Origin of the sequence: Lactococcus taiwanensis, from assembly GCF_014905395.1 — a bacterium.
GTDB lineage: Bacteria > Bacillota > Bacilli > Lactobacillales > Streptococcaceae > Lactococcus > Lactococcus taiwanensis.
In genome coordinates this window covers 1-57,671 of the sequence record NZ_BNDT01000006.1, presented here as the reverse complement: position 1 = coordinate 57,671, position 57,671 = coordinate 1, and the positions used below count along the sequence as shown (strand labels likewise).

Annotated in this window: 51 protein-coding genes and 1 tRNA gene (1 of these 52 running past the window's edge); 37 read left to right on the top strand and 15 right to left on the bottom strand. The window is 35.9% G+C overall.

Translation table 11 applies throughout. The annotated features are described in order from the left end of the window. Positions 1-391, bottom strand: the 5' portion of a protein-coding gene (locus JKP71_RS07990) for a GNAT family N-acetyltransferase (RefSeq protein WP_200407628.1). The gene continues 89 nt to the left of window position 1, outside the view; the window shows 391 of its 480 coding nt (coding positions 1-391); its start codon is at positions 389-391; the stop codon falls past the left edge of the window. A gap of 215 nt (positions 392-606) precedes the next feature. Here JKP71_RS07990 and JKP71_RS07985 point away from each other — a divergent pair, with 215 nt between their 5' ends. The 8 genes from JKP71_RS07985 to JKP71_RS07950 all read left to right on the top strand — a co-directional run bounded on the left by JKP71_RS07985 (position 607) and on the right by JKP71_RS07950 (position 8,412). Beyond that, positions 607-1,074: a DUF3013 family protein gene (locus JKP71_RS07985; protein WP_200407627.1), complete on the top strand. Its 468-nt coding sequence runs from the start codon at positions 607-609 to the stop codon at positions 1,072-1,074. A 29-nt stretch (positions 1,075-1,103) separates the two neighbouring features. Further along, on the top strand, positions 1,104-2,657 hold the full coding sequence (locus tag JKP71_RS07980; RefSeq protein ID WP_200407626.1) for an ABC-F family ATP-binding cassette domain-containing protein: 1,554 nt from the start codon (positions 1,104-1,106) through the stop codon (positions 2,655-2,657). A 27-nt stretch (positions 2,658-2,684) separates the two neighbouring features. Continuing rightward, complete coding sequence (locus JKP71_RS07975; RefSeq protein ID WP_200407625.1) at positions 2,685-2,969, top strand: hypothetical protein; 285 nt, start codon at positions 2,685-2,687, stop codon at positions 2,967-2,969. Between the two features lie 35 nt (positions 2,970-3,004). Further along, positions 3,005-3,736, top strand: coding sequence for a class I SAM-dependent methyltransferase (locus JKP71_RS07970; RefSeq protein WP_200407624.1), 732 nt, complete (start codon positions 3,005-3,007; stop codon positions 3,734-3,736). After that, positions 3,720-4,211: a YdeI/OmpD-associated family protein gene (locus JKP71_RS07965; protein WP_234446122.1), complete on the top strand. Its 492-nt coding sequence runs from the start codon at positions 3,720-3,722 to the stop codon at positions 4,209-4,211. The genes JKP71_RS07970 and JKP71_RS07965 overlap by 17 nt, the downstream gene beginning before the upstream one ends. A 12-nt stretch (positions 4,212-4,223) precedes the next feature. Next, positions 4,224-5,177, top strand: coding sequence for a 50S ribosomal protein L11 methyltransferase (prmA, locus tag JKP71_RS07960; RefSeq protein WP_200407623.1), 954 nt, complete (start codon positions 4,224-4,226; stop codon positions 5,175-5,177). Between the two features lie 42 nt (positions 5,178-5,219). Next, positions 5,220-5,972 (top strand): 16S rRNA (uracil(1498)-N(3))-methyltransferase, encoded by a 753-nt coding sequence (locus JKP71_RS07955; protein WP_075526087.1) that lies wholly within the window; start codon positions 5,220-5,222, stop codon positions 5,970-5,972. A gap of 217 nt (positions 5,973-6,189) precedes the next feature. Further along, positions 6,190-8,412 carry a RelA/SpoT family protein gene (locus JKP71_RS07950; RefSeq protein ID WP_075526086.1) on the top strand — a complete coding sequence of 741 codons (2,223 nt, stop codon included), beginning with the start codon at positions 6,190-6,192 and terminating at the stop codon, positions 8,410-8,412. 13 nt (positions 8,413-8,425) lie between these two features. On the opposite strand, the gene JKP71_RS07945 is transcribed toward JKP71_RS07950, so the two are convergent. Continuing rightward, positions 8,426-9,355 (bottom strand): glycosyltransferase family 2 protein, encoded by a 930-nt coding sequence (locus JKP71_RS07945; RefSeq protein WP_200407622.1) that lies wholly within the window; start codon positions 9,353-9,355, stop codon positions 8,426-8,428. Between the two features lie 101 nt (positions 9,356-9,456). Between JKP71_RS07945 and dtd the strand changes: the two genes are divergently transcribed. From dtd to JKP71_RS07925, 4 genes are all read left to right on the top strand, one after another. After that, complete coding sequence (gene dtd, locus JKP71_RS07940; protein ID WP_075526084.1) at positions 9,457-9,909, top strand: D-aminoacyl-tRNA deacylase; 453 nt, start codon at positions 9,457-9,459, stop codon at positions 9,907-9,909. Between the two features lie 41 nt (positions 9,910-9,950). Next, the gene (locus tag JKP71_RS07935; protein WP_200407621.1) at positions 9,951-10,574 is read left to right on the top strand and encodes an HAD family hydrolase; all 624 of its coding nucleotides are present in this window, start codon (positions 9,951-9,953) and stop codon (positions 10,572-10,574) included. Positions 10,575-10,708: 134 nt separating this feature from the next. After that, positions 10,709-12,145, top strand: coding sequence for a branched-chain amino acid permease BcaP (gene bcaP, locus JKP71_RS07930; RefSeq protein ID WP_200407620.1), 1,437 nt, complete (start codon positions 10,709-10,711; stop codon positions 12,143-12,145). Positions 12,146-12,278: 133 nt separating this feature from the next. Then, complete coding sequence (locus tag JKP71_RS07925) at positions 12,279-12,920, top strand: lysophospholipid acyltransferase family protein (RefSeq protein WP_200407619.1); 642 nt, start codon at positions 12,279-12,281, stop codon at positions 12,918-12,920. 13 nt (positions 12,921-12,933) lie between these two features. Here JKP71_RS07925 and JKP71_RS07920 read toward each other — a convergent pair whose 3' ends face one another. Beyond that, positions 12,934-13,437 (bottom strand): MarR family winged helix-turn-helix transcriptional regulator, encoded by a 504-nt coding sequence (locus JKP71_RS07920; RefSeq protein ID WP_200407618.1) that lies wholly within the window; start codon positions 13,435-13,437, stop codon positions 12,934-12,936. 29 nt (positions 13,438-13,466) lie between these two features. Continuing rightward, positions 13,467-14,111, bottom strand: coding sequence for an FMN-dependent NADH-azoreductase (locus JKP71_RS07915; protein ID WP_200407617.1), 645 nt, complete (start codon positions 14,109-14,111; stop codon positions 13,467-13,469). Positions 14,112-14,287: 176 nt separating this feature from the next. Here JKP71_RS07915 and secA point away from each other — a divergent pair, with 176 nt between their 5' ends. The 5 genes from secA (at position 14,288) to JKP71_RS07890 (ending at position 20,661) form a co-directional block, all read left to right on the top strand. Beyond that, positions 14,288-16,885, top strand: a complete 2,598-nt coding sequence (gene secA, locus JKP71_RS07910; RefSeq protein WP_200407616.1) for a preprotein translocase subunit SecA — start codon at positions 14,288-14,290, stop codon at positions 16,883-16,885. Positions 16,886-17,013: 128 nt separating this feature from the next. After that, complete coding sequence (locus JKP71_RS07905) at positions 17,014-18,048, top strand: 3-deoxy-7-phosphoheptulonate synthase (protein ID WP_075526077.1); 1,035 nt, start codon at positions 17,014-17,016, stop codon at positions 18,046-18,048. Positions 18,049-18,225: 177 nt separating this feature from the next. Beyond that, the gene (locus JKP71_RS07900; RefSeq protein WP_011834224.1) at positions 18,226-18,492 is read left to right on the top strand and encodes a phosphocarrier protein HPr; all 267 of its coding nucleotides are present in this window, start codon (positions 18,226-18,228) and stop codon (positions 18,490-18,492) included. A gap of 2 nt (positions 18,493-18,494) precedes the next feature. Continuing rightward, the gene (ptsP, locus tag JKP71_RS07895) at positions 18,495-20,222 is read left to right on the top strand and encodes a phosphoenolpyruvate--protein phosphotransferase (RefSeq protein WP_075526076.1); all 1,728 of its coding nucleotides are present in this window, start codon (positions 18,495-18,497) and stop codon (positions 20,220-20,222) included. Between the two features lie 130 nt (positions 20,223-20,352). After that, the gene (locus JKP71_RS07890; protein ID WP_200407615.1) at positions 20,353-20,661 is read left to right on the top strand and encodes a hypothetical protein; all 309 of its coding nucleotides are present in this window, start codon (positions 20,353-20,355) and stop codon (positions 20,659-20,661) included. A 76-nt stretch (positions 20,662-20,737) separates the two neighbouring features. Here JKP71_RS07890 and JKP71_RS07885 read toward each other — a convergent pair whose 3' ends face one another. After that, positions 20,738-21,037: a YbaB/EbfC family nucleoid-associated protein gene (locus JKP71_RS07885; RefSeq protein ID WP_200407614.1), complete on the bottom strand. Its 300-nt coding sequence runs from the start codon at positions 21,035-21,037 to the stop codon at positions 20,738-20,740. A 602-nt stretch (positions 21,038-21,639) separates the two neighbouring features. On the opposite strand from JKP71_RS07885, the gene wecB (JKP71_RS07880) reads away from it, so the two are divergent. From wecB (JKP71_RS07880) to JKP71_RS07860, 5 genes are all read left to right on the top strand, one after another. After that, positions 21,640-22,725 carry a non-hydrolyzing UDP-N-acetylglucosamine 2-epimerase gene (wecB, locus tag JKP71_RS07880; RefSeq protein ID WP_200407674.1) on the top strand — a complete coding sequence of 362 codons (1,086 nt, stop codon included), beginning with the start codon at positions 21,640-21,642 and terminating at the stop codon, positions 22,723-22,725. Continuing rightward, positions 22,718-25,075, top strand: a complete 2,358-nt coding sequence (locus tag JKP71_RS07875) for a glycosyltransferase family 2 protein (protein WP_234446121.1) — start codon at positions 22,718-22,720, stop codon at positions 25,073-25,075. Before wecB (JKP71_RS07880) ends, JKP71_RS07875 begins: the two co-directional genes overlap by 8 nt. 36 nt (positions 25,076-25,111) lie before the next feature. Further along, positions 25,112-25,798, top strand: coding sequence for an EAL domain-containing protein (locus JKP71_RS07870; RefSeq protein ID WP_200407613.1), 687 nt, complete (start codon positions 25,112-25,114; stop codon positions 25,796-25,798). Positions 25,799-25,926: 128 nt separating this feature from the next. After that, the gene (locus JKP71_RS07865; RefSeq protein WP_075526072.1) at positions 25,927-26,631 is read left to right on the top strand and encodes an EAL domain-containing protein; all 705 of its coding nucleotides are present in this window, start codon (positions 25,927-25,929) and stop codon (positions 26,629-26,631) included. A gap of 50 nt (positions 26,632-26,681) precedes the next feature. After that, positions 26,682-27,869, top strand: a complete 1,188-nt coding sequence (locus JKP71_RS07860; RefSeq protein ID WP_075526071.1) for a GGDEF domain-containing protein — start codon at positions 26,682-26,684, stop codon at positions 27,867-27,869. A gap of 98 nt (positions 27,870-27,967) precedes the next feature. Here the strand turns inward: JKP71_RS07860 and JKP71_RS07855 are convergent. Together JKP71_RS07855 and JKP71_RS07850 are read right to left on the bottom strand one after the other, a co-directional pair. Then, positions 27,968-28,053, bottom strand: a tRNA-Leu gene (locus JKP71_RS07855). Between the two features lie 81 nt (positions 28,054-28,134). Continuing rightward, positions 28,135-29,079 carry an alpha/beta hydrolase gene (locus tag JKP71_RS07850; protein ID WP_200407612.1) on the bottom strand — a complete coding sequence of 315 codons (945 nt, stop codon included), beginning with the start codon at positions 29,077-29,079 and terminating at the stop codon, positions 28,135-28,137. Positions 29,080-29,294: 215 nt separating this feature from the next. Between JKP71_RS07850 and JKP71_RS07845 the strand changes: the two genes are divergently transcribed. Beyond that, positions 29,295-29,615: a DMT family transporter gene (locus JKP71_RS07845; protein WP_200407611.1), complete on the top strand. Its 321-nt coding sequence runs from the start codon at positions 29,295-29,297 to the stop codon at positions 29,613-29,615. Between the two features lie 122 nt (positions 29,616-29,737). Then, positions 29,738-30,898, top strand: coding sequence for an MFS transporter (locus JKP71_RS07840; protein WP_075525116.1), 1,161 nt, complete (start codon positions 29,738-29,740; stop codon positions 30,896-30,898). 86 nt (positions 30,899-30,984) lie between these two features. On the opposite strand, the gene JKP71_RS07835 is transcribed toward JKP71_RS07840, so the two are convergent. Continuing rightward, positions 30,985-31,329 carry a helix-turn-helix domain-containing protein gene (locus tag JKP71_RS07835; RefSeq protein WP_075525117.1) on the bottom strand — a complete coding sequence of 115 codons (345 nt, stop codon included), beginning with the start codon at positions 31,327-31,329 and terminating at the stop codon, positions 30,985-30,987. A gap of 488 nt (positions 31,330-31,817) precedes the next feature. Here JKP71_RS07835 and JKP71_RS07830 point away from each other — a divergent pair, with 488 nt between their 5' ends. Further along, positions 31,818-34,208 carry a lectin-like domain-containing protein gene (locus JKP71_RS07830; protein WP_200407610.1) on the top strand — a complete coding sequence of 797 codons (2,391 nt, stop codon included), beginning with the start codon at positions 31,818-31,820 and terminating at the stop codon, positions 34,206-34,208. Between the two features lie 127 nt (positions 34,209-34,335). Here the strand turns inward: JKP71_RS07830 and JKP71_RS07825 are convergent, their stop codons facing one another. After that, a complete protein-coding gene (locus JKP71_RS07825) occupies positions 34,336-35,232 on the bottom strand; it encodes an Rgg/GadR/MutR family transcriptional regulator (protein WP_200407609.1) in 897 nt (298 codons plus the stop codon). Between the two features lie 591 nt (positions 35,233-35,823). Between JKP71_RS07825 and JKP71_RS09635 the strand changes: the two genes are divergently transcribed. The 5 genes from JKP71_RS09635 (at position 35,824) to JKP71_RS07800 (ending at position 42,952) form a co-directional block, all read left to right on the top strand. Beyond that, a complete protein-coding gene (locus JKP71_RS09635) occupies positions 35,824-37,521 on the top strand; it encodes an adhesive domain-containing protein (protein ID WP_200407608.1) in 1,698 nt (565 codons plus the stop codon). 1,270 nt (positions 37,522-38,791) lie between these two features. Beyond that, positions 38,792-40,258, top strand: a complete 1,467-nt coding sequence (locus tag JKP71_RS07815; RefSeq protein WP_200407607.1) for a Y-family DNA polymerase — start codon at positions 38,792-38,794, stop codon at positions 40,256-40,258. Continuing rightward, on the top strand, positions 40,248-40,598 hold the full coding sequence (locus JKP71_RS07810) for a hypothetical protein (protein WP_200407606.1): 351 nt from the start codon (positions 40,248-40,250) through the stop codon (positions 40,596-40,598). The genes JKP71_RS07815 and JKP71_RS07810 overlap by 11 nt, the downstream gene beginning before the upstream one ends. 228 nt (positions 40,599-40,826) lie before the next feature. After that, positions 40,827-41,534 carry an EAL domain-containing protein gene (locus JKP71_RS07805; RefSeq protein ID WP_200407605.1) on the top strand — a complete coding sequence of 236 codons (708 nt, stop codon included), beginning with the start codon at positions 40,827-40,829 and terminating at the stop codon, positions 41,532-41,534. A gap of 281 nt (positions 41,535-41,815) precedes the next feature. Next, positions 41,816-42,952 carry a GGDEF domain-containing protein gene (locus JKP71_RS07800; protein ID WP_200407604.1) on the top strand — a complete coding sequence of 379 codons (1,137 nt, stop codon included), beginning with the start codon at positions 41,816-41,818 and terminating at the stop codon, positions 42,950-42,952. A gap of 717 nt (positions 42,953-43,669) precedes the next feature. Here the strand turns inward: JKP71_RS07800 and JKP71_RS09585 are convergent. The 3 genes from JKP71_RS09585 to JKP71_RS07785 all read right to left on the bottom strand — a co-directional run bounded on the left by JKP71_RS09585 (position 43,670) and on the right by JKP71_RS07785 (position 46,823). Next, positions 43,670-45,166: a S8 family serine peptidase gene (locus JKP71_RS09585; RefSeq protein ID WP_373298637.1), complete on the bottom strand. Its 1,497-nt coding sequence runs from the start codon at positions 45,164-45,166 to the stop codon at positions 43,670-43,672. Positions 45,167-45,415: 249 nt separating this feature from the next. Beyond that, a complete protein-coding gene (locus tag JKP71_RS07790) occupies positions 45,416-45,784 on the bottom strand; it encodes an iron-sulfur cluster biosynthesis family protein (protein WP_200407603.1) in 369 nt (122 codons plus the stop codon). An 85-nt stretch (positions 45,785-45,869) separates the two neighbouring features. Further along, on the bottom strand, positions 45,870-46,823 hold the full coding sequence (locus tag JKP71_RS07785) for an alpha/beta hydrolase (protein ID WP_200407602.1): 954 nt from the start codon (positions 46,821-46,823) through the stop codon (positions 45,870-45,872). A 129-nt stretch (positions 46,824-46,952) separates the two neighbouring features. On the opposite strand from JKP71_RS07785, the gene JKP71_RS07780 reads away from it, so the two are divergent. Both JKP71_RS07780 and JKP71_RS07775 read left to right on the top strand, forming a co-directional pair. Then, positions 46,953-47,390: a MarR family winged helix-turn-helix transcriptional regulator gene (locus tag JKP71_RS07780; protein ID WP_200407601.1), complete on the top strand. Its 438-nt coding sequence runs from the start codon at positions 46,953-46,955 to the stop codon at positions 47,388-47,390. Positions 47,391-48,274: 884 nt separating this feature from the next. After that, entirely contained in the window at positions 48,275-48,784 is a 510-nt protein-coding gene (locus JKP71_RS07775; RefSeq protein ID WP_200407600.1) for a hypothetical protein, read from the top strand. Between the two features lie 947 nt (positions 48,785-49,731). Here the strand turns inward: JKP71_RS07775 and JKP71_RS07770 are convergent. The 3 genes from JKP71_RS07770 to JKP71_RS07760 form a co-directional block, all read right to left on the bottom strand. Continuing rightward, entirely contained in the window at positions 49,732-50,400 is a 669-nt protein-coding gene (locus JKP71_RS07770; RefSeq protein ID WP_200407599.1) for a hypothetical protein, read from the bottom strand. Between the two features lie 702 nt (positions 50,401-51,102). After that, on the bottom strand, positions 51,103-51,417 hold the full coding sequence (locus tag JKP71_RS07765) for a helix-turn-helix domain-containing protein (RefSeq protein ID WP_200407598.1): 315 nt from the start codon (positions 51,415-51,417) through the stop codon (positions 51,103-51,105). A gap of 30 nt (positions 51,418-51,447) precedes the next feature. Then, positions 51,448-52,323, bottom strand: a complete 876-nt coding sequence (locus JKP71_RS07760; RefSeq protein ID WP_200407597.1) for a helix-turn-helix domain-containing protein — start codon at positions 52,321-52,323, stop codon at positions 51,448-51,450. A 257-nt stretch (positions 52,324-52,580) separates the two neighbouring features. Here JKP71_RS07760 and JKP71_RS07755 point away from each other — a divergent pair, with 257 nt between their 5' ends. From JKP71_RS07755 to JKP71_RS09580, 5 genes are all read left to right on the top strand, one after another. Beyond that, positions 52,581-53,882, top strand: coding sequence for a glycosyltransferase family 2 protein (locus JKP71_RS07755; protein ID WP_200407596.1), 1,302 nt, complete (start codon positions 52,581-52,583; stop codon positions 53,880-53,882). A gap of 115 nt (positions 53,883-53,997) precedes the next feature. Then, positions 53,998-55,125, top strand: coding sequence for a non-hydrolyzing UDP-N-acetylglucosamine 2-epimerase (gene wecB, locus JKP71_RS07750; protein WP_267905519.1), 1,128 nt, complete (start codon positions 53,998-54,000; stop codon positions 55,123-55,125). A 114-nt stretch (positions 55,126-55,239) separates the two neighbouring features. After that, positions 55,240-55,575, top strand: a complete 336-nt coding sequence (locus tag JKP71_RS07745) for a hypothetical protein (protein WP_200407595.1) — start codon at positions 55,240-55,242, stop codon at positions 55,573-55,575. Between the two features lie 29 nt (positions 55,576-55,604). Beyond that, a complete protein-coding gene (locus JKP71_RS07740; protein ID WP_200407594.1) occupies positions 55,605-55,997 on the top strand; it encodes a Spx/MgsR family RNA polymerase-binding regulatory protein in 393 nt (130 codons plus the stop codon). Between the two features lie 74 nt (positions 55,998-56,071). Continuing rightward, on the top strand, positions 56,072-57,671 hold a 1,600-nt coding region (locus tag JKP71_RS09580), incomplete at its 3' end, for a MucBP domain-containing protein (RefSeq protein ID WP_234446119.1).

The window sequence follows — 57,671 nt, the reverse complement described above, 5'->3', positions numbered from 1 at the left end:
AACCAAGTTTTTTATAGAGGGCTAATGCTTGGGGGTTTGATCCCATTGCCTGAATAGTAATTTTTTGATAACCCTCTTTTCGCGCGTACTCGATGAAAAACTGTATAAGTCGAGAGGCCACGCCTTTACCACGTGCATTCTCATCAGTCATTACACCAAAAGTGATAACGTGCTGCCCAAATTCGGATTTATGTCGTGGGCCATAATCTAAAACACCAAGAATTTTTTCATCTTCTACAGCAAGAAAATAGCCCATACCATGAGTAATTTTCTCAATAATTTTTTCAGCAGAGGACTCCATCACATGAGGAGTTGAGTCTAGGGTCCAATTTTTATTTTCAAGTTGAGCGACAATAGCGAAATCCCGCGGTTCTATTTTACGAATGTTCATACAGATACCCTCCAACCTGCTTATCCATCCCTAAAGATTGCTGACAGCTCCGTCAGAAGCTTAGTTTTACTGTCAAGTTGGGCTAATTTTTCAACAAGTTATACGTCAGTAATGGAGCATCAGTAAAATTTATTTCCGAGATGTCTAAAAAACAGGCTAATCTCTAAGTATTTTTTGTTATAATTATTTTAACATAATAAAGATGAGGTTTGAACATGGCTAAATTTGGATTTTTAGATATTTTAGAAGAAGAGCTAGAAAAAGGCTTTTCTTATGATTTTGAGATGAACTGGGACAAGCGTAACTTTGCGGTAGAGGTCAGCTTTTTACTAGAAGTTGAAAATGCGGCAGGCGTTGATGTTGTCGATGCTGACGGAGTTGAGTCGGCTGAAAATATCATGTATGAGGACGCGGTAATCTTTTATAACCCAGCCAAATCACGTTTTGATGAGGCTGACTATCTGGCGGCAATTCCTTATTCAGAAAAAGGACTTTCTCGTGAATTTTTGGCTTATTTCACACAATTTTTGCAAGAAACAGCCGACCAAGGCTTGGATGACCTCATGGATTTTCTGGCGGACGATGAAGCTGAAGCATTTTCGGTCAAATGGGATGCTGACCGCTTCGCAAGTGGACTGACCGCTTTGTCAGAAACAGAACTTTACAAATATCCGCGCTACTAAAATTTTTAGAAAGAATTAACAAGTAAACAATGAGTATTTTAAATGTAAAAAACTTATCCCACGGTTTTGGTGATCGTGCGATATTTGAAAATGTAAGTTTCCGTTTGCTAAAAGGCGAGCATATTGGCTTTGTTGGGGCAAATGGTGAGGGTAAATCAACGTTCATGAACATTATCACAGGAACACTGGTACCTGATGAAGGAAAAGTGATTTGGTCGAAAAAACATCGGGTTGGCTATATGGATCAGCATGCCGCACTCGGAAAAGGTAAAACGACGCGTGAAGCTTTGGCTGAGGCTTTTCAATATCTTTTTGATATAGAGGCGCAAATCAATGACACTTACATGAAAATGGCAGAAATGTCAGCAGACGAGATGAATGCTGCGCTTGAGAATGTCGGAGAGCTTCAAGAAGAATTGGATAATAGTGATTTTTATCTCATTGACGCCAAAGTTGAAGAAACAGCCCGAGGGCTTGGTTTAACTCCTCTGTTGGATAAAGATGTGGCCGAGCTTTCTGGGGGGCAAAGAACGAAAATCTTGCTTGGCAAACTTTTGCTTGAAAAACCAGACATCTTGCTTTTGGATGAACCAACGAACTATTTGGACGAAGAACACATTTTATGGCTAAAAAATTACCTTAAAAACTATGAAAATGCCTTTATTTTGATTTCGCATGATGTGCCCTTTATGGATGAAGTGGTCAATATCATTTATCATGTGCATGGTCTAGGGATTACCCGTTATTCAATGGGTTATGCGGAATTTGAACGTGTCTTTGAAGAGAAAAAGGCACAGCTTGAAGCTTTGCATAATGCGCAGGTCGCTGAGCAAGCTAAACTTAAAGATTTCATAGCCCGTAAAAAAGCGAATGTGGCAACGTCTGGCCAAGCAAAAGCGCGTGAGAAAAAATTGGCGAAAATGGAAATTGTTGAAACGATTTCTGAAAAGCCAAAACCTCATTTTGATTTTAAATTTAGTCGAAAACCAAGTCGTCTCGTTTTTGAGGCGAAAGATTTAGTCATTGGTTACAATGAACCTTTGTCGTCAGAAATTAATTTAAAAGTAGAATCTGGACAAAAAATTGCCTTTATTGGTTCCAACGGGATTGGGAAATCGACTTTGCTCAAGAGTTTAATGGGCTTGATTCCAAGTCTTGATGGGGAAGTTGAAAAAGGGAATTTCCAAGATATTGCTTACTATGAGCAAGAAATCAAAAATCCTTCGCAAAAAACGGTACTTGATGATTTATGGGATGAATATCCAAGTTGGAATCAAGCAGAACTCCGCGGGGCACTTGCTCGGGTGGGCTTGACGGCCAAACAAATTGAATCACGTGTTTATGTTCTTTCAGGTGGAGAACAAGCAAAATTACGTTTTGCGAAATTAATGAATACCGAATCTAACATTCTCATCTTGGATGAACCAACCAATCATTTGGACGTGGACGCTAAAGAAGAACTCAAGCGTGCACTTATTGAATATCCGGGAACTGTTTTGATGGTTTCACATGAACCAGAATTTTATGAAGGTCTAGTTTCTGATGTCATTAACTGTGAAGAATGGACAACTCGTATTTTGTAAGAAACGATGACTTGCTGGAGGTAAAAGATGGCAGAGCGACATTCTCCTTGGGAAAATCCCCAACAAGATTACAAACTGATTTTGGCAAAACGTCGCTCAGAACGGCGTTATCGAAGTTTACAGCTGGCGAAAACACTTAAAATTTTACTGACGAAGTTTAAAAAATTGGGCGTGGACAATCGTAATGCAGAAATACTAGGTTGGATTGACCAACTTGAAAATGATGCAGAATATTTAGATGATGAAGACTTCGCGTCAGCTAAAAAGTTCGTCTCGCGTATGCAAAAAGAACTGACGAAGCTTGAAAAATGAACTGACAGGGCGGTAAGCCAGAAAGTGTACGAAAAATGAAAGCAAGTTTACAAAATTATTTTGATCAGTGGGAAAGTCCTTGGATGCAGCTCTACTATCGGATGGTATGGGCACAAGTTGGTCAGCTTGAAGGTCAGAAAATCTTGGATTTCGGTTCGGGCTTTGGCTGGAATGCTAATCACTTTGCTGCGCATAATGAGGTAGTGGCAGTTGAACCCGATTTGGAAATGGTGGAAAATCGGCAGCAAGAAAATACCTATGAGCAGATTGTTGGTGGACTTTCAGCGCTTAGCGCCTTTACTGACGGAAGTTTTGACGTCATTCTCTGTCATAACGTTTTTGAATATGCACCAAAAGAGCGCCTGGCGATGTTGCGAGAATTTGCTCGCCTGATCAGTAAAGAAGGCTTCATTTCGATTGTCAAACACAATCACGCAGGAGCACTGATGCAAAAAGTTGTCTTTGAAAATGCCTTGGACGAAGCTTACGCTTTACTGAGAGGAGCGTCAAAAGTTAATCAGATGTTTGGCAAGATTCATTATTATGATATAGCGACTATGCTAGAAGCTGACGGCGCTGTCAGTACTTTTAAAACGTATGGCTTACGGACTTTTTGGGCTTTACAGCCTAATGAGTTTAAAATAGAAACTGATTGGGCAGATAAAATGTTTAAAGTTGAATGGGAAGTTTGTGATAAGTCTGAATTTGTTGCACTTTCATTTTTCAATCACGTGCTCTTGAGGAAAAATAATGATGAGAACTCATGAATTTACAGCTGAATTAGAAATTGTCGGGGTTAATCCTTTTGTGACGGTGCCATCAGCCATTTTACAAGAAATTTTTAAGGCAGCAGGCAAAGAAAAATCACCTATTCCCATTTGCGGTGCCGTCAATGACAAGCCCTATCAGCAAAATCTCATGTTTTTCAAAGGGCAGTGGCGCTTGTATGTCAATATGAAAATGCTAAAAAATTCACCCCAAAGAATTGGCGAAACCCTACAAATGACGATTGCCTACGATGCTGAGCCTCGGCTCATTGAGCAGCCACAGCCTTTCAAAGAAGCCTTAGCGGCAAATCCCGATGCTCAGGAAGTGTTTGAAGCTTTGACGCCATCCAAGCAACTTGAGATTAACCGCTATATCGCCAAATTAAAAAGCCAAGAAGCTATTGAGCGCAATGTGGCGCGCGCCATTGGCTTTTTGTTAGGCAAGAACCGTTTTGTCGGGAGAGACAAACCTTAGAAAGAGATAAAGATGAATAATTGGAATTCCATTACTGTAACCATTGTTCGGGAGGCTGAAGAAGCAATTTCAGCACTCTTGATTGAAGCTGGCGCTGGCGGCGTTGAAATCAACGACAGTGCGGATTATTTGACACATGAAGATCAATTTGGCGAAGTTTTGCCAAAGGTTGAGCAATCTGACTATGTGGAAGTTACGGCATATTATCCTGAAAATATGCCCATTGTCGAACTGAAAGCAGAGTTGGAACATAAAATTGCTCGTTTGAGTGATTATTTTTCACTGACAGGCTTGTCAGTGAAAACAAACAATCTGTCAGAGACAAATTGGGAAGAAGCTTGGAAAAAATATTTTGAACCCGCACGTATCACACATGATTTGACGATTGTCCCTAGCTGGACAGAAGACTACGAAGCCACAGGTTCTGAAAAATTGATTCGACTTGACCCAGGCATGGCCTTTGGAACAGGTACCCACCCAACGACTAAGATGTCACTTTATGCTCTAGAACAAATCCTTCGTGGCGGCGAAACTTTGCTTGATGTGGGTACAGGTTCAGGGGTACTCTCTGTGGCAGCAAGCTATCTGGGCGCTAAAGAAATTTTTGCTTATGATATTGATGAAGTGGCGGTGCGTGTAGCTCGAGAAAATATCGAACTTAATCCAGGACATGAAAAAATCCATGTTTCAGCAAATAACCTCCTTGAAGGGGTTACTCAAACGGCAGATGTCATTGTGGCCAATATCTTAGCGGATATTTTAGTCCTAATGACTGAGGATGCTTATCGCTTAGTCAAAGAAGAGGGTTATCTTATCATGTCAGGAATTATCGCAGATAAGGCAGAAATGGTAATTGCTTCCGCTGAGGCTGCAGGCTTTTTCCTTGAAACACGGATGATTCAAGGGGAGTGGAACTGTGTGATTTTCAAAAAAACTGAGAACAGAGAAGGTGTAATTGGAGGATGAGTTTACAGCTGTTGTAAACGTCGTGTAAACTCTTAAAGGACAATGGCAAATCAATATTTTATTTTTAAAGAAAGACCTGAAGTAGGTGCTCTTATCACAATCGATGAAGAAGCTGCTGCACATCATATATTTACAGTAATGCGTACTCAGCCAAAGGAGCAGCTCCGTCTGGTGTTTGATAAAGGAGAGTTGGGTTTAGTAGAAGTGGTTTCTGTTTCTGACCGTTCGGTCAGATTGATTGAACGGCTTACCGAGCAGTCAGAACTACCAGTTGCAGTGACGGTTGCTGTCGGGTTTCCAAAAGGTGATAAGCTTGATTTTATTACAGAAAAGGCCACTGAACTGGGTGCTTCAGCCATTTGGTCGGCGCCCTTCAAATGGTCTGTAGCCAAATGGGATAGGAAAAAATTGGCTAAAAAACAAGAAAAGCTGAAAAAAATTGCACGGGGTGCTGCCGAGCAATCTCGGAGGTTGCAGATTCCGCAGGTCGAACTTTTTGAAGACTTTACGACTTTTCTTACTCAATGTAAGGATTTTGATCAGATTCTTGTCGCCTATGAAGAAACGGCCAAAGCAGGAGAAATGTCGGGTTTGAAAAAAGCACTGACAGAGCTGTCAGTCGGTAAAAAAGTGCTTCTCGTTTTTGGACCAGAGGGAGGGATTAGCACGCAAGAAGTTGAAAAATTTGAGGCACTTGGTGCAAAATTAATTGGCTTAGGCCCACGAATCTTACGCGCTGAAACTGCTCCGCTCTATGCATTATCTGCTTTTTCAACTTATTTTGAGCTTTTATAAAAGAAAATGAACTCCGAACGATCGGAGTTTTAGCTTTATTTTTTGACAATCATTCTTTTTCTTCGCTTACAAATGTGGTAGAATAGATTCAATTAACTTTAAATGAACCTTTAACTGTAAAGGTAACAGAGCCATCTAACAAATCTAATAAGGAGGAAAGCTAGTTCATGTTGACCATAGGCTCAACGACTGACAACAGATACTAGCATTTCAAACTATGCCTTCAGAACCAGTCTTAACGGGCGCAGAAGTTGTCAATATCTGCGCAGAATATATGAATGAAACCGACCTTTTGCTGGTGCAGAAGGCATTAAATTGCGCCTCATTGGCGCATGCTGATCAATATCGTGCTTCGGGAGAAGCCTATTTTGTGCACCCTACACAAGTTGCTGGCATACTTGCCAAATTAAAACTTGATGCGGTGACTGTAGCATGTGGTTTTCTCCATGATGTGGTAGAAGACACTAATTTTACTCAAGGAGATTTAGAAGAACTCTTTGGTCGTGAAATTGCGGACATTGTGGATGGTGTGACGAAACTTGGAAAAGTTGAATATAAGTCGCATGAAGAACAATTAGCTGAAAATCATCGTAAGATGCTGATGGCTATGTCCAAGGACATTCGAGTGATTTTGGTCAAATTGGCGGATCGCCTACACAATATGCGTACGCTTAAACATCTTCGTCCCGATAAACAAAAACGGATTTCACGTGAAACGATGGAGATCTATGCGCCTTTGGCTCATCGTTTAGGGATCGCCAGTATTAAATGGGAGTTAGAAGACCTTTCTTTTCGTTATCTAGAAGAAACTGAGTTTTACCGTATCCGTGGGTTGATGAATGAAAAACGTGCTGCTCGCGAAGCACTCGTTTCTCAAGTCATCGAAAAACTTCAAGAACGCGTAGAAAATTCTGGGGTGGATGCAGAAATCTACGGACGTCCAAAACACATCTATTCTATTTATCGTAAAATGCACGATAAAAAGAAACGATTTGATGAAATTTATGATTTGATCGCCATCCGCTGTATCACTGAAACGACCAGCGACGTTTACACTACTCTCGGTTATATTCATGATTTGTGGAAACCAATGCCTGGCCGTTTTAAAGACTACATTGCTAATCCGAAGGCAAATGGTTATCAATCTGTGCATACCACCGTATATGGTCCTAAGGGGCCGATGGAATTTCAAATTCGAACACGCGAAATGCATCAAATCGCTGAATATGGGGTAGCCGCACATTGGGCCTATAAAGAAGGGCGCAAAGCAAAAGTAGATGTTCAAGAGATTTCCGAAACCCTAAACTGGATTCACGAATTGGTTGAATTGCGCGAAGAGGCGGGAGATTCAGCAGAGGACTTTGTAAAAGCAGTTCAAGAAGATATCCTTTCAGATAAAATATACGTCTTCACGCCAAACGGGGAAGTCCAAGAACTCCCCCGTGGCTCAGGCCCGATTGACTTTGCTTATGCAATCCATACGAAGGTAGGGGATCACGCTACAGGTGCTAAAGTGAATGGCCGCATGAAACCCTTATCTGTCCAATTAAAAACAGGTGATCGGGTGGAAATCATCACAAGCCCTACATCGTTTGGACCAAGTCGAGATTGGATTAATCTTGTCAAAACCAATAAAGCGCGCAATAAAATCAAACAATTCTTTAAAAACCAAGATAAAGAGCTGTCAGTCAATAAAGGACGCGAACTCTTGCAAGATGCTTTGGCAGAAGCAGGTTTTGTTCCTAATCAGTACCTTGATAAAAAACATCTGGATGAGTTGTTTAATAAAATGAGCTATCGAAGTGCCGAAGCACTTTATGCTGCAATTGGATTTGGAGAATTATCGGCGACCACAGTTGCTAATCGTTTAACAGAAAATGAACGACGTCAAGCAGAGAAAGCGAAACAAAAAGCAGAAGCCGAAGAACTGATGAAGGGTGAGGTGAAGCGCGAAACAACCAAAAATGTCATGAAGATTCGTCATGATGGGGGAGTGAGCGTTTCAGGAATCGACAGCCTTTTGGTGCGGATTGCGAAATGTTGTAACCCTGTACCTGGCGATGCTATTGTAGGTTATATCACGAAAGGACGTGGTGTCTCGGTTCACCGCGCCGACTGTCAAAATGTTCGAAGCATGGAAGATTTTGAACAACGGTTGGTAGAAGTAGAGTGGGATGACTCAGAAAACTTAACTAAAGAATATGTAGCAAACATTGACGTCTATGGATTCAATCGGCCCGGTTTACTCAATGATGTCATGCAAGTCTTGTCAAACTCTACTAAAAATTTGATTTCAATTAATGCCCAACCCACAAAAGATAAAAAGATGGCGAATATTCATATCGCTTTGGGTATCAAAAATTTGTCTGATTTAACTTTAGTGGTGGATAAGATCAAGATGACACCTGATGTTTATTCTGTAAAACGTACCAATGCATAAAAAATGCTTGACATTAGTCAAGCGTTTTTATATTACTTTCTTTAATGAGATAGTTAGGTCGCCTTTTAGTTTCCAAAAAGATCTTTGCAATATACTTCCCAATAATGCCAAGAGACAGAAGCTGAAGACCGCCTAAAAGCAGGATAAGGACAATTAAAGTAGGAAAGCCTTGAACAGGATCACCAAAAACAAGGGTCTTGAAAACAAAGAAGGCGCCGAGAGCGAGTGAAGTAAGAAAGCTTGCAAAACCGATAAAAGTAGCGATATTAAGGGGCGCCTCGGAAAAACTGACAATTCCATCAATCGAATAGCTAAGCAGTTGACCAAACGTCCAAGAAGTTTTTCCGGCACTACGCTCGTGGTTACTGTATTCTATATAGGTTACTTGATAACCGACCCAAGCAAAAAGACCTTTTGAGAATCGATTATTTTCTTCTAAGCGCAAAACACTATCAACAACAGGGCGTCGCATTAAGCGAAAATCACGTGCTCCTTCTACAATAGGTACTTTGGAAATTTTGTTAATGATTTTATAAAAAAGTCGCGAGAAAAAAGAAATGACTACTGGCTCACCATCACGAGAAATACGTCGTGTTCCAACCACATCAAAGCCATCTTGGAGTGTTTGATACATCTTAGTTAATAACTCTGGTGGATCTTGTAAATCAACATCCATGACTGTAACGAGCGGTTCAGAAGTTGCTTTCAACCCAGCTAACAGGGCGGCCTCTTTCCCAAAATTTCTGGAAAAACTGACATAGTGAATGGTTTCGTTTTCCGCAGAGAGTTTTTTTAAAAGGGAAAGTGTCTGATCACTAGACCCATCGTCGATAAAGTAAAAGTTTTTCTTTAGGTCAAGTTGTACTTTGTTGACTTCTTGAATGAAAAGCTCAATGGTTTCTTGTTCGTTATATACGGGAACAACGATAGCTAGTTCTTCCAAATTTTCTCCTTTTTGCTTTGATGATTTTAAATGACTTATTATGATAGTAACTAAACATGAGGTTGATGTCAAGACTCGTCTGTTTATGCTACAATGGAAACATGAAAATTGTAATTCAACGTGTAAAAAGTGCTTCTGTTAGTATTGATGGTTTGATCAAAGAAAAAATTGATTCAGGTCTGTTACTTTTAGTGGGTGTAGAAGATGCGGACACTGGCTGGGATTTGGAATATGCTGTGCGTAAAATTACTCAGATGCGCATCTTTTCTGATGAACAAGGAAAGATGAATTGTTCAATCCAAGAAATTAAAGGTGAAATTCTATCTATCTCGCAGTTTACCTTGTATGCCTCTACCAAAAAAGGTAATCGCCCCAGCTTTTCAGGTGCAGGTAAACCTGATTTTGCAGAAGCCTTTTATGAAAATTTTAATGAAAAATTGGCAGAAGTGGTTCCTACAAAATCAGGAGTATTTGGTGCAGACATGCAAATTGAGTTAGTAAATGATGGTCCGGTAACCATTATTTTGGATACGAAAGAAGCTCGTAAGCACTGATGGGAACGTCAGTAAAGTAAGACAGCCGATGAAAGGGATAAATGATGACTCAAGCAATTATTTTTGACTTAGGGGGAGTAATACTCGATCTTAATTTCAAGCGCATGGTTGACCAATTTGAAAGATTAGGGGTGCAAAACTTTGCGCAATACTTTACACTGCAAGGTCAAGTTGACTTTTTTGAGCAGCTGGAGTTGGGGCAAATTCGTCCCGAAACGTTTTTTGCTAAATTGCGCTCCGTCACGAATACTTCAATAACTGACGATCAGATCCGTGAGGCTTGGAATCTTATTCTGACAGATTTTGATTTATCTCGCTTAAGTCTACTGACAGAGCTGTCAGTAGACTATCCCCTCTATCTTTTTTCAAATACCAATGCCATCCATGCGGCTTATTTTGAAAAGCGTTGTCTTGAGCAAACCGGTCATCCTTTAAGTTATTATTTTACTAAAATCTATTATTCACATGAGCTGCACTTACGTAAGCCAACTATTGAGAGTTTCAAAAAGGTCTTAGAGCAAGCCCAGTTAGAAGCAGCTGACACCCTCTTTATTGATGATAATGCTGCCAACATTGCAGGTGCGCAGGCTACTGGCTTACGCACTCATCATTTAAGTCCTGTTGAGCAGCTCGTAGACCTCGATTTTGTTCGACTTTTTTACTGATTTTTTTATTAGTAACTTCCTATTTTTTCACATTAATGCCTCATAAAATTCTTTCTTGACAATTGTCTGACAATTCGGTAAAATACAGTTTATTGAAATTATTTGATTAAAATATCAGAAAATGAGGATTTATTATGGGATTTACGAAAAAAGCTGATTTTGAGCTCTATCAAGATGCAGACAAGCATTACAAACAAGTACTCAGTACGCGTGATTTTCTGGCCTTAGGTGTAGGAACAATCATTTCTACTTCTATTTTCACACTACCAGGTCAGGTCGCGGCTCAATTTGCGGGCCCAGGTGTCGTCTTTTCTTACCTGTTAGCTGCTTTGGTGGCGGGTTTTGTCGCTTTGGCATATGCTGAAATGTCCACCGTTATGCCTTTTGCTGGCTCGGCCTATTCCTGGATTTCGGTTTTGTTTGGAGAAGGTTTTGGTTGGATTGCAGGATGGGCTTTATTGGCAGAATATTTCATTGCCGTAGCTTTTGTTGGTTCTGGATTCTCTGCTAATCTGCAGCAACTTTTAGCACCACTTGGTTTTCATCTACCTGCCTTCCTAGCAAGTCCGTTCGGTACCAATGGCGGTGTTGTGGATATTATTTCGCTTATTGTGATTTTGTTGTCCGCTTTGATTGTTTTCCGAGGTGCATCTGATGCTGGGCGTATCAGTCAAATTTTGGTAGTTCTTAAAGTTGCTGCGGTTATTGCTTTTATTATTGTCGGTATTACAGTGATTAAACCTGCTAACTACCATCCTTTCATCCCACCTCACAATCCTAAAACTGGTTTTGGTGGATTCTCTGGGATTTGGTCTGGTGTTTCGATGATTTTCTTAGCCTATATTGGTTTTGACTCTATTGCAGCAAATGCTGCAGAAGCAAAAAATCCGCAAAAAACGATGCCTCGTGGAATCATTGGCTCCCTTTTGATCGCGGTCGCACTTTTTGCAGCTGTAACGCTTGTTCTTGTTGGAATGCATCCTTACTCCACATATGCTGGTAATGCTGCACCGGTTGGCTGGGCATTGCAAGAATCTGGTTATGCGGTACTTTCAGAAGTAGTGACTGCAATTGCTCTTGCTGGGATGTTTATCGCCCTTTTAGGAATGGTTCTAGCGGGGTCACGTTTACTCTACGCATTTGGCCGTGATGGACTTTTACCAAGTGGTCTTGGAAAATTAAACAAGCGACAATTGCCTGCTAATGGAGTGTGGACATTAGCTATTGTTGCTGTAGTGATTGGGGCATTTTTCCCCTTTGCCTTCCTCGCTCAATTGATTTCAGCTGGGACGTTGATTGCCTTCATGTTTGTAACTTTAGGTATTTACGCTCTGCGTCGCCGTCAAGGTAAGGATTTACCAGTCGCTTCTTATAAGATGCCTTTCTATCCTGTGCTTCCTGCCCTTGGTTTCCTTGGCTCCCTCTTTGTTTTCTGGGGCTTAGATTTTGAAGCAAAAGTTTATTCAGGAATATGGTTCCTTCTTGGCCTAGTGATTTATTTTATCTATGGCTACCGTTCTAGCAAGAAAGCCGCAACAAAAAATGAAGAGAGTGTTGCTGAAGTAAAATAAAGTTTCCTAAAGAGGAGAGAGTTTCAATTTTTGGAGCTTTCTTTTTATGTCGCTTCCGATTTCAAACATTGATAAAATCATTAAAATAAGTTAAAATAATGAAGTTATTAGCAATGATCAGGAGTAAAGAAATATGAAAGAATATGAAAAACAACATCGGCTCTTCTATGTGTTCTTACGCAATCTTGTAGCCTTCTTGCTGTTTATCTTTAACGGAAAAAGTAAATATTATCATGTGGATCGTATCCCCAAAGATGAAAACTATATTCTAGTAGCACCTCATCGGATGGCTTGGGAACCGGTTTGGTTCGCTTTTGCTACCCGCCCTAAACAATTTATTTTCATGGCGAAGAAGGAATTGTTTAAAGGATTTGGTGGTTGGTGGATTAAAATGTGTGGGGCCTTCCCAGTTGATCGTGAAAATCCAGGGACTAAGCCTATCAAGCATGCGGTAAAAATGTTAAAAGAATCAGACAAGTCAATGATTATGTTTCCTTCTGGTAGCCGTCATAGTGCAGAAATGAAGGGTGGAGTAGCAGTCATTGCAAAGATGGCTAAAGTTCGTATTGTGCCTGCGGTTTATCAGGGGCCTCTCAGCATGAAAGGTGTTTTTAAACGTCAGCGCGTATCCATTAATTTCGGTGAGCCTATTGATATTTCTGATATTAAAAGAATGAATGATGAAGGAATTGCCGAGGTCAATCGTCGTATGGAAGAAGCCTTTGAAAGATTAGATAAAGAGTTAAATCCTGATTTCCATTATGAAGCAAAATAAAAAAACGGACCTACTAGTTCGTTTTTTTATTTTGCTCAAAAATTTGTGCTTCGACTCTATTGAAGTCTGTTAAGAATTTAAGCATTTGTTCTTTTTCGGGGATTGTGTAAGAGGACAAAAGAATATTGAACTTTTCCTCGATGAGCTTGTGCATCTTGTCATGGGTGAGGGCTACTTTTCGCCCCTTATCAGTCAAGTGAAAATAAATTTTTTTCTTATCCTGTATTCCTTGATGACTTGTTAAAAAATGATATTTCAAGAGATTTTGAACTGCCCGACTCACTCCCCCCCGTGTTACCTCAAGTTGATTGGCTAGTTCAATGCCAGTTTTATCATCTGTTTTCAAGGCAGATAAGATATGAAGAGCGGTAACGGACAGTTTCATTACTTCTTGTGTGAGACCTTCGTCTTGAAGCTGATCTAGTATCCAATCACGTTCTTTTGAGGGTGTCAGCGATGAATGCCGTAGCGCGTGCAACTGTCGTGCAATATTTTGATTGAGGTCGGTACTATTCATTCTTTAATTATACACTATAAAATAACCTTTTAGAAATTTTTTCCCAGAGAGATAGCATCTCTAAAGGCTTTTTCTTTTAGGGAATCGGCGCGTTCCGGATATCGCGCATAGCCTTCAATAAATAGTTGTTGGCGATCTTTATCAGCAATACCTATCATTTTCATAGTTTGGTCGATATAAGCGGCCCCTAAATCTTCAGCCATATGTGCGGGATCTTTTTCATTGTGATAAAAGCCGCCAGCTGATTGAATGTGAAGTGATTTTTTTCCTTTGAGCAGACCAATTGGGCCATTTTCACTATATCGGAAAAGTTTTCGAGGGACAGCGATAACATCAATATATTGCTTTAGTTCAGCGGTAACAAAACCATTGTACATTGGATTGACAAAAACATATTTATCTGCAGATAAAAATTCGTCTAAATAGACCTTATGGCGTGCAAGTAAAGTTTTATCATGGACAGTAAGTGTATCAGGTGCATACTTATTACGTTTCCAAGCTGCAAAAGTTTCATTATCTAGAGCAGGTACTTTTTCAGAAAACAAATCTCGGATAATTACTGTATCAAAAGGATGTTCTTTCTGGTAGCTTAATTTAAATTTCTCTGCAGTGGTCAGCGACCAGCTGAAATCATCGGTATGTGGGTGGGCAAGAATCATTAGTAGAGTAGTCATAGTATTACTTCTTTCTTCGTTTTATTTGTTGACAAGCAACATTATAAATCAAAATATGTTGCTTGTCAACAAATAAGAGGGTCTCTTTCAGAAGAACAGGTTATTCCAATTTGTAAAAATGCTGTAAAAGTGCTAAAATTAAGGATAATATCCACTATTTATCTGAAAGAGAAAATATGCCAAACATTATTAGAAAATTTGTCGAAAATGACAAAAAAGAGCTAAAAAAACTCAATAAAATGGCGCTCAAAGTTGAATCATTCGCTGAAGAAATGGAACATTTGACAGATGAGCAGTTAAAAGCCAAAACTCCAGAATTAAAAGAACGCATTGCCAAAGGAGAAAGTCTTGATGATCTTCTCTATGAAGCATTTGCTGTCTGTCGTGAAGCAGCCCGCCGTGTGCTTGGCTTGTACCCTTTCCATGTTCAAATTATGGGTGGGATTGTCTTACACAATGGTGACGTGCCCGAAATGCGTACTGGTGAAGGTAAAACTTTGACCGCAACAATGCCTGTATACTTAAATGCTTTGACAGGGAACGGGGTTCACGTGGTTACCGTCAATGAATACTTGGCAACTCGTGATATGACGGAAATGGGTGAGCTTTACAGCTGGCTTGGATTGACTGTTGGTTTGAACTTGAATTCAAAATCACCAGAAGAAAAACGTGAAGCCTATAACTGTGACATCACTTATTCAACATCAGCTGAACTTGGCTTTGACTATCTTCGTGATAACATGGTGACACGTGCCGAAGATATGGTTCAAAAGCCACTGAACTATGCTCTTGTCGATGAAGTTGACTCAATCTTGGTAGATGAAGCCAGAACACCTTTGATTATTTCTGGACAAGCTGAAAGTTCATCAGCACTTTACTATCGTGCGGACCAATTCACTAAGACTTTAAAAGGACAAAACTTGAATGTTGCTACTTCTGAATATGAAGAAGGCGACGATTACAAGATTGATTTACAATCAAAAACAATTTCTTTAACTGAAGAAGGAATTGATAAGGCCGAAAAATTCTTCCAAATCGAAAATCTTTATGATATGGAAAATGTCGCCTTAACTCACTTTATAGATAATGCTTTACGTGCCAACTTTATCATGCTTCACGACATCGACTATATGGTTGATGAAAACCAAGAAGTTTTGATTATTGACCAATTTACTGGACGTACGATGCCTGGACGCCGTTATTCTGATGGGCTTCACCAAGCAATTGAAGCGAAAGAAGCTGTGCCAATTCAAGATGAATCAAAAACAATGGCTTCAATTACGATTCAAAACTACTTCCGGATGTATAAAAAATTGTCAGGGATGACCGGTACTGCTAAAACCGAAGAAGAGGAATTCCGTGAGATTTATAACATTCAAATCACGCCAATTCCAACCAACCGCCCTGTTCAACGTTTAGACCATCCAGATTTACTTTACCCAACTTTGGAAGCTAAATTTAAAGCAGTGATTGATGACATTAAACGTCGTCATGCGGAAGGGCAACCAATTTTGATTGGTACTGTTGCTGTCGAAACTTCCGAATTGATTTCTAAGAAATTGGTTGAAGCTAAAATTCCTCATGAAGTTTTGAACGCAAAAAATCACTTCCGTGAAGCACAAATCATCATGAATGCGGGTCAACAAGGGGCAGTAACGATTGCGACCAATATGGCCGGTCGTGGGACTGATATTAAGCTTGGGCCTGGTGTTATTGATCATCCAGATCCCGAGTTTCGTGGACTTGCTGTTATTGGTACTGAGCGTCATGAATCTCGCCGTATTGATAATCAATTACGTGGTCGTTCTGGACGTCAAGGTGACCCGGGGGTTTCACAATTCTACCTTTCTCTTGAAGATGAATTGATGAAGCGTTTCGGTTCGGAACGTGTTTCAGCTTTCCTAGATCGGATGCGTATTTCTGGTGAAGATGCTGTCATCAAATCTGGCTTGATTACTCGTCAGATTGAAAGTTCACAAAAACGTGTCGAAGGAAATAATTACGATTCTCGTAAACAAGTCTTGCAATATGATGATGTCATCCGCGAACAACGTGAGGTGATTTACGCACAACGCCATGCGGTCATCATGGCTAAAGAAGATTTAACACCTGTGCTTATGGGGATGTTCAAGCGAACAATTGATCGTCAAGTAGATGGACATGAACTTGCGGGAAGTCTAAAAGAAGAAGAAAATGTCAAGAACCTCTTACAAACATTGCACAATACAATGTTGCCAGAAGAGGGTATCGAATTGTCTGAACTGACAGGTTTATCAGTACAAGCCATGAAAGATTTGATTTTTGATAAAGTCAAAGCTCGTTATGCTTCACAAATGGAAAAATTATCTGACCCAGAGCGTCAGTTGGAATTCCAACGTGCAGTTATCTTACGAGTTGTTGATAATAACTGGTCAGAACACATTGATGCGCTTGACCAAATGCGTCAATCAGTAGGACTTCGTGGTTATGCCCAAAATAACCCTATTGTTGAATATCAAGAAGAATCATATAAAATGTACAATAATATGATTGGTGCGATTGAATTTGAAGTGACGCGTTTGATGATGAAAGCTCAAATTCAACCACAAACGGCAATCCGTCAGGAAACACCGCGGATGACCACCACCGCTTCACAAGGAAATATTACGAATGTCGGTACTGACGAAGCAGTCAGTGATGAAGTTTCATTTGAAAATGTGGGTCGAAATGAGCTTTGCCCATGCGGATCAGGTAAAAAGTTTAAAAACTGCCATGGTCGTACTCATATTGCCTAACACACCAAAAAAATTTACTGATGACGCTATCAGTAAATTTTTTTACAAATTTCTCTTAAAAAAAGAGATAATTAACAGAAAATTTGATACAATAGATAAAATAAATTTGTGAAACCTGAGGAAATATCATGTCTTTTAAAGAAGTAAGCCCCAAAATAAACATCGATGCAATCAAAATGTTAGGCCACCTCAATAGTGAGCAGCAGGCCAAAAAAATGGAGCGTGATCAAGAGCTGGAGGCCATCATTAAAGGTGAAGATGACCGTTTACTCTTGATTATTGGCCCATGTTCGTCAGATAATGAAGAAGCTGTCTTGGAATATGCTCGCCGTTTAGCGAAACTTCAAGAACAGGTCAAAGATAAAATCTTTATGGTCATGCGTGTCTATACGGCAAAACCTCGGACCAATGGTGACGGCTATAAAGGATTGATTCATGAGCCAGGAGCTGATGGACGTACAGATCTCATCAATGGGATAAAAATGGTTCGTGACCTTCATTATAAAGTGATCACGGAAACGGGGTTGACGACGGCTGATGAAATGCTCTACCCAGAAAATGTGCGGCTAGTTGATGACTTGGTGAGTTACCACGCGGTGGGGGCGCGTTCAGTCGAAGATCAGCAACACCGCTTCGTAGCATCAGGTATTGATGCTCCGGTAGGAATGAAGAATCCGACATCAGGAAATCTCAAAGTCATGTTTAATAGCATTTATGCAGCGCAACAAAAACAAGATTTTATTTTTGCGCGAGCTGAAGTTGAAACATCAGGCAATAGTATGGCACACGCGATTTTACGTGGGGGGCTAGACGAAAATGGTAAGAATCATCCTAATTATTACACAGACAATCTGGTGGAAACAATTGAGTTGTATGAAAAAATGAACTTAAAAAATCCTTTTATTGTGATTGATACCAATCATGATAATTCAGGCAAGAAGTTTATGGAGCAGATCCGGATTGTTCGCCAAACATTGATTAATCGTGAGTGGGATGACAGCATTAAAAAATATGTTCGTGGTTTCATGATTGAGTCTTATCTGGAAGATGGTCGTCAAGATCACCCTGAGGTATTTGGTAAATCGATCACAGATCCTTGTCTGGGCTGGGAGAAAACAGAGCAATTAGTACAAGAAATTTACGCAGCGGAGTCTAAAAAATAAAACGTAATCTAAAAAAATCTGTCAACTCTGCAGATTTTTTGTTTTTTTAGCAAAAAATGCTCGAAAAATTTAAAGCAAATATTGCAAACCCTTTCGTTTTGTGGTACAATTTTTAGAGTGATAAATATCTCGGATATTATCAATAAAAACGAAAATAACTAAGGAGAACCATAAAAAATGGCATCTAAAGAATTCCACATCGTTGCAGAAACTGGTATCCACGCACGTCCAGCTACATTGCTTGTGCAAACAGCTTCAAAATTCACATCAGAAATCACTTTGGAATACAAAGGGAAATCAGTAAACCTTAAATCAATCATGGGTGTTATGTCACTTGGTGTTGGTCAAGGTGCAGACGTTACTATCTCAGCTGAAGGTGCAGACGCTGATGATGCTATCGCAACTATCGCTGAAACTATGACTAAAGAAGGACTCGCTGAATAATCATGACAACTATGCTCAAAGGTATCGCTGCATCTTCAGGTGTAGCAGTAGCTAAGGCATACTTGCTTGTCCAACCAGATTTGTCTTTCGAAACAAAGACAATTACTGATACAGCTAATGAAGAAGCTCGCCTTGATGCAGCACTTGCTACGTCGCAAAGCGAGCTTCAACTCATTAAGGACAAAGCAGTAACAACCCTTGGTGAAGAAGCCGCTTCTGTATTTGATGCACACATGATGGTCCTCGCTGACCCAGATATGACCGCTCAAATTAAAGCAGCAATCAATGATAAAAAAGTTAACGCTGAAGCAGCCCTCAAAGAAGTAACTGATATGTTTATCGGTATCTTTGAAGGCATGACGGACAATGCTTATATGCAAGAACGTGCAGCTGACATTAAAGACGTTACAAAACGTGTTTTAGCTCACCTTCTTGGTGTTAAATTGCCTAGCCCAGCACTCATTGACGAAGAAGTAATTATCGTCGCTGAAGACTTGACTCCATCTGATACTGCTCAATTGGATAAGAAATATGTCAAAGCCTTTGTGACTAACATTGGTGGACGTACTTCTCACTCTGCTATTATGGCGCGTACTCTGGAAATTCCTGCTGTTCTTGGAACAAACAATATTACTGAACTCGCTTCTGAAGGTCAACTTTTGGCTGTTTCAGGATTGACTGGTGAAGTAATTCTTGATCCGACTGAAGAACAACAAAGTGAATTCCATAAAGCTGGCGAAGCTTATGCGGCGCAAAAAGCAGAATGGGCTGCCCTTAAAGATGCTGAAACAGTAACAGCAGATGGTCGTCATTTTGAATTGGCTGCCAACATTGGTACACCTAAAGACGTTGAAGGTGTTAATGATAATGGTGCTGAAGCCGTTGGTCTTTATCGTACAGAATTCTTGTACATGGATGCACAAGATTTCCCTACAGAAGATGACCAATACGAAGCATATAAAGCTGTACTTGAAGGAATGAACGGTAAACCAGTTGTTGTCCGTACAATGGACATCGGTGGTGACAAAACATTGCCTTACTTTGACCTTCCTAAAGAAATGAACCCATTCCTTGGATGGCGTGCACTTCGTATCAGCCTTTCAACAGCTGGTGACGGAATGTTCCGTACACAATTGCGTGCACTCTTGCGTGCTTCTGTACACGGTAAACTTCGTATCATGTTCCCAATGGTTGCGCTCTTAACAGAATTCCGTGCAGCGAAGAAAATCTACGAAGAAGAAAAAGCAAAATTGATTGCTGAAGGTGTTCCAGTTGCAGATGGTATCGAAGTAGGTATCATGATTGAAATTCCAGCAGCAGCAATGCTTGCAGACCAATTTGCTAAGGAAGTTGATTTCTTCTCAATTGGTACAAACGACCTCATCCAATATACAATGGCTGCAGACCGTATGAATGAACAAGTTTCTTACCTTTACCAACCTTACAATCCATCAATCCTTCGTTTGATTAACAATGTAATCAAAGCAGCTCACGCTGAAGGTAAATGGGCTGGTATGTGTGGTGAAATGGCCGGCGACCAAACTGCTGTACCATTGCTTATGGGTATGGGGCTTGACGAATTCTCTATGTCAGCAACATCAGTACTCCAAACTCGTTCACTTATGAAACGTTTGGATTCTAAGAAAATGGAAGAATTGGCTAACAAAGCCCTTAGCGAATGTGCAACAATGGAAGAAGTTGTGACTCTCGTTGAAGAATACACTAAATAATTCTTTATCTAAAAAGTAAAAATCCTGTCAGTTACTGACAGGATTTTTTTAGCTTCGATAAAAAACTACTTATCCCTATGGATAAGTTTGACATAAAGTTGTATAATCAATGTGAAAAGAAGGACGAGCAATGAAAAAATTAAACTTTTTTGACTATTGGACCATCGGTGAATTACTTTATAGCTTAGTTCTGATCCTTATTTTACCACGTCAAATCCAAATTAACTTTTGGCTTATTTTAACGAGTCAAGAGCCGTCTGGTTCGTCCTTTAATATTTTTTCCCTTCCTGTCATTATGGCCTTACCCAATTTGCTTCAGAGAATTTTGGAAAATAAGTGGATTTATTTTGAAAATCTGCGCAAGTTGTTTCTGCTGGCTAATCTTATTTTACTTTGTCTGACGAGCTTTTGGCTCTTTAGCCTCCCTTTCATCCAATAATTTTTTACTGACAGGCTGGTCAGTAGAAATTTAGATAAAAAATTACTGACTAATCTGTCAGTAATTTTTATTTTATTTAAAATGGCAAACCTTTGCTGAATTTACCCATTTTTTGTTCTGTGATTTTTTCGATTTGAGCAAGTGCATCATTAACCGCATCAGCCACCAAATCTTGAAGTGTATCAGGGTCTTCAGGGTCGATGATATCAGATTTGATCGTTAAAGAGGTGAGTTTACGTTCCCCTGTAAATTCAGCAGTCACCAAATCCTGAGCTGATTTTCCCACAAATGTAGTGTTTGCAATTTCTTCTTGTGAAGCTTGCATTTGTTTCTGAAGTTTTTGGGCTTGTTTCATCATTGATTGCATATTCATCATGATTGATTGGTCTCCTTTATTCCTCAACGAGGGTAAAATAAATTTCAAATAGTTTTACCACTTAGTGATTTAAAGAGGTAATACGAAAGTTTTACGCTTTCAATTATAACATTTTCAGCCTTTTTTTTGTAGTGCCATGGCGGTATGCTCAAAGTCATTGTATATCCGAAAAATTAGAGTTTTTCGGATACTTATAGTTAAAAAGCTCTTTTTACTTAAAAACTGAGCTTATTTTTATTAATAAATTCTCTTTTATCAATAAAAATAGAAACGTAACGCATGCTCTTGAATTATTCTATATATTCTTGTAGAATATTAAATACATAGATGAAACAAATCAAACAATTTTTACAAAAATATAGCTGTGTATTATAAGAAAAACTCTAATTTTTCTGAGTTGATGTAGCAAGGATTAGAGAAATTATTTGCTCTTTTAGAATTTTTAAAATAAGAAAAAAGTATTTATTTTTTAATTTATTTTAAAAATATTTGTATTTTTATAATGTCGTTTGAGGAAGAAGTATTAAGTCTAGAGTTATTGGAGCCATGGGACTTGAAAGAAACACTTTTGATGTCGTAAGTAGGAGTGAAAAAGGAATATGATGAAAAAATTAATGTTTATTTTCGGAACGAGACCAGAGTTTATAAAGTTATTTCCTTTAATAAAGGAAGCGGAAAAAAGAGGAAATAAAGTGGTTGTCGTTAATACAGGGCAACATCGAGAAATGCTTAGTACGCTACTCACTCACTTTAAAGTTGAAACAGACTATGACTTAAAGATAATGCGTCAATCTTCAAATTTATCAGACATAGTGGCAGGTACGATTAGTGGTTTAGATCCTATTGTCAAAACAGAAAAACCTGATCTCATCCTTGTTCACGGTGATACAGCAGCTACTTTGGCTGGGGGTCTTGTCGCATACTTCAATCAAGTGCAATTGGCGCATGTCGAAGCGGGCCTACGAACTTATAATAAATATTCACCTTTCCCTGAAGAATTGAATCGTCAAATGGTAGGCGTTCTTGCCGATTTACATTTCGCACCTACGGCGGTTACCAAGCAAAACCTGTTAAAAGAAGGAAAAGATGAAGAAAATATCTTCGTTGTAGGAAACAGTGCAATTGACATGTTTCAGTACACGCTTCAAGATAATTATCAGCATGAAGCTTTGAGTTGGCAAGCTGATAAAGCAATGATTTTGATTACAGCACATCGACGTGAAAACTTAGAAGATTTAGAGCAAATTTTTGCTGCAATTGGAGAGATTGCTGATGAATTCAAGGAAACCCATAAAATAGTTTACCCCATTCATTTAAATCCTCTCATACGTGAAAAGGCTAAAAAATTGCTTTCTTATACCAACATTAAAATTATAGACCCTCTAGATACAGTTGATTTTCACAATGTGATGAGACACGCTCAACTCATCTTGACAGACTCTGGCGGTATCCAAGAGGAGGCCGCTCATTTAGGCATTCCCGTACTTGTATTGCGTGATACAACTGAACGTCCAGAAGGAGTCACAGCTGGTACGTTGCGTTTGGTAGGGACTTCTAAAGCAAATATCGTCAAAGAAACCCGACGACTTTTGACCGATAAAGAAGCCTATGAAGAAATGGCCAATAAAGAAAATCCTTATGGAGATGGGACGACTGCAATTAAGATTATGGATATCATAAATGGATAATTTGAAAATAAAATCGAGTTCACTCATTTTTGTTGTTTTACTGTTTGCTTTGAATGTGCAGGGCTTAGTAAGAATGACACAAGTAGGATGGAGAGAAAACCTCGCTGCTCTGTTATTATTGACGCTACCTTTACTCATTATTTTTTATATTAATCTTACACGAGTTAACAAAAATTCAACGTTTTTAACGCTGTTTCTCTATTTTCTCCTGAATGGAGTTTTACTTGAAGAGCTGGTTCAGCTGGGTAATACCTTAACTTCAATGACTGAAATAGGGCTGTTCGCCAATTCTGGCTTTTTAGTCCTAAGTTTTGTTACGGGGATAGTTTTAACTTTTCTCTTATCACTTCGGCTTAATTTTCTCTCGCTTTTTATCAAATTTCTCTCCTTTGCTTCCCTCACAATCTTTTTAATTCTTTTAGTGAGTGGATTATGGCGAGATGTCCATCCAGTTTTATTTGATACTCAAGCTAATTCAGTCCTGAGTCTTTTTAACTCATTATCTCTCCTAGCTTGTGTCAGTTTTTTCAACTTGAAACCTGTAGGTGAAATCAAGAGGATTAAAGTGGTTTTGGGGAGCATTGCTACTTTTTATCTGGCCTATTTTGGAGGGATACACTTTTTTGCAAAAACAGGACTTGCCATTTTTAATGAATCTACGATGATTATTTTTGCTCTGAGTATGCAACTCATTCTCACTTTAGTTGCTCTAGCGATTGTGGTAAACCAGCTTGGTAAGAAATTCTCACACACAAGCTACACCATTACGTTGGCTATGGCGCCCTTGAGTATCGCGGTGTTTTATTTCTACTTTTTAAGTTCATTTACCAGCCCTAAAGAAGTTCAGGAAATACAATTCTTGCTCCAGTTCATCCTTATTACAGTCCTTTTTATGCGGACTATCTATATTGGATTATCAAATTATCTACCCTCTTATCGCAAAATTTTTTTATACATCATCTCAAGTTTCCCGATTTATTTCATCGTAAAGTTTCAGTTTTTTGAGATAAAATTTTTGAGTAATTTAGGTCAGGAGTTGATTAATAAATTCACTCTAGTCGCTATTTTCTTTTCTATATTAACCTTTGTCTACTACACTTTAGAAACGTTATTGCTCTGGTATGCCTACGGAACTAAAAGTTATACCAGTGATTTGGAAGACGTAGAAATTGAGACGGAACATCATATAGTAGTACTCATTCCGTGTATGAACGAAGAACTTGTAATTAAAGATACTGTTCAGAGCTTATTAAATACTGGTTATAAGAATTTAGAGATTTATGTTATTGATGATGCCAGTGAAGACAATACGGTCGCTGAACTTGAAAAATTTCAAACTGATCCTCGCTTCCAACTTTTGAGAAGGGTAAAACCAGAAGCTCAAAAAGGGAAGGGTGAGGCTTTAAATTGGGCTTATCAAAAAGTTACAGATAAATATTTAAAAAATAGAGGAATTTTTGAAAATACCCTTATTACTATCATTGATGCAGATTCAAGTGTCCAGCCAGACTATTTTGAAAAAGTCAATCGCGTCTTCAACTCTGATTTTGAGCTTACAGGTTTACAATCTAAAGTTCAAATTATCAATAAAGATGATAATACTGCACAAGACTTGGAATTTGAAGAAATCATTAATGCGACACAATCCCTTAGGACGAAGACGAACACAGTTGCTTTTGGGGGAAATGGTCAATTTTGTAAACTGAGTACCCTTTATTCACTTCATGAACTTCCATGGACAGATTCTCTCGTAGAGGACTTTGATTTGTCTTTACGTATTTTCCTATCGGAGATTTATAATGTACGAAACGTACAGTACGATGACATTATGATTACTCAAACAGGAATTTACGGTGATCATCAAGCACTAGTAAAACAACGAGTACGTTGGGCTCAAGGAAATATTCAAACCTTTAAATATTTATATAGAATTATAAAATCTGATAATTTACTGCTCAAACAGAAACTTGAACTCAGCTTTACTCTATTAAAACCTTGGCTGATGTCCATTGAATACCTGGTGGTTGTCTACACTATTATTGTAATGGCTGGTACGATTATAATTAGTGGGTTTACTGCTTCTATACAAATTTTTATCTTCATGTTTTTACTAATGGTACTTTACATTTTTGTAATTAACTTAGTTTGGGCAACGCTCTATAATCGTAATCAAAAGAGAAACAGTGAGGCGGCATTTACAGGAAAAAAAGTCATCAAAGATACCTATTATCTGACAAAATTTCTTATATTATTAACACAGATTTATCCCCAAGCCACCATACGTTATTTTACGGCTCAAAACGGTTGGGATAAAACCAAAAGACAAGCCAGTATCAAAGATAATGAATAAAAAATAACGATAATTGCTGAGATAGAGGAGGTTGAAGTGTTCGGTAAAACAAAGAAAAACGATAATTACTTATATTTCTTTAATAAAATCTATGACCGATCAGGAAGTGTCTTTGGATTTGAAAGTTTACTGCGTATCAAAGATACGTCCGGCGAATGGGTTTTGCCACAAGACTTTGATAAGATTTCCTTGGAGATAATTAAAGAAACAGTGATAAAGTCTAAAGAAAACCTTCATCAAGGAAATTTTAAGTTTATCTTAAAGCTTACTAGTAAGCAACTATTAAGTTATCGCTTGCGTAAAATTATTAAAGAGGTGAGCGCACAAATAGCACCAATGGTTTTAGTTATTGAACTATCGCATAATGAAATTCGAAAAAAACCTAAAAAAGTGAGAGCTATAAAGCGGCGAATTTTGAGATACAAAAAACAAGACGTTTATTTTTCTATTAACAATATAGGCTCAGAATTTAGTCATGCAAAAAATATCCATAAACTATTGCCTTACATCGATTTTATAAAATTAGATATGAAATACTTTAATAAAGAGCAAAGCTGGTTGGACTTGACTTTAAAATTTTGGGGCAAACTAACTAAGAAATATCAAATTGAATTGATTGTTTCAGAGGTAGAAACCAAAGCTGATGCGGAACTTGTAGACCTTTTAGGTATAAATCTGAGGCAAGGTTTTCTGTATGGTAAGCCACAAATGCAAATTAAATAATTATTAATTAAAGATAAACAGAAGTGCTAGATTAGAGTGTGTGAACTTTAATAATTTTAAGCAAAATAAAAATATGTCGGAGACATAAAAGGAAGTTTGCTTTTTAGATAGAGTAAAGAGGTGATGAGATGAAAAGCGGAACTCCTTTTCCAATCAAAGATTTAATTTTCTTCAAGCAAGGCATTTATAATTTACATGAAAGTGAAACGCATGAGTATGAACTCCTGTTAAGATGTGAAGCAGAAGGACTTTGTGCTTTTCCGAGTCAACTGTTTTATAAGATTATGACAGATGAAAGGATTCATAAACTCTATATAGATCATATTGAAGAATTACTGAATGACTATTTTGAGCAAGATCAGAATATCTATTGTCTTAATTTGGATTATCAGGAATTATTTTATGAGGAAACACTTGTATTTTTGAAAAAATTTAAATACAAAGATCGCTTAAAAATAGAATTTACCGAGCGGATTCCAGTAAGGCGTAATAACGCATATGAGGAATTAGTGCCTGTAAACATCATAAAAGCAGTTAAACAGATGGGATATAGCATTGCTTTGGATGATTTTTTGTCTGGTGTAAATACTTTTGAAACTCTGTACGCTTTAGATGAATTGATATCTCGTGTAAAAATTTCTTGGGTAGGGTTTAAACGCATTCTCCCTAGTAAAGAAGCTCATAAGTTGCTCTTTTCACTGGCTCATATCATTAGTGAACTGGGGAAAGAAGTGGTAATAGAAGGTGTGGAAGAACAAGGGCTTCTCGATAGCTTTCCAAAGGAATGGAAGCAACAATCTTACTATTATGAGCTTCCTCGAAAAATAAAATAATGTGCTGTAAATTAAGAAAAGAATGGTAGCGGGAGCTATAGGAGGTAGTGATGATAGATTTTACTAATATACTAGGCAAGGAATTTATGGTAAAGCTATTTGTGATACCGACTGTGTTAGGTTTCCTCTTTGTGTTTCGACATATTATCAACCATTATTTGAAGCATACAAATAAGTATCTCGTCTTTTGCTTGTATTCTTTAAACTTTTTTGTATGGATGGCAATTTTAAGGATTCTGTTTAATCGAATCGATCCCAATGCTGTGCAAGGGTATTTAATCAGTGATATCTCGCTAATGCTCGTCACGATTGTAGTGAACTATTTCCTTTATTCTCTCTATGATTATGCTGAATATACAGTAATCCCTACACTCGTTGTATTTTTGGGTCTTTATCTATTTACTTATGAATTTGATTGGTTAAAAGTTCTTGCGGTTATCGCAGGTCTTGTACTGTTCTGGTTCACGATTATGAAAGTTTTTAGACACCGAGAATACATCAATAAATATAGTTTAATATTTTATCCAATTATAGGTTTTGCTGTAAATATTTCAGTATTTTTACTCTACAGTACCATCGCAACTTGGCATGATAGTTACTTTTTAGAAGTGTATATAAAAACTTCTCTTCCTATTTATTTTTTCCAGATTTATATAAAAATAGTTTTCCTTTTATTTTTAGCAAAAATAGTTTTTTCTGCAATTAATATTATCATCAAAGAGTATAATTTGATGAAAAAAAATATATATATTGATGACTTAACACAAGTTTATAATAGGCGTAAGTTTGAGGAAGTTCTCAAGGACTTACTCATTAGTAAAAATATCACGATGTTCTCTGTTGTATTGTTTGATGTGGACGCCTTTAAACATATCAATGATACATATGGACATGGTTCTGGAGACTATGTTCTGAAGCGGTTATGTGAACTCGTTAAGGAAACTTTAAAAGAGGAACAGAGTAACGGTCAGTTGTTTAGATATGGTGGTGATGAGTTCTTTCTTATATTTAGAAATGTTACGGGGATGAATGCGAAATTCGTGATGGAAAAAGTACTGAGAAAAATATCTGGAGAACTTTTCGAATATCGTGGTCACTGTTTCAAAATTACTATTTCAGCGGGTATCTCAGAAATAACAGAATTTATGGATCGAAACGAAGTGATTCATCAGGTTGATGAATCACTCTACGTGGCAAAACATAAAGGAAAAAACCAAGTTTACTACAAAGAGGACTAAAAAAGTTCTAAAAAGAAACACTTAGTACAGTTTGTACTAAGTGTATTTTATTTAATAAAAAAACTCCTAAATAGGTAGGAGTTTTCTTGTAATTATGATGCGGTGGGAGGGACTTGAACCCTCACGACCTAAAGCGGTCACAGGATCCTTAATCCTGCGCGTCTGCCAATTCCGCCACCACCGCAAAACAGTACCTTAATATAATACCATTTAGAGGTGGAGTTGTCAAGAATAAACCCAATAATCCATCGGTTTAGGTGTTGTGTTATTTACTGATAGGATTGTAAGTTGACATAAACTGGGCAATAGTTTTGCGATAGAGCTTAGGATCAGTTTCGAAAGATCTCGCATGTGTCGCTCCTTTGACAATTAACAGTTTTTTAGGTGTACCTGATTTGACAGCTTGATAATTCTCATAAACCATTTTTGTGGGAACATATGTATCTTTATCACCATGGATAAGAAGAATGGGGCGCGTGTTCTTCGACAAAGCTTTAGTGGCGTTTGCTTCATTGAAAAACCAGCCTTGACGAATCTTGCTTTCGAGAGAGACGCTATAGACCAAAGGAAATGCAGGTAGATTATAACTAGATTTTGCTTGATAAACAATCTCATCCCAAGCATTCGTATAGCCACAATCTTCAATGATGTTTTTGACAGAACTTGGAAGTGCTTTTTCACTGGAAGCCATCATGACTGTTGCCGCACCCATAGATAGCCCATATAAGGTCAAGTCGCTTTGGGGGTTCTTTTGAGTAAGATAATTCGCCCAGGCAATAACATCAGTTTTATCATGATATCCAAAGGTAATGAATTTACCCTCAGAGTCACCTGCACCACGATTATCAGGCATTAAGACATTATATCCTAACTCATGGAAAAGCTCGCCGTACTGACGCATTGCAGATTTATTCTGACGGAAACCGTGGACTACTATGACAGTCTTGTCAGTACGAACGGTGGCTGGAACATACCATGCTTTTAATTCTAAGTGATCACTCGTTATTGTTTCAGTAGATTTGGGAAGTTTGTCAAACTTTTTGATAAGGGAGTAGTTTGGACTACTAGATTTTACTTGGCTTACCGGTGTATCATTACGGACACAAGCTACTTTATAAAAATAAAGGGTTACCCCAAAGTCTATTATTAATAGCAGTGCAAAGAGGCCTATTACCCAACGCCAAAGTCGCTTTTTTTTCAAATTTTTCATGAGCTATATTATACACGAAATGTGATAAAAATACTATTTAAGAGAGATGAGACATTAACGAGCCTAAAAGCCTATATTTTTTAGTTGAAATATGTTAGAATAATGGAAATGAATAAATGCTCCACCGGGAGTCAAACGCTAAGCGGTTTTTACATTTCAGTAGGTCTTTGAAGAAATGTGGGAAGTCGTTTTTTTATTTGAAAAAGGAGTAGACAATGACGTGGTTTTATCTTATATTAGCAGGATTGTTTGAAGTGGCTTGGGCAACTACGATGAAAATGAGCCAAGGATTTTCTAACTTTAAGTTTTCATTGTTGACAGTAGTGGGAATGATTGCTAGTTTTACTTTTTTAGCATTTGCTCTAAAAAAAATGCCCTTAGGTATTGCCTATCCTATTTGGACAGGGGTGGGTGCCGTAGGCTCCATTATTATAGGTATTATCTTATTTAAAGATAAGGTTCCGACTATGACCTGGTTATTTATAGGATTGCTAATTATTGGAATTATTGGCATAAAAGTAACAAGCGGTCACTAAGTCTTCTTGAAACAATAATGTATTCTATCCATTAGATTCATGTTATAATGGATGAATTGGTAAAAAATAAGATAAAGTAGCAATAGTTCGTTCTATTTGCTATTTTTAATGAGGAGGAAAAAATGAAGAACAAAAAAAGAATGATGAATTTGGCTATTTCAAATTTATTTCTTGTTTTTTTGGGAGCAGGTTTAGTTATACCAGTGTTGCCAACATTGAAAGAACAAATGCATTTCTCAGGGACAACGATGGGAATGATGATTTCGATTTTTGCGATTGCGCAATTGGTTGCTTCACCTATTGCAGGAGCTTTATCAGATAAAATCGGTCGGAAAAAACTCATTGCATTAGGTATGATTGTTTTTTCTTTTTCAGAATTATTATTTGGTTTAGCTCAGGTAAAAACAGGATTCTATATTTCGCGCGCTCTTGGAGGAGTTGCAGCGGCTATGATTATGCCATCGGTGACAGCCTATGTGGCTGACCTAACGACTATTGCAGAACGTCCTAAGGCAATGGGATTGGTATCAGCTGCAATTAGCGGTGGTTTTATTATCGGACCGGGGATTGGCGGATTTCTAGCAGCCCTAGGAATTCGTGTACCTTTTTTTGCGGCAGCACTCTTAGCTTTTATAGGTTTCGTTTTGACTCTTACTGTTTTAAAAGAACCTGAAAAATCAATGCAGAGTGAACATACGGCTGAAAAAGTATCCTTTATGTCAATCCTTAAGAATCCAATGTTTGGGTCTTTATTTGTGATCATCTTGATTTCTTCTTTTGGTTTACAAGCCTTTGAATCAATATATAGTATTATGGCCACAATCAATTTTGATTTTTCAATGGGAGAGATAGCTCTTGTTATTAGTGTGAGTGGTGTTTTAGCACTCTTCTTTCAAGTTTTTTTATTCGATCCAATCGTCAATAAAATAGGAGAATTAGGGTTAATTCAACTTACGTTTTTTGCTAGTGCCGTCTTTATCGGCGTTATAGCGTTCACAAAAAGTAATTTGCTAGTGGCGATTTCTACGTTTGTAGTATTTCTAGCTTTTGATTTGTTTAGGCCTGCTGTCACTACTTATCTTTCTAAAAATGCAGGAGAAAGACAGGGGGCTATTAATGGACTTAATTCTGCATTTACAAGTTTTGGTAATATACTAGGTCCCTTGGCAGCCGGATACCTTTTTGACATTAATCATCTCTTCCCATACTACGTTTCGGCAATCATTTTATTAGGAACAGGCTTTTTATCATTGTTCATGAATAAAAGAAATTTTAGTAAATGAGACTAATCCAACAAAAAATACCTTGAAATTTCAAGGTATTTTTTAATGCTAATATGATAGAAAATTATTAATTTTTTTATGATTAATCAAGACACTTTATGAGTAGTATTGTTAGAATAATCCAATTGTGACCTTATCCAATCTTGACAAAGGACAATGAGCTCTTTTTTTTGCTTAAAATCAAGAGTATTGAAGATAGATTCAATAGATTTTGAGCGGCTTGTAGTATCTTGCCCAATAAGATATTCAGGTTCTACTTCAAAATAGCTTGCAAGCTCTAAAAGCCTTACTGCTGAAGGTTCACGACCAGTTTTGTAATTGTGTAATGCATTTCGTGGATAGCCAAGTTCTCTTTCAATTTGATTCATGGATTTGTGTGATGAATTCATGAGTTCTAAGAGACGTTCATAAAATAAATTTTCTTTGCTCATAGTTATATCCTTTCTGCTAGAGTTTGTTTTGATTTACATTGAGATATGAATGCTTTGACTAAATATACCTTGTATTCAAAAAGATAGATTTAAGCATCGGAAAAACAATGTGACGTCTATTAGTATATACTTTCTGTCTGTATTTGTGGCATCTATTATGGCACCCTTTTAGTACAAATTACGATTTTTATAAAAATATTCTATAGGATAACAGGTCGGAAATGCAATTTGAAAAAAACCTCTTTTTGTATTAATGATGTCCTAATTTAGAGAGTGTTATTCTTATGAAACATTTGCTATTTTTATCTTTTTGTTTAATACATCACAAGACATCGCTTCTAAATTAACAGATAAATTAGATGCCGTGTAAGATAATGGACTTTTAAGAAATGCTTATGTAATTTTATGGTTTTAGCGACACGTGTATTTTATTTAAGCTTGGTGTAAAATAACTTTTATAGACATAATGTTTTTATGGGGAGAAACAGATGAAATTTAAAACGAGTATATTGTTAGCAACAGCAGTTGTTACAACATTAGGCGGCGGTGCATTATCATCGCATAATGTCGTAAATGTCTTTGGAAATAGTAAGGTTTATGCAGCAACCTCTAGAGACATTACGATTACAGGGGAAACTTTTCCAGACTACTTTCAAAGCAATGGGGCCGCAGCAGCTCATCCCTATGATGAAGTTAATTATATCCAGACTTTGACTGATGATGCTACATATTTGGCAGGAAATGTTACTTTGACTACCAAGGTAGATATGTCGCAGAGCTTCAGCTTTAAAGGCGAAGTTAATCTTGGAAATAAAAGTAAACAAGATGGAGGGGCAGACGGTATAGGTTTTCTTTTCCACCCTGGTGATACAGATGCAGTTGGTGCTATAGGTGGAGCTGCAGGTATAGGTGGAGTTCAGGGAGCTTTTGGTTTCAAATTAGATACTTATTATAATGGAACTGCTGAATCTAGCTTTATGGCGGATCCAGATATCTATAGTGCTTCTAAAAGTGCTACAAAAACCGATGAATCTTTCGGTGCTTTTGTTGATGGGACTGACGGTGTAGCAAAGACAATTGAGAAGGGTTCCTTAACAATACCGCAACCTACTGATAACCAGTTCTTACCCTTTGAAATTGTGTATGATGGTACAACCGAAACCATGACTGTTACTTATAATGGTGAAAAATGGGAGAAAAATGTAAAAGAATTTATGGGTGATGAAACAGCCATGTCTTTCTCTATTGCAGCATCTACTGGAGGAAATAAAAATTTACAACAACTTAAGAATGTAACCTTTACCTACACGATAGCTCAAGGAACTGTGGTTTCACATTTTGTTGATGAAGATGGTAATCCTATTTTAGATGCAGATGGTAATCCCATCTCTGAAGAAGAATCAGGAGACTTAAATACTCCTTGGAGCTTAAAACCTAAAGAAATACCCGGATACACTTTTAAAGAGGTGAAGGATAATGTACCAACGGAAGGGACTTACACAGCAAATGATCAAGAAGTAACCTTTGTTTATACCCGAAATGTTGGACAAGCAGATGTGACCTATATTGATGATACAACTGGAAAAACTTTAACCACTAAAGATTTATCTGGGGGGGTAGGTGCTTCATTAAATTATGCGACAGCCGATACGATTAAGTCTTATACGGATGCTGGTTATGTTCTAGTTTCTGATGATTACCCTACTCAAGATATGCAGTTTACTGAAGAGCCTCAACACTATGAGGTTCATCTAAAACATGATACAACTGAAGGTAGTGAAGAAAAAGAAGTGAAAGAAACTATTCACTATGTCTTTGAAAACGGTGATCTAGCTAAGGAGGATTATCAAGCAACACCTATTACCTTTAGTCGTTCTTATGTGATGGATAAAGTAACGGGTGAAAAAACCTATGGTGAGTGGAAGGCAGTTAATGGTAACCAATTTGATGAGGTGGCTTCGCCAGAAATCAAAGGATATACACCTGACCAAGATAAAGTGAGCTCCATCCCTAACGTAACTGTAGATATGGATGATATCGAAAAAACGGTCACTTATAAAAGAAATCCAGGTAGTGTTGTTATTACTTATATAGACGATACTACGAATAAAGTTTTAGAAGAAAAAGAACTGACGGGTGAAGTAGAAAGTCTCGTAGATTACACAACTGCAGATCGTATAAAGTATTACATTGATAAAGGTTTCGTGTTGGTATCTGATGGCTATCCAGAAAGTGAAGTTACCTTTACGGAAGATGGACAAAAATATATCATACATTTGAAACATGATGAAATGAGAGAAGACGAAGAAAAAATAGTAAATGAAACCATCCACTATGTCTTTGAAAATGGAGAAAGTACTTCAGAGGACTATGTTGCGACCCCTATTAAATTTAGCCGTACTGTAACAACGGATAAAGTAACAGGTGAGAAAACATATGGCGCATGGCAAGCTGAAAATGGGGATCAATTTGCTGAGGTAGTTTCACCAAAAATCAAAGGATACTCTGCTGATCAATCCAAGATTGATGCTATCACGGGAGTAACACCTGAGACGGGAGATATTGAAAAAACAGTCGTTTATACTAAGGATACTTCAACGACTACTTTGCCTCCAGTAACTTTCCCTGATTCTGGTAATCCCTCATTACCTGATCAAGTAATTGATAATCAAAAAACGGAAGAATTTGATTTTAAATCAGATGATACCGCAGATGTTCCTACCTTTGAAGAAGGCACTGAGGTTACAACAGAGGAAGACAACTTGCCAACTACAGGTGAAAATATATCCAAAATGAGATTATTAAGCACTCTAGGAGTGTTCCTACTCGCTGTTTCTGCAATGCTTTATGAGCTAAAGAGAAGAATAAAAAAACAATAGTAAAATATAAAGAAGACTACATTAAATCATAAAAAAACTCCAGAGAAAGAAACTCTGGAGTTTTTTACGATTTAATATTGAGAATCGATAGGATAAGTGTCTGCCCATTTGTCTTAGAATGATTCACTTACTCATTTATTTCTAAATTATCTAAATCTCTTTGTATAAGATTTACAGTGTCATAGCAGTTATAAAAGACTAAGTCCTCTTTACATTTTTTAATGATTTTGGCTGCCTCAACATCTCCTGCTACGTACTGTAAAATAGCTTTGTCGTATACTAGAGTTATTTTTTCATATAAAAATCGATCATCAATATTTATATTTTCTAAGAAGGTTATAAAGTCTGTCGTTAGTGAATAAAACTTGAGATGAATCAGCTGTGAAATGACATTGAGGACGGCATCAATTAAAGCATGTCTAGTATACTGTAGCTTTAAACTTTTTTGGGTGGGGGAAATCATCTTATTGGTTAAATCCCACAAAGTGTAGCCATCAAAGAGATGAGAACATTGACCAAATAGTTTTATATCATACTGTCCCCATTCCTTTATCTCAGATAAATAAGTTTTTAAGAAGTTAATCTCTTTAGTTTTAATTTCAAAAGGTTCTAATAAAGAGATGACAGCTTTTACTCTTATTTTTTCCAATTTATAGTGTCTGATATTGGGATTATCTTGTTCTAAGTTGATGATTTCATCAAGAATAGCTTTTAATTGGATAACATCCCTTTTGTAGTAAGCCATAGACACTCTACTATCAAAGACAGTAACATCAGAATGTCTTTGATTTAAGTTGTAAAGAAATTGAAATTCGTAAGTATTAACATTTATATTTCTTAAAAGTTTTAAAAAGTGATCAACATGGGGGATGCATTTCCCGTTTTCAAAGTGTGAAAGTGAGGTAGTAGATAGCTCACCAGCGACCTCTTTCTGGGTTAATCCTTTAGCAAGTCGTAGTTGTTTGAACGTTAATCCTAAAATATTAGGTGTATTGTTAAGAGTATTAAGATTTTTTTCTGCCATATTTACCCCCCAAATAAGATATTCAATCTTAAGTATACTAATATTATAGGCTAAAATACGAAAAATTACATAAAGGTTGTTTATAAAATACAAAAGTTCCTAATGTGTTACAAATAATACAAAAGAACAGACTTTGTACTTTAGATTATAATTATTGCACGTGTTTTTTTAAGTAAAGTTTAAGCTAATTAAAAATATTGATTTGCTTTTCTCCTTACTAAACTAGGAAAATATCAGTAAACATATAGTTTATAGAAGGTGAAGTTTAATTAAAATAATGCAGAGGTAGTTATGTACTTTATAAAAACTAAGTAAGCTATAATGAAAACATGATAAATAAGAAGACACTTATTATTTAATAAATGTATGGAGGAATAAAATGAGTGACTATCCTATTATTACAGATATGTAATTTCAACATCATACTCTTAAATGAAAGGACGAATTAATGTACGATACTAATATTCTTAATTGTGAAGTGCTAAATTATCGCTTTAATTTGGGTGTAAATAAAGCCCCGCCTATTTAAAGAAATAAAAAAAGAAAAACTAAATAGGAAAAACGATTAGAAATGTATTGGGAGATACTAAAATGAAAAAATTTAAAAAAACAAGTGCTATTACCCTTTTATCAACCGCTATAATTTGCGCTAGTGGTTTAGCTGTTCCTTTGATGAATGCGACTACTATGACTGCTGAAGCTTCAGAAGTTGATGTTACTTTAGCTTCAAAAACTGGTTTAGATTCGTCTTATAAATCAGCAATTAAGACAACAGGTTCTCATTCAGGAACCCTTACGGTTACTAACACTATTGGTGCCCAAGCAAACATATTGCTACAAACGTTAAAATCCGCAGAAATTAAGCTTCCAGCAGAACTTGCGAATAACATAAAAGTAGCTGATAATGCGAATATTCAAATGAAAATGGGGATCAACCTCACACAAATTCCACTACTTGGCGATTTGTTCAATGGCTTGGCTACTGGTACAGATAATGCAATAAAAAAACAACTTGCTATCATTGTAAATAATCCTTCATTTGAAGGAAGTAACGTGGATAAAGTGTACGACGCAATCAATGCACTGGAAACATTCCAAAATATGGATATTTCTGAACAAGTATCACAAATTTCAGTAAAAGATGGTGTAGTTACTGCTAAATTTGATGATGCAACAGCAAGACATATTGCCAACCAAATTATCCAATTACTTGAAAATCTTCAAACAGCAATCAATATGGTTGACTGGGGTAATGGTATAGCTGCAAGTATCGCAAACACAATTACTGAAACAGTTAAACCTTTGGTAAATAAGGCTATTGATACTTTGCAAACAGGTATTAACAGTGGTGTTGGTAACTTGGCAAGCTTATTTGGTAATACAGGGGTTTTGACTTCAGCTACAATCAGTTTCCCAGTAGATATTGATGTCCCAATGTCTTGGTATCAAAAATATGCCCCAAATGGTACCTCTTCTAAATTTGCAGCAGGTATTGAAAATACGTCAGGAATAAGTTGGGATATTTTTGAAAATACTGCCTCTGCCAATACAGTTGTTGAATTTGCAGACATTGTAGCACCTAAAACCCCAAGTTTGAGTAATGTTAAGAAATCTTCTGTTACCGTAAAAGCTGAAGCTGGATCAACTGTTAAAGTGTATAATGCGTCAGGTCAACAAATTGGTTCTGCGAAAGCCTCAGGAACAGCTGATGGTAAAACACAAGTATCTGTAAATGTAAATTATACATCACAAAAAGCAGGTGCTAAAATTACAGTAAAAGCCACAGATATTCATGGTAATACCTCATCAGCTGCAACAGCTACCACTCCAGCTGCAAATACTACTAATCCAACAAATCCTTCAGTACCTGTAAAAACTCAAGTTGTTTACCGTCTATACAATCCAAACACAGGGGAACACTTCTATCCAACTTCAAAATATGAACGTGATGCAACAATTAAAGCTGGATGGAGAAACGAAGGTACTTTGGAAAACGCACCTAAAGAAGGAAAAGCTGTATATCGTATCTACAACCCTAATGTGAAGGGTGGCGACCACTACTATACAATGAGTAAATATGAAGCTGAAGTACGAGTTTCAGAAGGCTGGAAGTGGGATAATAATGCTAAACCTGTCTTTTACTCAGGCGGTAACAAAGCAGTTTATGTAGCATATAATCCTAATGCGAAATCTGGTGCTCACAACTATACAATGAGTGCATTTGAAGAACAATCATTATTGAATTCCGGTTGGAAATATGGAAAAACTGCTTGGTATGCAGTCAAATAGTTCAATGATTGATTAAACTGAAACTAAAAACAGAGTTTTAAACTCTGTTTTTTTTATTCAATGAGAAGAGTTACAAGCCATTTCTCAAAATGCTAGCTGCACCCTTTAAAGTTTACAAGGTAACTAGAGATAAAGAGAGGGTAGTTCATGTTTCATTAGGATATTTTCAAAGTTAAAAAAGGTGCAATAAGCATTTAAAACTGATTTTTATAATAGAAAGCTAAAATCTACAAAAAAATGAAGTAAGAATAATTTGGATATAAAACAAAAGAAAACCACCTGTAATGAAGTAACAGGTGGAAAAGGAGTAAGCTGGTATTAAGGAGTCAACGGGATTCTTTAGGTCACTCTCAAAGATAAATACAGGCTCTATAAGAAACTTAAAGTATTTCCTATAGTAAAACTCTTTAAGTGAAAAATGAAATGGGGTAAATTGAGGGGGGAAATAATTAAATATTAAAAAACGAAGTAGCAAGAGGTTATGTTACTACACTTCCCTCTCTTGCAAACTTAGCAGTACAGCTTATTTCAGACGAATGTTTAGATCCAAGGGAAAGTGTGAGTATTGCAAGAGATATGACAAATAAAAAGCTGTTGAAAATTGAGGGACTTTTTGAACACGCTGGTATATAATCACGCTTTAGATGTAGTAAAATCTCTTTTTGTCTGTATAATAAACAGATTATAGTTTCCGTTTATCTTTATAGCTTTTCAGTATAAATCCTACTAGTTATTATATATGTCTTAGAATAAATTGAGAAAAAAAGGACTTGTTGACGCAAGTTCTTTTTTTTCTCAATTATATTATAGCAGGATAGTTTTTCAAGCCAAATTTACTTGAGTCAGTTACAATTAAATTCCATAATTTTTTCTCTAACCCAATGGCGGTCTGAAGGCCCAAATTTACTGATCGCTTGTTTTTCGGCCGCTATCCAGATAGATAAATGCTCTGATAGCATCATCCGTGTACAATCCTCTGGAAATACTTCTTGAAGGACTAAAAACCTTCGATGGCATTCTCGCTCATAGGTCTGTTGAATATCTAATAAACTGGTTGAGCGCTCTAAATCTTTCTTATATATCATTTCTAACCCTACTTTCCTAAATAAATTGGCTTCTTTATGAAGTACTTATCTTAAGTTATCTTGCATCTCATTATACCACAATATTTTCTAATTATCATTTTAACAGATAAATAGTATTGATTTTTAATTAAAAAGGGAGTATAATATCAATTAAACTGATATTATGCATTTTAAAGGAGGATGCTATGAATCAATTAAATCAAAGTCAATACTTTGACTATTCACTTGAACCAAGACGAGCCATCCTCTTTCAAGATGTCAAATCTAACTATGCTTCAATTGAATGTGTCCAACGTAACCTTAATCCTTTAACAACTTCCCTTTGTGTGATGAGTCGAGCAGATCATTCTAAAGGATTAATTCTTGCCTCTAGTCCAACCTTTAAGAAGGTTTTTGGAGTGAAAAACGTGAGTCGAGCGAGCGATTTACCTTTTCTCATTGAAACAAGAAAGTTCAATTATCCGCAATGGTATCGGTCACACACGGATATTCATGGTCAACGAACAGCACCAAGTGTTCAGTATGTTGCCTACATTGAGAGCTGGGCAAAACGAACATGGCTAGTACCTCCGCAAATGCAACTGTATGTGGATTACAAGATTAAGGTCACTGACATTCTCACTAACTATACCTCCATTGAGGAAATTCATTCTTACTCCATTGATGAGTCTTTTTTGGATGTGACGGAGTCCCTCAATCTCTTTTATCCTGATATTGAAAATCGGTACGTGCAAATGAATCAAATTGCCTTAGATCTGCAACGAGCAATACTCCATAAATTAGGACTGTATGTGACGGTAGGTATGGGAGACAATCCTCTGCTTGCCAAGCTTGCCATGGATCTTTATGCCAAGCATAATCGGAACATGAGGGCTTTAATTCGTTATGAGGATGTTCCTGACAAGCTCTGGACAATTCCAAAAATGACTGACTTCTGGGGAATTGGTAAACGAACAGAAAAAAGGCTCAATAAGTTAGGCATAACCACCATAAAAGAACTAGCCAATGCCAATCCTCTTTTGCTGAAGCAAAAACTAGGCACAATAGGCCTTCAACATTTTTTCCATGCCAACGGTATTGATGAAAGCAATGTCCGAAAAAAGTATGTGCCTAAGTCCTCCAGCTTCAGTAATTCGCAAATTCTTCCACGTGACTATCCTAAGCAAAGGGAAATTGAACTAGTCATTAGAGAAATGGCGGAAAACTTAGCCACAAGGCTTAGAAAGGGAGGAAAGCTTGCAAGTAACCTTTCACTCTATGTCGGTGCTGCAACGACCTCAGAATATTCCTCCCTTAAAATCTCTCGCAATATAGAAGCTACGCAGAACACCAAAGAACTGCAAGACCTGGCAATAACCCTCTTTCGTGAAAAGTACGAAGGTGGAGCTGTTCGCCAGATTGGGATAAGCGGAAATCGCCTTTCATCCGCTTCTGTCAAACAGCTTTCTTTATTTGAAACACCAGAGGAAAGTCAAAATACAGAAAAACAAGAGTCACTCCAAAAGGCTATTGATGAGATACGAGAGAAGTTTGATTTTTTAGCTATTCAAAAAGCAAGCAGTCTATCTGAGGGTTCACGTGTCATCTACCGCAATAAGCTTATTGGAGGTCACGCAGCTAAGCAAGAAACGGAGAGAAAAGATGTCAGTTGATCGTTCATACAGTCCTTTTGAGGTCATTCGAACTTATCATGATCGAGGGATGATGAAATGGGGGGCATTTGCGACAGGCGAGTTAACAGAAGCCCAATGCACCTTTGAGAAGAAACAAAAAAAGGATGAAGTGATTCATCCCTTATCCCCTCATGCTATACTTCATCTTTTAAATCAATCTTTTACCAACCAGATACAAATTAAAGTCACTTATCAAACAAAAAATACGCTCCAAGTCGTTTATGGTTTCGTTTCTGAATTTATTAATAACCAAGTTCGAATAAAATCAACCGATAAAATTTATCTCATTTCCATTAATCAAATTATAAAAATTTCATAAAAAAATACACCCTGACGAATCGTGTGTGAAACCAAGGTGTATTTTTTGCTTTAAGTTTATGGCTCTCTAAAAATAACATAAATGTCAAAGAGAAACAAACAATAGTTATCAATAAATACTAAAATCAAACTAAATTATAGGTCATACAAAAACGTCTGTACAATCTTAAAAAATGAGTAAAATATATTTCATAAACAAAACCAAAATATAGTATTACAGGAGAGAATAATGGTAGAATTTAGGTTTTTTTGTCAGAGAATCAAAAATACAAAAAATAGTAATGATAAATCCTATGAGTTATTGCTTAGATCGGCAAATGGCGCTTCATTCCCCGCAGAAGAATTTAGTAAAATTGTTGTCAATAAAGAGAAGCATAAAGAATATCTGATATGGCTTGAAAAGGCTATAAAGTCAGTCGTTGAACGTTATCCAAACAAGATTTTTAGCTTCAATTTAGATCATCAAGAGCTTGAATATGATGATACATTTAACATGCTAAAAAAACTTGGTAAATTTAAAAATAGGATTATTATTGAGGTCACCGAAGTTCCACCAATAGTAAGAAATACTCCTTATTTCTCTCATGTTAACCTCTCTGCTTTCCAAAAGATTAAAAATATGGGTTATAGAATTGCACTAGATGATGTCGCAGAGGGAATAAATTCAATAGGAAATTTATTTCTACTCTTAGATTTTATAGATCGTGTTAAATTTTCAACATTAAGTTTTAGGTGTTCGATGAATGAGGACCAGCTAAAAAAATTTATAATATACATTTCTAACATTACGAAGTTTGCTAAAAAAGACCTTGTAATTGAGGGGATTGAGGATGCTCTCTTCTCGCAATGGGTCAGTGAAAATATTACACACCTTCATCAAGGTTATATATATTCAAAACCACATAATATATGGCCTGTTGAACTTAAAAAACTGTAGTGGAACACCAATAAAAAGAACTCATATATTTATCTTATTATGGGCTTTTTACTTTAACTAGGTTAAGTACGATAAGGATTGGATTTCTGGCTTTTATTTGCTTAATTTAAACTTTTAAATCTTATAATATTTGAGGATAATTCCACTTTTTACTTGATTAAAGTTTTCTTACTGACAAAATAATTCAGATAATATATTGTATGGATTACAATATATGAAGCTACCAAAAATATCAAATAGGTTATCATAGTATTATATCAATAAAAAGGATAGGGGCAATGATGGAGCTATTCATTGAGGTACTAGGAAAATACTTTTTAACAAAAATTCTCTTAATCCCTAGCATTCTAGGGTTTATTTTTATTTGCAAAAACTTACTAAGAAAAAATAAATTTACTCAAAACAAATTTCTAATTTATTTATTCTATTCACTTAATTTCACTTTTTGGTTAGTAATGTTAAAATTTGTTTTTGTCAAAATTGATCCTAACCCTCATGTTTTTTCAATAAAAGATATTTCTCTTATTTTCACATCAATCTTAATTGATTATTTCATTGTATCTTATTACAAATATATTGAGTACACAGTACTCCCTTTTTTTGTAGTATTTTATTTTGCATATCTTAATGAATATGGCTTCACACTACAATCTTTTATTGTAGTATGGCTGGCTTTAGCATCGTTTTGGTTTCTATTGCTATTGGTTTCTAAAAAAAGAGTTGATATCATTCAAAACATACCTAGACTCCTACTAGTCAGTCTAATTCTTGTATTAGTAGTGCTTCTGATAATATCTTCGCAATTTCCAATCAATTTTCTATACGCATTAACTTTGTTTGGTAAAATTTTCATCCTTCTTTGTATTACTAAGATTATTTTTAAAGAGGTAGCTTCAATAATAGAAGAATACTCAAAATATAAAGAATACACTTATATTGATGAATTGACAGGGGTGTATAATAGGCGAAAGTTTGATGAAACATTCAAAGAACTACTTAATAGCGATACAATAAATAAGTTTTCATTAGTACTTTTTGATGTGGACTCATTTAAACAAATAAATGATAAATACGGACACCTTTCAGGAGATATAGTACTAAGAGATATCAGCTATCTAGTTGAAAAACACTTGAGGGAGAATGGAGAGAACGGTCAACTTTTCAGATTTGGTGGTGATGAATTTTTCATAATTTTTAGAAATCGATCTGGAAATGAAGTTAAAAAAATAATGGTGGAGATAGTGAAGAAAATCTCCTGTACCGAGTTTCAGTGTAATTCATTTAAAATTAAAGCATCAATTTCTGCAGGTATTGTAGAAGCCACACCTGGAGCATTGGGAAAACATATTATCTCTCAAGGTGATAAAAATCTTTACGAAGCAAAAGCACGAGGTAAGAATCAAGTATATTTACAATAGTATAGAAAAGAGGTGTGTGGGATGATTTCGAAAAATGAAGGTTTGTTGATGGATTACTTTACTTTTGAAGATATTCTGATTGATATCATTAGACTAGTCGATATTATTGCGGAGGGGTAAAACTACTTTTCAACTAAAATGAAGAGCTATTAATTGCTTGTTCGTTAGGAGCATTTCAAAAGAATGATTGACTCATTTAGTTTGCGTTACTTATAAAGAAATACTCCTTTTGTTAGAAACACGTGAACAGGCTATGAACAGATAAAAAATTATAAAATAAAATGGGACAAATTTTGGGGCAGGACAAAAGAAAACCACCTGTAATCAAGTAACAGGTGGAAAAGGAGTAAGCTGGTATTAAGGAGTCAAGGGGCTTTAATGGTTCACTCTAAAAGGTAAATATAAGCTTTATAAGGTTTTCAAAGTGTTCTCTATAGTATAACTCTTAAATTAAAAAATAAAATGGGGCAAATTTGGGGTAATTTTAATAAATTAGTTATTAAAACTCTAAATTATATTCACTTCTTATTTAGCTAACTTCAAGGAATATGAACCTAATTTTTGGAAGGAATAGTAATCCTATAAAACCTATAAGAATAACATTTAAAGCTGTTCCATTATTCTAAAGTTTTTCAAGTTTGACTATTTTGATAACACATTGGTGATAGAGGATAATCTGAGATAGCTTCACATTGAAGGGCTCCTTAATTTGGTATTTTAAACTAATTTCCAAGGTCCGTTCTCACCAGACTGATCAGGTTGAGAGTTCTTGTTCCACCACTTGGCCTCATATTGCTTTCCATTATAAATTACACGGTCACCACCCCAATAAGTCTTGTCTTTATCCCAAGTATCCGATGGATTGCTCGAAATGTCCCCTGTAAGACGGAGTAAGTTTGAAGTATTGAGGCGTCCTCCCGTTTGGCAAAGTTCTTTCAATGTATCTATTTTATCTACAGACTCCAAGATACTGTCTTTTAATTCTTTGGTAGATAAACTACTATTTTGAGATAGTGCTAATGCCGCACTACCAGTTACATGTGGAGTAGCCATAGAGGTTCCGGTGTCATAATCGTATTGATTTCCAGGCTTAGTGCTATAGATGCTTTCGCCCGGCGCAAACAAATCAACACCAGTTTTACTATAACTAGATTTAGAACTACGCTGATCCGCTGCATTAGAATTGCCAACGCTAATCATATTAGAAATATTTAACGAAGCTGGATATATGGGAAGTGAAGAGTAATCCTGACCATAATTGCCGGCACAGGCAATAAATAGTCCTGGATAATTGGTGATTGCCTGTTCAATAGAGTAGTTATAACCAGTAGATTGGATACTGTAATTTATCAGTGGAATATTTTTGTCTGTGGCCCAGTTAATCCCTTTAACAAAGTTAGCACTGGTCCCTGAATTAGCGTTGTTTAACACTCGGATTGGTACCAAGGTAATATCCCAGTTAATCCCGGGAATACCAATTCTATTGTTGCCCTTAGCTCCAATTGTTCCAGCGACATGTGTCCCATGTCCATGACCGTCATTTGGATTGGTATCGTTATCTACAAAATCATAGCCTAATTCTACTTGTACATTATCCTTTAAATCCTCGTGGTTATAATCAATGCCAGAGTCTATTACAGCCACTTTTACATTTTTCGAACCTGTTGTTTGTCCCCAGACTGAAGGCATATCAATTTTAGCGAGGCCCCACATTCTCCACCAATTATCATCGTTAGGGATAATAAGATTATTATTAGCTGATGCTAACGTATTAGAAAGTGAGGATAGACCTTTTGCATCGGTATCGTCCATTTTTACGATGTAATTAGGCTCAGCATATTCAACCTCAGGTAAAGCTATTAAAGTTTCAATTGCTTGGGATATTTCTATCTCAGTGTCAAACTCAATTAAGAGAACCTGATTATTTTGTCTATCTTTTGTCACTTTTTCTAGAGATAAGTCTTCAACTATTTTTGCGTTAATACCAAATAAATTGTCGTTTTTTCTATTAGATGAATCAAGGGGGACACTTGGCGTCATCCCAACAATTAATTGACCAGGTACAAAATCTGTTTGTTTTTCTTCTACGTGCTTTATAATTAACTCTTGTTGTTTGGGGGTTATATCAGCTTTTACCTGTTTATGTGTGAACAAGACACTGGCTGAGATTGCGAGTATCCCTAATACGACGTAACTCTTTGTTTTTCTTTTCATTCATCATCTCCTTTAATTGATATACTTATAATCGTATCAAAGGCTAAAAAGTGGAGCAAGCGATTTCATCTTTTTAATTAAATCTATTATTGTACTCGGAAAGTACATAAAATTAATAGCGTTGTGAGATGTAGCGAAAGTTTCTTATAGGAGTTTGTGATAGCAATGTCTCATCTTAAAAAGAAAAAACAAGGAATTCCCTTGTTTTTTTTATAATTGTTTAATGTTAATTTTATTGTCCAACTTTATTTAGAAAGTTGCCCTTGTTTTTCCACGAAAATCTACAATCAAAAGGTTAGGACTTAGAAGTTCTGCAGTGCTCCGAAGCTCAATGAGATTGTAAGAGGTATTAAGCACTGTATACATCTCATCTTGGAAGAAGTAGGCGCCATATCCTTTATAGTAAATTGGTCCAAATTCAGAGTCGATTGTCGCATCAAATTCTTTTGGGACTTTTCCTTTATCGACAGCCACAATACGATAGCGAGAAATCCCGCCAGCACATGCATCAACTTCTGTATTTTCTTCACTCAATGTATGATCGAAATCAAAGACTAAGTCAGCTTCGCCTAAATCTTTAATCTTAGTAGCAGTCTTTTCATCAAATTTGATCTTCATTCTATTCTCCTTGCTTTAGAAATGTAAACTAGAAATATGGGTTTTTCAATTTTTATAAAATTCTTTTAATATAATATCAGGTTGACTAAATATTGTTTTTTCTGTTAATCCATTCTGTAGATAAAGTCATTGCTGCTCGTGTTGCTTTAGATTGGTCTAAACTATTTACCATTACAAAATCGTGAATCATGCCTTGGAAACGAACTTGTGTAACTTCTACACCAGCTTCTCGTAATTTTCGTGCATATGCTTCGCCTTCATCACGTAGAACATCTGCCTCGCCGTTTAAAATCATTGTGGAAGGTAGGCCCTCTAAGTCATCACTACTTGCCTTTAATGGAGAAGCAGTAATTTGTGAACGATCTTGTTCATTCATTGTATATTGATCCCAGAACCATTGCATCCCTTCTTTAGTTAAAAAGTATCCTTCCGCAAATTCATTGTAAGATTCTGTATCAAAATTTGAATCGGTTACAGGGTAATATAACAATTGTTGATTAATCGGTAAACCATTGCGTTGTTTAGTCATAATAGTCATTACGGTCGCCATGTTACCTCCGACAGAATCGCCGGCCACGGTTAAGCGACTTATATCTAAGTTTTTACTTTCTGCAATATTAGGCAATTGTTGTAAGATAGAATAATTTTGTTCAATCGCTGTTGGATATTTTGCTTCGGGCGATAAGCTGTACTCTGGGAAAATTACTACAGAATTAGTTCTTACAGCGAGCTCTCGCACTAATTTATCATGTGTTTTAGCACTCCCAAATACCCAGCCTGCGCCATGGATATAAAAGATTACGGGTAATTTAGCATAATTTCCAGAAGGACGAATAAAACGAATATTAATTTGTCCATACTTACCAGTATCCATGATTCTGTCTTCGATATCAACGTTATATTTATTGACAGGTGACTCTTGTACTTTTTCAAGTAAATTACGCCCATCTTTAGGATCTAGTTCATAGATGCGAGGGTGAGGAGCGTTTGCCTCACTAAAATCGATTGCTTCTTTTTCTAATGAAATTCTCTTTGTCATTATTGTGGACTCCTTTAATATTTATCACATAGATAATTATAATCGTTCGCGATATAATCGTCAAGGATTTAAACTTGAGCAATGTTATTATTTAGTTTATACTAGATGAAAATAGATTGGAGGAACAAAATGGCTTCAAATAAAAATTTAACTCCCTTAAGTGATCACCTTTGCTTTTCACTTTATGCTACCTCACGTGCGATACAGAGGCTATATAATCCTTCTTTAGAGAAATATAATTTAACCTATCCTCAATATCTAATCTTAGTGAGTTTATATGATTTAGGGACACTATCTGTTAAAAGGATAGGAGAGGAGCTTGACTTAGCTAGTAATACTTTGACACCCCTGCTAAAACGCATGGAGCAAAGAGGTCTACTAGCAAGAGAGCGAAGTAAGGAAGACGAACGAATTGTTTTACTTACCATCACAGAATCAGGGAAGAAGTTAAGAGAAGAGGCCTATGACCTGCCTCAAATTTTGTTAGAAAAATCACAGTTATCAGACGATGAGTGGAGTACCTTAACTAAGTTATTGGAAAAGCTTCATCATGATACAAAGTCATAAGAGAATATCTTTTCTTAATGATAATAAATCATATAAACAAGGAACTTGTTACAAAAGAGGAAGTATAAAATTTTCAAGAGATCTGTGAGTAGCAAATCTTTGCAAAGCCGATTGTATTTGTACACAATCCAGGTTGCAAGAACCTTCGACCTTATTGGTGTATCCTTGTTTTGTAAGCGGTTATTATTGAGTGCTAAATACAATTTAAGTTTGTATAGACGTAAATCTCAAAAGAGAATTATGATACAAAATTATTATTTTTTTACTAGGTTTTATACCTATAGATAGAGAAAATGTCATCTACGTGTTTTATAACCAAATGTAAGTATAGTAAAACGTAGGTGAACAGTGCTTAAGTTATAGTTGTACTTTATTAAGCAGTTCATGTAGAGAAGCAGGGAGTATATTAAAATCTGATTCGTAATTTTCTTGGGTGCTTGAAAGAAAAAATTAAATTAAATTAGATTAGATTAGTAACACAAAAGGCTAAAAGTCCTAAGCTCACACAACCATTAGTAGATGTACTTTAATTTCTTCATCTTCGGGGACGTTTTTATCATAAAAATAAGATCGTTGACAAAATTTTTTCTATCGTGATAAAATAAAGTATAGTATAGGGTACAAGTTATACCCTAGATATCTTTGAAGCCATCCTCCCCCATTAAGGGATGGCTTTTTATTTGAATTAATCGTGCCAACTGTTATTTTTTAGCTCTAAGACACTTAGTTTAAACTAATCTTTCCAGACTTTCACGAGGATTTCTTATAAAAAACACAGTTATATCACAAGTGTCTAAAAGTGTAAGATAATTTAATATAACTCCTTGAAAAAATTATACCAATTTGCTAAAATCGTCTATGTGAAATGGAGGTAGTTTAGAATCATGAAAAACTACAAAAAAACAATTATTTCAGCTTTTATATTCGCAATTATCTTTAGTGGTTGCTTAGGCGCAAAAGCTTTAGCTGAAAATTACTGGACAGGGCATGCTGACATTGAGGTTATTAACCAGAATATTGATACCTTAACCAATCGTATTCAAACAAAGAATCAGAAAATTTCTGATCTTAACAATAACGTAAAAGATTTACAAAACACGCTAGACTCAGAGAAACAACAAGTAACCTCGCTTAATACTCAACTTGAACAAGTGAATGCCTCTAAACAACAAGAAATCCAACAAAAAATAGACGAAATTAATGACAAAATTGCGGAAGGGAATCAGAAAGTAGCAGATAAACAAAAAGAACTTGATACTGCTAATCAAACAATTAGTAACCTTCAAGCTCAAATTAGTGAATTGCAAACAAAATCAGGAGAAAATGACCAAGCTTTAAGTGATGTTCAAGCGACACGTCAAAAGGCTGATCAAGCGGTTCAAAATGCTCAATAATTTTTAGAGAGAAACTACTAAGAACATATATGATTTTTTTAGTCAGGGAACCTACTATATAATAGGTGTATTCGTAAAATTTTAGCGCTCAATTAACTGGGTGTTTTTTTGTTGCATGAATTTGTGGTATACTATTCTAGTCTTAACCTTAGGCAGCCGACTTATGTGTCGGTTTTTTTCAAATTCTTAATTATGATAATGATGTGCAAAATCTAGCTCAATAATTAAAACTTCAGTAGATAATTTGTGTATGTAGTGTTTGCAAGCTTCTCTGTTTTTGACAGTTACTCGATTGGATTTAATTGCCTTACTTCGCATGGGAACTCTTTTGGAGTTCTTTTTCTTATTATATGTGGTAAAAATTGGATCAAAGTAAAAAAATAAACAAAAAACCATATGCATGGTTTTATAATTGTGCGAGTGCAGGCTTCATGTTACCCTCAAGGTTAAGTACAACTGTTCTGAGGCTTTATAAACGCTTCCTATAAAAAAATTCTTAAATTAAAAAATAAAATGGGGCAAATTTGGGGTAATTTCGAAAAAGATGATATTTATATCTTAATTATTTGTTTGATTTATAAACTTAAAGGTTTGATAAATCCATGCTTGTCTTCTATATCAGATGCTTTAATAACAGAAAATAAATATCATTTAGATGCCATTAACTATACAAATATTGCTAATTATATGTTATAGTAAGTATAAAGAAAAGAACTTGCGCTAACAAGTCCTATGTGACCAACTAAAAGTTGGTTGCTAAATTAATCTTAAGAACTGTTTACTCACCTAAAGTATATATAGTTCTTATTTTTTTGTCTTATCAAGGATAGTTTCTATAGCAGTGCGTAGTAAAGGTTATGTATAATAATAAAGCTTAGTTATTTCAGATACTGCATATCCTCTGTTTCTTAAGATATATTATTTAACTTCTAAATCTTTTAATCTCCCTATTGTACTATAGCACTAGATTCATCAGTAACGTATGTTTCATTATTTGAACCAATAATTGGATCGTGAATGATATCCCACATTGCAGCATTATATTTTAATTGCATTTGGAATTCATAGCCCTTAGGTGCGTCTGGGAGAGGTAATGTAGGATATTGTGTAAGAATTTGTCCATAATTAATTACTACATCTGCATTAACATGCCCTTGCCCTACCCACAGTTGATGAGGAGTTTTGATAAGAATACGATCGCTATAAGTTTCGATCATATCCGGAGTAATATCAATAGATTTATCTCCCAAGAATGTTTGAGTATGTATTTTACCTGTAATCGCGTTAGAGAAATCAGGAGTTACACCTAAATATCTAAACTCTTGAGGAAGTTTAATCATTAATACGGAGACATCACCATCAACAAAGCCCACATTTTGAGCAGAATAGTGTAATGTTACTTTTCCTGTGAAATCTAGTCCTTGTATATAAGGAACCATTTGTCCCTCTAGTTTACCATTCGCCGCAACAATTACTGTTCGTGATTGAGGATTATCATATTGCACGGCATTTGTCGGGTTAGGTACTGGTACCGAATCTGCAAAAGATGTTAAAGGGATAGCGGTTACTATTAAGCTTGAAGCGATAGCTCCAACAATAAAATTTTTGTTAATCATAAAAGAATCCTCCTAAATATATTAAACGCAGGCAGCACTACTGGAAATAACAATTAGTAGTTCCAGATTGTTTGAAAAAGGTAAATAACTTTGCGCAAAGATTGTTCAACTTTTTACAAATTCATACTAACATAGCCCTATATGTTTGTCAAAAAAAAAATGAGTACTGAAATTAAGGTTTTATAGGAATTTTATTAGGACATAAAAAATCAAATGTGATATATTACACAATATATCTATTGTAATTTTTAAATTCTACATTGAATCATTATTTGCTAACTAAACGAAAACTTAAGCATGTAACTATGTTTTTGTTTTAAAATTTCTAAGAGATGGGTGTGATATTATATATTAGTAATACTATATAATGACATAGTATTACATAGGATAGTATCTTTTTTTGTATACGTGATGTGCCAAAATCGATTTCTATTCAGAGATAGATACTTCTTCACTTTTTGATGTTAATGAAATTATTTAAAAAATCCTTTTAAGTCTGGTGAAATTAATACTTTATTGTTAGATTAATTTTTTATTTCTTTTATCTATAACACGTAATTCAGAATTTTTGAGTCGGACTATAATTATATTCTTGAAACGATCTGGATCGTTAACAACCACGGTTGCCGACTGTCCATTACTTAAGATAATTTTTTCCCCTGGACGCATATTTTAAGAAACTCCTTATAGTATTCTGGTGATTTAAATGAGATTAGGATCGAAATATTCTTTACAGAGCTGATAAAGCTCTTTTTTTTTACCCAATTCCAAGCCATAAAAATATTCAGCAATGGTAGTTTGCTTTGGATCATCTGACAAGCCAAGTAAATATTCGGGATTGACATCAAAATAATCTGAAAGTTCTAGTAATCGGAGTCCAGAAGGAATTTTTCCATAACGATAGTTATTTAAAGCACTGCGAGGATAATTTAATTCTCGCTCGACTTGATAAATAGGCTTTTTTATTTTTCTACATTGTTCTTTTAAACGTTGATGAAAGATATAATTTTTTTCCATATACTTTACCTTATTGATTTGATGAAGTTTTTATTGAGAAACCTTTTTAGTTGAGATGTGAAGCTGACGAGGTAGCAACAGACTCTGTATTAACTGTTTATAATAGTTAGATAAATTATAATTACCGGTTTCTTCAAATATTCTTAACGCTTTTTCAATCTTATTCTTTCCTTCTGACCGTTCTTGAAAGTTAAAAATCCAGCATCCAATGGTTAAATTGTATAAGTTTTGTAGAAACATAAAATTATGAGTGGAAATATTTATCATTGAAGAGTTTTGTATATGATCAAGTAAATATTTAGCATAGTCCTTATAACCTAATTTTATAAGACGAAGAGCTGCGTTGCAAATAACTTTAACAAGGTAATAGCTATAGGTTGTAGAACGAACAATACTATCCTTATCAGCTATCAGTTTATCAAGTATGTGGAGAGAATCATGTATGTCTAGATGTCTAATTGTGAAACTTAGTATCCACAAATCGCTAGTTAACCAGGCTTCCAGAGAAAAAAAATAATCAGTAATTGACTCAATCTCTTTCTCGTCTAAAGAAGAAAAATAAGCTTTAGCAGTAAGAGCGATATACTGCAGCTCAGAATTTTTAGCAATTTTGTATAGTTCTTGTAACCTGTTGTTATTCTGCTCAATAATAGCTTCTTCAATTTCTTGCATTAAAAATTGAGCATCATCAAGAGTAAATCCATCCAGGAGAAATTCGAACTCCTCTAAACTAACCCCCATAATTTGTAAACTCGCCAAAACTTTGTCAAACCCCATCATTGTTTCTCCTCGCTCGAACTTAGAAATGGTTGATTTTGAAGGAGCTATTGAAGAGAAGTCTGAAAGAGGTAATTGCTTCTGATTTCTCAGCATTCTGAAAGTATTTCCGTATTTTTTATAAATCATGTGAACCTCCAAAGGTTTAAAAAATTAAGGTAGATATAGCGAAACTACCTTCAAGTTAGACTATAACAAATAAAAAAACGCTGATAAAAAACGTATCCCATATGAAACACACGGATAGTTTTGTATCGCTTTAGATACGGAACTAAACTGAAGGGTTATTTTTGGTAGCATAGTTAAGGTAACCGAGATGTTTATTAATCTTTTGATTTAAGATGATAAAAATATAGGAAAATTCAAACAGTTAGGAAATAAAAGAAATGTTTTTGACTCCAGATTGGCTATTTAGCATTTTAAGAATAATAGTAGGTGTTTTATTAGTTTTACTATTCGCCAACTTAATTTTTTATACATCACTGAGTGTGATTGCTGTAAGGAAACCGAAAAGAGATTATCGACTAGTAGATGATCAAAAGAAATTTTTATTTTTGATTCCTGCTCATAACGAAGAAGCGGTGATTAGAGATACCCTGGAAGCCTTAACGCAACTCAATTACCGCAAATCTTTATATAAAATTGCTCTTATTGCGGATAATTGTACTGACCAAACTGCTTTAATTGGTAAAACTTTTGAAGGCGTGTCAGTTTTTGAAAATCACTCTCAACCAGATGAACCACGAGGGAAACCACACGCAATAGCGAAATATCTCGAAACAAATCCCTGGCAGCATTATGATTATATATCCTTTATTGATGCTGATAATATTGTTCACCCAGATTATCTTAAAGAAATGAATTCACAAGTATGTGCTAATCCTAATTTGACGGCTGTTCAAGGTTATCTAGGTATTAAGAATTTAGCTACTTCAATTACTGCTTCAGGTTATGCAGCCGTCTATTTTATTACTAATCGAGCTGTTCAATACGGTAAGCACCTATTAGGGTGGAACGCTGCGATAGGGGGGACAGGATTTATTCTATCTGTTCCGTATCTGAAAGTTCATGGATGGAATCCTAGAAGTTACACGGAAGATTTTGAGTTACAAGTAGAGCTTTCAAATCAAGGGATGAAAAGTACTTGGAACCATTTTGCTAAAGTTTATGATGAAAAACCAAATTCGTTCATAGCAAGTCATAATCAGAGAACGAGATGGGCCCAAGGACATTGGTTTGTGGGAATCACAACTACACCTCAACAAATAAAAAGAATTATAAAGTCTAAAAATATTGTTGATTTTATGAATCGTGTAGAGACTTTGTTTTATTCATATTCAATGATTCGACCTGTCATTTATTGCTTGATTCTAATTTTGAGTTCTATTGATAGACGTTTATTCGTTTATTTACCAAATCTTTTTTCACTAGCTATTTACTGGGGGATTATTGAGATCCTTAACTTTTTTCTAGTTCCTTTTATCTATATTACACAAGAGGGGAATCTATATTTTAGAAAACAGAAGAATATTTTTATGAAGATAATCTTATATGTTAGATTAATCATTGCTTTTGTTTGGAATTCTCTAACATATTTACTTGCTCAGCTAGTAGGCTTTGTGACTTGGTATTTCCCGCAAAATAAGTGGAGAAAGACTGTTCACAATGCGACTTTTGAAAAAGAATGAAAAGGAGAATAAATGAATACCAAACGTAAAAATAATGAAACTACACTCCTGTATTTACTCATTGTTATAGCTTTTGTTGCTTTATATTTTTTATTAAATTAAGGAGAGAATACAAGTGAAAAAGAAAGTAATAGTTACTTTTGGCACAAGACCAGAAGCTATTAAAATGATTCCAGTTTATCAAGAACTACTGAAGTATCCAGATAATTTTGACGTTACTCTCGTTGTTACAGGACAGCATCGAGAGATGTTAGATCAGGTTTTAGACATTTACCAAATTACACCTGATATTGACTTCAATATTATGAGGCCAAATCAGAGCTTGACAGAAGTCACGAATATTTTACAGCTTAAATATGATGAACTATATACCAAAGAACGTCCTGACCTTGTACTTGTCCATGGTGACACAACCACTGCTTTAGTAGCTGCTTTTGAGGCATTTTATCACAAAATTGAAGTTGGACATGTAGAAGCGGGGCTGAGAACCTATGAACGCTACAACCCTTTTCCAGAAGAGCTTAATCGTCAGCTTATTGGTAGATTTGCTACCTTCCACTTTGCGCCTACCTTAAAAGCAAAAGAAAATCTTCTTAAAGAAAGAGTTCAAGGAAAAATTTGGGTAACTGGAAATACCGGGATTGATACTTTATTTTTAAATCTTAAAAAGAAGTACGAAGATACATTTTTGGATCAAATAGTCGAAGGTAAGATGATTATTTTAACTACTCATCGACGAGAAAATCTTGGCGAATCGATGGAGCATATATTTTTAGCAATAAAAAAACTAAGTAAAAAGTGGCCAGATTATGCAATTGTTTACCCTGTTCATATGAATCCAAAGATCACAAAAATGGCTCATCAATTTCTTGAAGGTCTTCCTAATGTTCATCTCATTCCTCCCTTGGAGGTGGTGGCTTTTCACCACTATTTGAAAAAAGCAAAAATTATTTTAACTGATTCAGGGGGAATACAAGAGGAAGCCCCTTCCTTAGGAAAACCAGTGTTAGTTCTTCGCGGAACAACTGAACGACCAGAGGGTGTAGCGAGTGGAACTCTTAAATTAGTCGGAACCAATCAAGAGACTATAGTGGGTGAAGTAAACAGATTGCTTGAAGAGCCCAGTTATTACCAAACTTTTACAAATGCTAAAAATCCCTATGGGGATGGTACAGCTTCTGTACAAATTGTAAAAGCTTTAAAATTGATGCAAAAAACTCAAGAGGAGGTAAATATTAGGTAAAAGATAAACTAAATTATGTTCACAAACTCACAATTATAATTGAAAATGGATATAATATCAAATTTTAGAAGATTTTAATTTATTTTTAAATATATATGGAGGTATTACGAAAGCATGAAAACTAAAGTGATTGTTATTGTGGGCAGGCCTGGTAGAGCGGTAGAATCGTTACTAAATAAAATGCAGGAGAATGCTGCAATGATGAGAAAAAAATACAAGATATTCAGTGATACAAGTGTAGAGATTAACAACCTGTTAAGCTCAAAAGAGTATTTGAATATTGATGTACTCCTATTAACACCTCAACTTTCTTTTATGCGTGATCTATTGTTACAAAAAAGCAAAAGTTTAGGTATAGCTGTAGGTTTACTTTCACTAGAGGATTATTCACTTTCTAAGGGGGAGGGGGCTATCTTAACAGCTGAAAAGTTAATGGAAATAAATAATTAATAAAAAAAGCAACCATAGAGGAGAACATAATGATTGCATTTTATTATGCAAGTTCGTGCAGATCTAGTAAACTAGCTCGAAAATGGTTGATTAAGCATCATTTAGAGTTTGAAGAAATTAATATACGGACTAATGGAATTAGACGGGAAATACTTTTAAAAATGCTATCGATGTCAGAGCTGGGTATTGAGGACATTGTTTCACTACGCAGTAAGTGTTTCAGAGAGAAAAAATTTGACTTTAACGATATTACTTTAAATGATTTACTTGAAAAAATTGAAAATAATCCAGAGCTCCTCAAACATCCACTTATCTTGAGCGACCAGCATTTTCAATCAGGGTATAACGAAGAAAATATGAGAGCCTTTCTGTCACGTACCTATCGAACAATTGAGAGAAAAATTCCTGACTTAAGTGTATAGCTATTAGAATAATTTAGAAAAAACATATAGCTTTCTGTTGGAAGTTATATTAGAACTATAGGAATGGAGAAAATATGAGTCACACAAAAAAGTTTAAAATTATGTCAACAAGTGCAGTTGCCTTACAGCTTATTTCTACTGGAATGGCTCCAGTAGTTGCTGCCACTCAAGTATCCCCACAGAGAACAAACCAAACTGCAGAGGCGCAAGCTGCTAATGATTATACGGCTTCCCTAGTTACAAATGCAAATATTGTAAGTACGGGATCAGTTTTAGATTTGCAATTATTCCTTAAAAATAATGATGATGATAAAATTTCAGCTGGTACAGTTTTCACTATCAATATTAGCTCAGAGGCAATTGATTACAATGCAATTGATTTCAGCGATGCTACAATTACGAATTTTTTTGATTATTCTACAGATGAAGCAGCTGGACAAATCAAATTGACTTTGAAGCAGGATGTAGTTGGTAATGGTACAGAGGTTAATCCGATTATACACATACCTGTTACAGGCAAAGCTGGAGAAAATTATACGATTAGTGTAACGGCATCCGATGGCACATCAGTTCCTGTAACGAATGATACGATTACAATTAAGGATAATGAGAATAATGCTGTATATGGAGATATCAACACTTATTGGGGATTGCACGAGGGACTGAATGGTAACTTTATAGGTCAAGCTGCTGGTTTAGAAAAAACGGGTATTTTCAGTCGCTCAAAAAATCAAATAGATATCTTTGGAGAATTTAATACATCATATGAACACTGGGATCATTTTATTAACAATACAGACCGCTGGGTTACGTTGAAATTTGATTATGATCCTCGTGAGACATTGGACACTAATTCAATCCAACTTTACAAAAAAAGTAATTACGATCTCGTTCCATATAAATTGACAGAGCCGATGGCAGGGGAACATGTAGCTTGGGTAAATATTGATGAAGCTAATCATTCTTTTACAGTACAACTCAAAGATAATTGGATAGTAGGTGGGGCTTCTAGCCAAGAAGTGTTGGTAGTAGGTTATAGTGCAACGGTAACTGACGCAACGTTAACTTATGATAACACGATGACGCTTGAAAAAGAGGATAATAGTGTTGTTCAAAATTTCCCATTACATTCAATTTTCTCTGAAGATGGTGCTAGTAATGTATTTCCAACTGTTCAGTCTAAAGATCTGCGTTATCCCCTTGGACAGTTGAGTGCTGAAAATGCTGAGGATATTTTAAAAAGAGATTCAAATGCATCTGCTACAGATACCATTGATGGTGTCATAGATCCTAGTGAAATTACGGTTGATACTAGTAAAGTGGATTTCACTAAACCTGGGAACTATGAAGTTAAGTACAAAGTAAAAAATAGTTCAGGGAATACTGATGGTAAAACTTATCATGTAGAGATTTACGCGGAGACTGCCGAAGATGTGACAGTTAAGTACGTTGATGAATCAGGAAATAGCATCCATGATTCACAAACCATCAAGGGTAATATTGGTGATGAATATGATGCAAGCACACCAGAATATAAATTGACCATCCCAGGTTACACACTTGATGAGAAGAAATTGCCAACAAATGCGACAGGTACATTGACAGATAAAGCTCAAATTGTAACTTATGTGTATTCTAAAGATGCGGTCGCTGCCGAAGATGTGACAGTTAAGT

Coding starts and splice junctions, on each gene's coding strand:
- dtd (WP_075526084.1), top strand. CDS start 9,457: ATGAAAATTGTAATTCAACGTGTAAAAAGTGCTTCTGTTAGTATTGAT.
- JKP71_RS09585 (WP_373298637.1), bottom strand. CDS start 45,166: ATGAAAAGAAAAACAAAGAGTTACGTCGTATTAGGGATACTCGCAATC.
- JKP71_RS07755 (WP_200407596.1), top strand. CDS start 52,581: ATGTTTTTGACTCCAGATTGGCTATTTAGCATTTTAAGAATAATAGTA.
- JKP71_RS07810 (WP_200407606.1), top strand. CDS start 40,248: ATGTCAGTTGATCGTTCATACAGTCCTTTTGAGGTCATTCGAACTTAT.
- JKP71_RS07830 (WP_200407610.1), top strand. CDS start 31,818: ATGAAATTTAAAACGAGTATATTGTTAGCAACAGCAGTTGTTACAACA.
- JKP71_RS07935 (WP_200407621.1), top strand. CDS start 9,951: ATGATGACTCAAGCAATTATTTTTGACTTAGGGGGAGTAATACTCGAT.
- JKP71_RS07900 (WP_011834224.1), top strand. CDS start 18,226: ATGGCATCTAAAGAATTCCACATCGTTGCAGAAACTGGTATCCACGCA.
- JKP71_RS07760 (WP_200407597.1), bottom strand. CDS start 52,323: ATGATTTATAAAAAATACGGAAATACTTTCAGAATGCTGAGAAATCAG.
- JKP71_RS07805 (WP_200407605.1), top strand. CDS start 40,827: ATGGTAGAATTTAGGTTTTTTTGTCAGAGAATCAAAAATACAAAAAAT.
- JKP71_RS07765 (WP_200407598.1), bottom strand. CDS start 51,417: ATGGAAAAAAATTATATCTTTCATCAACGTTTAAAAGAACAATGTAGA.
- JKP71_RS07790 (WP_200407603.1), bottom strand. CDS start 45,784: ATGAAGATCAAATTTGATGAAAAGACTGCTACTAAGATTAAAGATTTA.
- JKP71_RS07975 (WP_200407625.1), top strand. CDS start 2,685: ATGGCAGAGCGACATTCTCCTTGGGAAAATCCCCAACAAGATTACAAA.
- JKP71_RS07920 (WP_200407618.1), bottom strand. CDS start 13,437: ATGAATAGTACCGACCTCAATCAAAATATTGCACGACAGTTGCACGCG.
- JKP71_RS07860 (WP_075526071.1), top strand. CDS start 26,682: ATGATAGATTTTACTAATATACTAGGCAAGGAATTTATGGTAAAGCTA.
- JKP71_RS09635 (WP_200407608.1), top strand. CDS start 35,824: ATGAAAAAATTTAAAAAAACAAGTGCTATTACCCTTTTATCAACCGCT.
- JKP71_RS07875 (WP_234446121.1), top strand. CDS start 22,718: ATGGATAATTTGAAAATAAAATCGAGTTCACTCATTTTTGTTGTTTTA.
- JKP71_RS07865 (WP_075526072.1), top strand. CDS start 25,927: ATGAAAAGCGGAACTCCTTTTCCAATCAAAGATTTAATTTTCTTCAAG.
- JKP71_RS07965 (WP_234446122.1), top strand. CDS start 3,720: ATGATGAGAACTCATGAATTTACAGCTGAATTAGAAATTGTCGGGGTT.
- JKP71_RS07845 (WP_200407611.1), top strand. CDS start 29,295: ATGACGTGGTTTTATCTTATATTAGCAGGATTGTTTGAAGTGGCTTGG.
- JKP71_RS07885 (WP_200407614.1), bottom strand. CDS start 21,037: ATGATGAATATGCAATCAATGATGAAACAAGCCCAAAAACTTCAGAAA.
- JKP71_RS07740 (WP_200407594.1), top strand. CDS start 55,605: ATGATTGCATTTTATTATGCAAGTTCGTGCAGATCTAGTAAACTAGCT.
- JKP71_RS07915 (WP_200407617.1), bottom strand. CDS start 14,111: ATGACTACTCTACTAATGATTCTTGCCCACCCACATACCGATGATTTC.
- JKP71_RS07970 (WP_200407624.1), top strand. CDS start 3,005: ATGAAAGCAAGTTTACAAAATTATTTTGATCAGTGGGAAAGTCCTTGG.
- wecB (WP_200407674.1), top strand. CDS start 21,640: ATGAAAAAATTAATGTTTATTTTCGGAACGAGACCAGAGTTTATAAAG.
- bcaP (WP_200407620.1), top strand. CDS start 10,709: ATGGGATTTACGAAAAAAGCTGATTTTGAGCTCTATCAAGATGCAGAC.
- JKP71_RS07955 (WP_075526087.1), top strand. CDS start 5,220: ATGGCAAATCAATATTTTATTTTTAAAGAAAGACCTGAAGTAGGTGCT.
- prmA (WP_200407623.1), top strand. CDS start 4,224: ATGAATAATTGGAATTCCATTACTGTAACCATTGTTCGGGAGGCTGAA.
- JKP71_RS07925 (WP_200407619.1), top strand. CDS start 12,279: ATGAAAGAATATGAAAAACAACATCGGCTCTTCTATGTGTTCTTACGC.
- JKP71_RS07840 (WP_075525116.1), top strand. CDS start 29,738: ATGAAGAACAAAAAAAGAATGATGAATTTGGCTATTTCAAATTTATTT.
- JKP71_RS07850 (WP_200407612.1), bottom strand. CDS start 29,079: ATGAAAAATTTGAAAAAAAAGCGACTTTGGCGTTGGGTAATAGGCCTC.
- JKP71_RS07800 (WP_200407604.1), top strand. CDS start 41,816: ATGGAGCTATTCATTGAGGTACTAGGAAAATACTTTTTAACAAAAATT.
- JKP71_RS07815 (WP_200407607.1), top strand. CDS start 38,792: ATGAATCAATTAAATCAAAGTCAATACTTTGACTATTCACTTGAACCA.
- JKP71_RS07950 (WP_075526086.1), top strand. CDS start 6,190: ATGCCTTCAGAACCAGTCTTAACGGGCGCAGAAGTTGTCAATATCTGC.
- JKP71_RS07745 (WP_200407595.1), top strand. CDS start 55,240: ATGAAAACTAAAGTGATTGTTATTGTGGGCAGGCCTGGTAGAGCGGTA.
- JKP71_RS07835 (WP_075525117.1), bottom strand. CDS start 31,329: ATGAGCAAAGAAAATTTATTTTATGAACGTCTCTTAGAACTCATGAAT.
- JKP71_RS07825 (WP_200407609.1), bottom strand. CDS start 35,232: ATGGCAGAAAAAAATCTTAATACTCTTAACAATACACCTAATATTTTA.
- JKP71_RS07775 (WP_200407600.1), top strand. CDS start 48,275: ATGAAAAACTACAAAAAAACAATTATTTCAGCTTTTATATTCGCAATT.
- JKP71_RS07985 (WP_200407627.1), top strand. CDS start 607: ATGGCTAAATTTGGATTTTTAGATATTTTAGAAGAAGAGCTAGAAAAA.
- JKP71_RS07905 (WP_075526077.1), top strand. CDS start 17,014: ATGTCTTTTAAAGAAGTAAGCCCCAAAATAAACATCGATGCAATCAAA.
- JKP71_RS07980 (WP_200407626.1), top strand. CDS start 1,104: ATGAGTATTTTAAATGTAAAAAACTTATCCCACGGTTTTGGTGATCGT.
- JKP71_RS07770 (WP_200407599.1), bottom strand. CDS start 50,400: ATGATTAACAAAAATTTTATTGTTGGAGCTATCGCTTCAAGCTTAATA.
- JKP71_RS07785 (WP_200407602.1), bottom strand. CDS start 46,823: ATGACAAAGAGAATTTCATTAGAAAAAGAAGCAATCGATTTTAGTGAG.
- JKP71_RS07780 (WP_200407601.1), top strand. CDS start 46,953: ATGGCTTCAAATAAAAATTTAACTCCCTTAAGTGATCACCTTTGCTTT.
- ptsP (WP_075526076.1), top strand. CDS start 18,495: ATGACAACTATGCTCAAAGGTATCGCTGCATCTTCAGGTGTAGCAGTA.
- JKP71_RS07890 (WP_200407615.1), top strand. CDS start 20,353: ATGAAAAAATTAAACTTTTTTGACTATTGGACCATCGGTGAATTACTT.
- secA (WP_200407616.1), top strand. CDS start 14,288: ATGCCAAACATTATTAGAAAATTTGTCGAAAATGACAAAAAAGAGCTA.